Genomic DNA, 55,429 nt, shown 5'->3' on the forward strand with positions numbered 1-55,429 from the left:
TCCGTAGGCATATTGGGCCGCTCAGGCTCGGGCTCATCGCAAGGCACCGGCACAGGGACCTTGACCTGCTGAATCTCAACCCTCGCTGGCGGCGCAGCACCGCAACCAGCCAGGAGGACAGCGGCCGCCAGCGCAGCCGAGAGTAGGGGTAGACGGCGCATTACTGACCTCCTGCAGACTTTCGGGACGCCAGCAGCTCAGCCACTCGGGCCTGTGCGCTTACGCATGCGTCACCAGGCACTGCGGCCGCCGTGCTCAGGATCTTGTCCGCGCGGGCCTTGTGTCCAGCTGCGACCGCAGCCGCCTGTGCACGGGCCTGGTCGCGCTCGCTCTTGAGACCTTCACCGGCCAGCAGCAATGCATCGACCGCCTTTGTGCACACGTCTGCACTCTCGCGCGCCAAAGATTCCTTCTCGGCCGCATGCTCGGCATCGGATCTGGCCAAGGTTGCTGCATCACGCTTTTGCAGGTAGGCCCAACCTTGTGCTAGGTTGACCCCAAGGCTGACCAGCAGCGCCAATGTCAACTGCCGCATCATGCGAAGTCCCAACTGGCGGACGCTTCGGCCTGAGCATGGTTGCGTGCCCACTTGGCCCGCAGATCAGAGCGCTGCTGTGCGCTGCCGCGCGCCCAGGCCCCGGGGCGCCATGTACGCAGATAGAGTTGCCAAGCCCCCTCCTCATCCTCCACAGCGGGCAAGCGCTGTGGATCTGTAAACATCAGCAGGCGAGCCACCGCAGCGGCTAGTACATCGTCCGTCTCCAAGCGCTCCCAGATGGCGCGCGGCTCGAATGCCACGCCTCGTGCGGCACAAACAATGCTCAGCCAATAGCGGCTGGCTTCGTGCAGATACACGCCCCACACGCCGCCGCGACTCGCCTGAGTACCCAGCTCAAACTGCCAGAAACCACGTGCTGGTCCCTTCACGCCAGGCCGCCCCTGCACGACCTGGTAGCGATGCTCAAGGCGGCTCTCCTGCAGGCCGGTGGCCAACAGCATCACGTGCGCCTGCGGCGTGTGCATGGCTGCGGGTAGCAGCTCCATAGCGGGTTTGATGGCAGTAACGATGATCGATCCGATAGTCATAGGTCAACCCTCCTTAAAACGGGTGCGAATGATGAGAAAGGTGAAGCCCGCGATAACGCAGACATCGGCAAGGGTTGGTGGCGTGGGTCGCAGCCATGGCGCCACCAGGGCGCCGGCACCGCCCAGGGCGAGCAGCGCCCAGGCGATGGCCTTGAGCCAGGCCACCAGGCGAGTGCGAGGAGCAAGCCCAGGCATGCATGGGGCCGTGCGCTCCAGCTTGTTAAGCGCCTCGGCCACAACGACCAGGCCGCAGAGCCAGTGCAGCACGCTGAGCAAAGTAATCACGGGATAGAACATGGTCAGCCCCCTTCCGCTTGGCCCTGCTTGGGCAGGTACTTGCCAATGAACGACCGCAGAAAGCTCTGCGCGCCAGCCCCGACAATGCAAGCCATCGACAGCAGGACGGACTCAGGCACGTTGGCCACAAGTAGCACCAGCGGCGTGAGGTAACCCGCCGTCAGGGAACTGGCTCCAGCCACGGCCATGCGGCGAAAAGCCAAGCGCACCATGTCCCTCAAGGTGTCGTTGCTGCCTGGCACTGTGTTCAGCAAAATGATTGCGATCAGGCTGCCCAGAAAGCCGGCGAGCAGTACGTCAGCACGTAGCCCAAGCGGCACCCCAAAAGCCGTGAGCGCTTGTGTGGAGACGGCGGCGCCGATGATGGTCACTGCCGTCGCGGTCGATGAAGGTTCTGCCATCTGTTGCCCTCCCTCGGGCAGAAAAAAAGCCCGCACAGGGCGGGCTTGGTGGGTTTGAATCGCTGTCAACGCGGCTGCATCGCGGCCACAATTTCTTCTTTGCGCTCTGGTGTCAGCAAGCCTTTGCTGACCAGCAATGACAGTCCTTGCTGTGTCTCGGGATCCGCATAGGTCAAATAAGCAGCGGCGAGCAGACGGTCGTACATCAGCTTGACCAATGCGTCAGTCATCGTGGCCTGCACGACCGCAAGTTGCTCTGCCCTTGTGAAGTGGTCTAGTTTGGCGTTGCCGACAAACACAGGGAATGCTGGGGGCGCAGGATCATCGCTACCAGCAAAGGTGCGCGTAGGGGTTGCGGGAGCCGATATCTCGAACTGCTGCAATTCGGCTACACGCTCGGACAAATTGATATGCCATCCAGGAACGGGCGCCATCTCATGAACACTGCCATCTGGCGTTTCAACAGTGTTGCATGTCGGACATTGAACAGCACCAACTACATCAACAGCTGCAAGACCGATATAAGCGGGTAGTAAGCCATCCACGATCCAGGGCGCAAGGGCCAAGCGTGCAGCCGTCTCATCTGCGAACTTCAGATAGACCATCATGCTGTAAGCCTCCTCAGTTGGGCATCGGTCAATGCACGGTTATAGAGAACGACGCGGCGCAAATGTCCGTCAAACGGATCAAGCGGACTGGTTAATCGGTAAGACCCAAACGTCATCTCTGGCGTAGCCCCGAAAGCTGCACCGGAGCGCGCGCGCGAGACCACAGCACCACCACCCAGACATGCTGCCAGTCCACTGCGCGAGACCGACATGGCTACCGCAATCTCTTCCGCTGTAGATGGAGATGGGAATACCAAGTCCATGGTTGCGGCTTCTGACAAGCGGTGACTCAGGAAGATTGCCCCTGACTGCGACCGCATAACGCGCATGCGGTTGGTATCAGAGGAATAGAGCGATATGCCGAGGGTTTGTTGCCCAGAGGACGGCAAATTGCGCGATGGCCTGATCTCCTGCAACACGGTGAACTCTGCTCCAAGCTGTAGCGCCTGTGGAGTGAGCGATATAGCTTCGGCTGCACGGGTCGCAGCAGTAGTCGTCGTAGGAATGAAGGATGTCGGGTAAGAGCCATCCTCTACCTGCGGATATCCATAGTAGGTGTACCCGACAGAGACGCCCACCTCAGAGCCAGCATACACACGGAAGGCCGCAGCCCCGCCAGGAGACGTGAAAGTCATCCAAACCCGATAACCTACAGAAGTTGGTCGAGCTCCGATTGACAGAATTGGCACCAGAGTAGCGTTAGCGCCAATGCTCACTGTACCTGTGACAAAGTCTATTTGAACCCATGAAAAATCAGCGCCAAAAGTGACTCCGAACCGGGCTTTGTCACGATCTCCACGAGCACACTCCACTGACGCAGTAACCACACCAGCAGGGATATCCAGAGACTGTATCCAGCCAGAGGAAGAAACTAGACCGGAGGTAGCAACCCGCCAAGGCAAAGGAGCATCCGCCGGTGCAAGCGTGCATTCATGGCCTGAGCTCCCCGTCCAATTCGGTGAGCTGGACATATCTGTCGAACGGAGCAAGCGGTTGGTACGAGCAGCCTCGACACGCATACCAACGCATCGGCCGGTGGCAGGATCATGATCAATCCGCGGCACATTGTTGGCAACAGTACGCAAGCGACCATCTGAGCCAAAGCATGTTGCGGCACTGGCTCGCAGGCATTGGACCAAGGGATGCACACGGCCGCTATTGGCAAAGTCGATTAAAAGACTAGGGCGCAAATCAGGATAGTTCTCAACAATGCTCATGTCCAAGCCTCCGTACGGGTACGGACTACGCCGTCAAACCCGTGAAATTTGATCGTCGTGGTGCTGTCGCTGACCCACTCACGCCAGATGTCGCCTGGCTTACTATCAAGCGGGTGACGACGAACAACCGTCACGCCGACCACATCCATGAATGCCAATGCCCCCAACTGTTGACCTATTGGCACCTGGTTGGGAGCTACACCTACAGGCATATTCATCACCTCGATCCAATTGGCTTTATCCGCGCTTGGATCTAAAGTGGACCTTCCCGCGACCATGCGCCGGTAGATCAAGCCCGTAACCGGACTCCATGCCAAGTTGCCTGCCCCATAGCTCGACGCAGGATCGAACCTCGCAGCCGCAGCTGCGGCAGCAGCCAGGTCAGAGGCATTCTTAGAGCTGGCTGCAGATGCAGCAGCTGCTTCACGAGAGCCCGCAGCCAAGGCCGCTGCCTGGTTGTTTTCCGCAGCCTGCTGGTTTGCAGCCTCCGAAAATAAAACCAGAGCCAACAGAAAGGCATCGGCTCTCGGGTCAAAGTTTGCAGGGTCCGTTGACTGCGGCGGTGGCGGTAGTTGTGGAATCAGCGTCATGTGAGACTTTCAATTTCAAGCGAACACAGGTTCGTCGTCGTATAGGCCACCTCCAGGGAAAAATCCCGGTAGAAGCCATAGATCGTCATGGGGCTGTAGCGCTCCACGTCAGGCACCCCAAGCCATACGCAGGGCGTTGCGCGCACCTTCTCCAGCTCGCGCTGCACCGCTGGATAGCGTTCACCAGGCTGCTCCAGGACCACCGACATGCGGCGGCTGAAGCGGCCCGGCTCAAAGCTCTGCACACCTTCTGCGCTGGTGGCCTTCTTGCTGTAGTCAACGATTGAAGTGTTGGCACCCAGCTTGGCGTTGCCCAGGTCAAACTGGTTGCCCACGACAATGGCGGCACAAGCGGCCGGCCCCTTGATGGTGATTTCCAGCCTGGAGCCAGTAGATGGCACCAGGCCGGTAAACACCGCATCGGGGATCTGCTCGCTGGTGCGGTAGAAATACCCGTACCAACTGGCAGGCGGTCGGACCAGTTCCTTATCGAAGGTCGCCAGCACAGTGTTGGCGACGCTGCGCTGGGTAATCTGCAGGCGCGAGCCGACCAGACCGAACAGCGCAACCGCATTGATACGGCCGGGAACCACCACCGTGGTAGTGAGATCTCCGGCCGTAGTGGTTGAGGTGCTGGGTTCCCCATCGAACATGGACCAACGGTTAGACGGCGCCGCCACCTTCCAGTACAGCGGCTCGGTCGGCGGGTACTTGTCCAGCGCAGGGGCCTGCACGCATTCGTAGGTCTTCCCATTGGCCGGCAAATACACCCGACTGTTCAACGCATAGCTGGTGTCGGCCGCATAGTCGGGGTCCGCAACCCCTGCACTACTGGCCGTCACCATGGCCGGCGTGAGCTTAGTTGGCCGAATCAGCAGCATCAGCAGCCTCCACCAGCACCGCAAGGTGCTCGTTTTCAACATTGCGCACAGGCATTCCCTCCACAGTGATGCGGTCTACGTTGCGCTGCAACCGACCTGTATTGACGGCGACGGCCTCCGTGGCGCCGCCCACCCTTTGCAGCAGACCCGTGACATCGCGCCGCAGCTGCTTCACCTCATCGACCAGCGGCCGCAGATCCACACCAGGGCTATGCACCAGTTGCGCGACCACGGGCGGCTGAGCCCCGGCCAGCAAGCGAGCGGTTTGCTCTGCGCTGTAGTACCGGGCCGCCCCGGTCACTTCCAGCTCACGGCCGCGCTCGCCCACGAGACGCAGGCCGCCGGCGTGCAAACCGCCCTCGGCAAATGCAGGAACCGCCTGTCCCCGCAACACCGCGATCACGGCCCGAAGCCCATCCCGCGTGGTGTCGGTGCCAGCCTTGATTGCCTCTACCATCAGTTGCTCGGTGCTTTTGGCACCAGCCTCCAGGGCGGCCAGCGTGCTGTCGATCTGGCCCAGCAGGCCCAGGCTTTCTTCCTGGTAGTTCTTGGGCGCCTCCTTATCCAGGCGATTGGCCACTGCCTCGGCGCGGGCCAGCATGGTTTGCACCAGGCTGCTGTATTCGGAGCTGGATAGCCCCGCCTCCTGCGCCTTCTGCAGCAGCGGATTGAGCAGCGAATTCAGTTCGTTGCCGTAGCCAGCCAGCGTCTCCCCGGAGGTGGACATGGCCATGCTGTAGGCGACGTTGAAACGCTCCTGCAAGTTGGCGAACTGAGCAGGCGTGTCCAGCATTCCGAAGCGCACATCGGCCACGGTTTGACGCAGGCCAGAGGCGCTGTCTCCCATGGTCTGGGCCAGTTGCGCCTGGCTTTGATACCAGGCCACCGTCTCTTCCCGCAGCTTGCTGAGGTTGGAGACGGCCTTGCCGCTGTCCATGCTGTACTTCTGCAGGGCCGCCACATAGTCCAGCTGCGCCTTTTGAGCGTTGCCGGTTGCGGCGGACTGCTGCGCACGGGCTGCAGCCAGGGCCTGCTCTGCCGTAGTGGCCTTGGTTGCCAGCGCTGCAGCCTGCTCTCGCAGACTTGCCGCCTTGGCCAGGTTGGCGCCCTCGGATGCCACCGCCTTGTTGTATGCCTCCATGTAGCTGAGATAGGTCTGGGTGCTTCCCAGATCGCCTCGCAGACCAGACGACCCCAAACGCGCCAGTTGATCTGCAAACGCCTGAATCTCAGACGTTGGCAGGTTCTGCATCTTGGCCAGCATGTTGGCCTGGGTATCGTTGTAGACAGCCAGCCCCGCCAAGCTTCCAGGCACAGACTCGCCCTTTACGCCATCCTGCACGTTGCCAAAGCGCAGATATGTAGCTACAAAGCTGCGCGCCGCGTTGCCGCGCTGCGCCTCCAGCTGGGCAGCCGAGTTGTACAGACCCGGCGAGCGGTTGGCGTTGTTGGCAACGGCCGCAGACCATTCGGCCTCGCGCTTCTTGACCAAGGTATCGGCCTTGGCAAGCGCCGCCTGTGCGGCCGCAATGCCGTTCTGATTAGGCAAGGCCACGGTTTGAGCCTTGATCTGCTCGCGGATCTGCGCCGGCGTCATGGCACGCGGCGCGATGATGCTGATGGCCGCCTCACGCACCGCCTCGCGCTCGCTGGCAATGTCTGCCAGGTTGCTGCGTATGCGGTTGGCGATGAGATCGAACACCCCCACCACCGTGGCAGAGAACGAGCGAACGTCCACCCCTTCCAGCGCCTTGGCGAGCCCGTCGATGTCCACCACCGTCCCCGAGGCCGAGGCCTGCATGTCCATGATCTCGGCACGCAAGCGCTGCACAGCGAGCTGCGCCGGGTCGAGTGCCGAGGTCACGGTCTGCACACGGTCCCCGAACACCAGCACACCGCTGGAGGAGTCCCCCAGGATCTTGTTGATGGTCGAGACACTGCCTGCAAACCGATCCGACTGCGTGACCACGGCCGCCATGGCGTCCTGCGCGATCTTCATGCCTGGCGCCACTGCCGCCGCCTTGGTGTAGGTGGCGATCAGATCGGCCGCAGCAGCGCGCGCCAGTTCGTCCAGCATGGTGGCCGTCTCATCGAACTGGGGCGCCATCTTGATCAGCGTGGCATAGGCCTCGCGGCCGCTGGCCGTGGTCAGATCCAGGCTGCCCACCAACTGGCGGAACTGCTCGCGCGACTGCGGCAGCGACAGGCCCAGGGCCTCCAGCTGCTTGCGCATGGCGTCGGTGCTCTGGTTCGCCCGCTCGGCCTGCGTGTAGTAGGCCTGGTAATAGGCCTCGCTGGCAGAGATATAGGCATCCAGGCCGCCGAAGCGGTCCACCAGGTCGCTGGCCATGTTCGCACCAGCCAGGCCCACGTCAAACAGCTTACCCCGTGTGACCTCCAGCGTGGTGTTGACCACGCCCAGGCTGCCAGTGAGGCGCTGCAGAGTTGCAGTGGCCGTCTCGCCTGCCTTGGTGTACTGCGCGGTGCCCAGCACCAGAGCCGCCATTTCATCGCCGGCCGCAGCCATCTCCTCCTGCAGCCGCGCTGCCACCTGGTCGCCAGACAACCCCTCGGTGGAGAAGCGGATCTTGCGGGTGTAGGTAGCGACGGCGTCTGCAGAGACGCCGAGCACCTTGGCCTGCTGGGTGATGCTGGTCTGCAGTGCTGCAAAGGTGGTCTGAATCTGGGCATTGCCCTCCATCGCGCCATAGTCGGTCCAATACTTGTTGGAGCCAAACCAGCCGCCCGACTTTTTGTAATCCGCATAGGTGCGAAGTTCGCCGCCCAGCTGACCGTCAATGCCCTCGCCGCGCTTGGAGACCTTGCCGCCGAAGATGGAGCCGCCCACCAGGTTGCCCAGCGTGGAACCAATAAATGCGCCAACTGGACCACCGAACCACGTGCCCACGGCCGTGCCGATGGCGCCGCCATAGTTGCCCTTGGTCAGATCCAGCAGCGCCTTGCCGTAGCCCAGAACATTGCCGGCCACGTTGATGGTGTCGGCCGCGCCTGCCAGCGCATCGGCAATCTTGTACGCGCCGTTGCCGATGGTGTCCGCGCCCATGCTGAAGAGCTTGCCGCCCCACTCATACATGGTGTTCGACAGGTAGCCGCCGAAGTCCGAGAAGATCGCAGACGACCCGCTGAGCAGGCTGCGCCCATTGCTGAGCAAGCCCATGGCATTGCTGCTGCTCTGCGCCGCATTCAGGCCCAGCATGGAAGTCACGCCGCCGGCGACCGGCTGCACGATGGCCTGAATGATCGGCTTGAACAGCAGCGTGCGCGCCAGGTTCTTGAGATAGTCACCAAAGCCGCGCCCGCCCGCCATCAGTTGATCTGACAGGCTTTGCGTGACCTGGTCAACGCCCACCTGCCACTCCTGCAGACTGGCCTCGGCCGCTGCTGCGCTGGCCTCGTGAGCCGACTTCAAGGAAGTGAGCGCCAGACGTTCACGCAGCAGCTCGATCTCCTGCTGCAGCGCGATCTGCTCCCGCGTCATGGTGCCCGTCAGCAGCGAGTTGCGCTCCAGCTCCGCAAGCGTTTGCTCCTTGGTCAGCAGCACCGCCTGTGCACGCAGGCGCAGCACTTCGCCCTGCTGGATGGCGTTGAGTCCAACCAGCTCCATTTCCTCGCGCAGGGCCTTGTTGCCGGCCACCAGCTCTTCCACGGTCTTGGCCTGGTCGCCCCACCACTGCTGCCGGTAAGCCCTCTCCTCCTCGGCCAGCTTGGCGAGCTTTTGCTGCGCCTCGATCTCCTCCTCCAGCGCTGCAAGGGTCTTGAGGCGAGTGTCCAGGCTGTCGCGCTGCACCTGGCTCAAACCAGCCAGCGAGCCCTTCAACTCCTGCTCATACTTGATACGCAGCTTGGCCGAGTCAGTGAGCTTTTCAGAGGTGGCCAGCTCCAGGCGCTGGCTGGCGATCTTTTCGTCCAGGCCCTTGGCCATGTTGTCATAGGCCGTCTGCAGCTGCTTGACGGACTGCGCAGCGCCCCTGGCCCCGGCATCCTGCTTGGCATAGGCCTCGCGGATCTTGGCCTCCATCTCGGGGGTGAAGGCAGCGCCCAGCTTGCTTTTCCATTCGGCAATCTCAATCGCGGCCTTCTGCGCGCTGCTGCCGTATTTCTTCAGATAGGTATCAGTCAGGCCCACCACGGTGGCCTGCTTGGCAGTCTCCTGAGTGGCGCCCTTGGTCTCCTGAGCCAGCGTGTTCGTGGAGCCAGACAAGCCCTTGAGCTGTTCTGAGGTGGCCGTCATCGAGGCCGATACCTGGTTCAGCTCAGAACGCACGGCGGCAAGGTGCCGCTTGTAGTTTTCGTTACTCGGCTCCGCTTCGCTCAGTTGGGTGAATAGGTCCGCCTGACTGAGCAGGTAGCGGCTGCGCGCCTGCAGCGTGTTGGCGCTCTGATTTGCCTTCGCCTGCGGATCTGCATTGCGAACGATATTCAGGAACGTGACCAGATTGGCCGCAGCGCGTACCGCAGCACCACCGACCCCGACCACCCAGCCAGTGAAGGTCTGGAATGCAGCGCGCGTACCTTCGGACTGCAGCGTGGTGTTGAGGTCTTCCACGCTCTGACGCAGAGCCGGCAGGCTGGCACTGTCCGCAGTCATCAGACTGTTGATGGTGTTGCCCACCGCAGTGAGTGCACCGCCCAAGGTATCGCGGGCCGCCTCAGCAGCACCGCCATAGGAGCTTTCCAGCTCTGCAAACACAATGGCCTGCGCATCGGCCAGGCGGCCGCTGTTTTCCAGCGCCTTGGCCATTTCGATCTGAGACTCAGTGAACTTGAAGCCCTGGCGCTGCAGTGACTGCATGCCCGTGCTGGGCTTGTCCAGCGCCTTGGCCACCGTCTCCATGGACTGGTTGAGGTTCATTTCCAGCCGGGTGCCCATGTCCATGGCTGCCCGGATGGCACGGGGAACCTGCTCGCCCGTGATATTCACATAGGCCAGCAGACGCGCCTGCGCCTGGTTGACCTCGCCCGCCGAATAGGTCGTGGCCTTCTCCATGGCGTCCGCCATGTCGTTGAGCCGGTCCTGGCTCCAGCCGGCAGCCTCGCCCGTGGACTTGAGCGCGGCCGCGAGCTGGGCCTGCTCTTTCTCTGCATTGATGGTTTCTTCGCGGACCTTGGCGGCCGCAGCCAGCAGCCCTGCCACAGAGATGATGCCGCCCACCGTGTTGGCGATGCTTTCCTTGACGGACTTGTAGCGGTCCTCCACGGCGCCCGCCATCTTATCGTAGGCGTCCTGCACATTCTTGGCGTTCTTCAGCGCGGCCTGCTCGTTCTTATCGAGGCCCTGCGTGAACTGCGCATACTCCAGCGCGAGCTTGACGACCAGCGAACCCAGTGCCGACATAGCTACTCCTGCTCTTCCGCCTCGCGGATCTCGTTGAGCGCCTGCAGGGCAGCGCGCTCCATTAGTTCGATGTCACTCATGACCGCGCGCCGAAGGCGGGGCCGCACGTGGATCTGCAACCAGGCCAGCACGCCGGCGTAGTTGAGGCCAACACGCACACCAGCCATGCCGGCAAACTGCCACTGGGTGCTGATGCCCAGCCAGGCGCGCACGCTGCGCAGGTTGTCGTGATGGACCTCAAAGGCTGCGGGCTCGGCGGGCTTGCCGCCGTCCTCGATCAGACGGGCCGCGCGCTCGATGTCCTCGGCGGGTGCGCCAAAGGCGCGCATAGCCTCCAGCACCGATTCATCCACCGCCCAGGGGTCAGGCTGGACCTGACGAAGCCCAGCCCACCAGCGCGCGGCCTCGATCAGTTTTTTTGCTTGGCACCGCTGTTGGCGCCCATGAAGGCCAGCACAGCTTCGCGGGCTGCACCTGGCAGAGACTTGAAGGCCGCCAAGTTTTCGGGAGTGAACTCGACCGGCTTGCGCTCCATGTCCTGCATTTCCCAGCCAATCAGGACTTCATCCACCACGTCCTTGAAGTTCATGCTGGCGAGTTCGCGCTGACGGTCATCGTCCACGCGCTTGAAGATGCCGATGAAGTGCTCTTCGCGCCAGCCGCTGTCGGTCTTGACTTGGACGGTGACTTTTTCCTTGAAGGTTTCCTTGCGGGCCAGTTCAAACATGGGGTATCTCCTGAAATCAAACGAGAAAAGAAAAAGGGCCGCAGCAGTTGCGGCCCTTGTGGGGTGATGAAAGGTGGAAGCGGTCAGCGAACGATGACCACCAGCTCGTCATTGCCCACCACTGGGTTGACGTCGAAAGGCAGGGTCATCATCACGTTGGATGCATCGTCCTGCAGCGTGAACGGGCCGGGCTGGATGAACGGCATCTGCAGCTCAACGATGTTGCCGGCGGTGGTGCCGTGCACGATGTTGAGCGGGCCTCCCACGCTGGTGCGCACAATCTCTGCCCAGTCCTTGGTCGTGACCTTGGGGAACTCCATGGTGATGGAGCCAGTGGGCTGACGGTCAGCGCTGGAGGTGCCCGCGCAGTTGATCAGCTCGCGCCAGGCCAGCTGGTTGGCCCAGTTGACGCTGAATGCGCTGGTGCAGGCTGCGTGCCCGTGGATCTCCAGCGTGGGCGTGTTCTTCTTGCCCACCGTGAACGGCTGCTTGAACTTGGTGTAGTCCACGCCCGTGGGCATCGCCACCTCGGAGGCCGGGGAATAAGTGCCCAGGAATTCAAACTTCATCACGGGGATGCCCTTGGCGTTCAGCTCAAAGGTGACAGTGCCCCGCGCGTCCTCCATCTTGAAGAGCGTGCCGTCCACGTAGCCATACATGGTCATGACGGGCTCGCCCTCGCTCACGGGCGAATAGCGCACGTCCGTGCCAGCCGTGATGGTCTGGGAGAAGCCGCAGGCCATGAGGATCGGTGCCCAGGCCGGCGCCGTGCCAGCGGTGCCGCTGCCGGCCAGCTCCACTTCAAAGCTGAATTTGCGGTGCTCGCCCACCGTGAGCTTGCCGCTGTTGCCCTTGTAGGGGCGGATCAGGTCGCGGGAGACTTGCTCTGCCGCAATGGGCTCCGGGGTGAAGCCACGCACCAGAACGGCATTGGCTGCAGCAGTGGGAACCACTGCCGTGCCGACCACCGTCTGCACGGCCGCCAGCAGCAGCATCTTTTTCATAGACTTTGCCATGGTGATCTAACCTTTCTTCAGTTGAATCATTCAGCCGAGGGCTCGGCGGCAGGCGCCTGCACTTCGGCCGCCGGATCGGGCTTGCGCTCGCCGGTAACTGGGTCACGCACAAAGCAACCGGCTTTGCCGTGGAACTCATCCACGGGAAGCGGTGCACTGGGTTTGTGCTCGGCGGGCTTCTCGGGCTTGGTTTGTGCAGACGTGTGCACACCCTGCGCAGCCTTGGGCGCAGTCTTTTCTTTAGTGCTCATGGTGATTTGAGAGAGTTTCAGTAGCGAGGTGTACGCAGCACCACCGTGACGTGGCGCCCATACTTCTTGGGGTCGGGCTCATAGACGGCATCGCCGCTAGAGTCCTCGTACTGGAAGCTGTCCAGGGCTTCCATGGCGGCTCGGATCGGGCCGGCAGCGGGCGAGGTCGGCATCAATGCATCCAGCTCCTCCAGCGTGTCGGCCAGGGCCACGATCTGGACCGTGTGCTGGTCGTAGCCACCGCCCATGCACCAGGAATCCTCCGGGATGGTCTCCACATTGAAGACCACCGCAGGGAACTGGGGCCGGGGCGGCAGCTCAATGGCCCAGCTGTTGGGCACATCCTGCAGGGCTGCAGTAATGGTTTCGTGAATGGTCGGCATCAACTGCCCCCCTTGAGCACTTCCTGCACCACCGCCTTGCCCATGGCGTCGATGGCTTGAGTGCGCTTGCGCTCCAGAGCAGGCCGAATGAAAGGCTTGGGCTCCACATGAGCAACTGCCTCCTTGCGCCGCTTGCGGATCGACCTACTGCCGCTGGCACTGCGCCGAGGAACGATCTTGTGACCCAGCTCCACAAAGCGCCAGTAGTAGGGATCGTTATCGCGGCGCGTGACGACTCGACCCTGGCCATTCACAGCCAGGGTTTTCTTGCCCTGGCTGCGCACCTTCTTGGTCTGCTCCCGGCCATGACGCACACCCAGGTGAATTTGCTCAGTGCCTTGTGGCGCCTTGGATTCACGCTTGATGGCGATGTTCTTGATCATGTCGCCGGAGACCTTGGAGCCGTTGGCCGTGGCAATCGCAATCGCCTCAGCCTTGAGCACACGCCCGCCTGCCACCACCACCTTGCGCGCAACACGCTTTTGCATGTCAGTGCGCACTCTCGTGAACTCGGCCCGCATCTCGCCAATGCCGAGGGTTTCGGTTTTAGCCATTGTTCAGACCGCTTTCACAAGTCAGGAGCAAAGCACGCCGACGATCCACAACTGGATTGACATGTTTGATGTTGAAGATCTGGCCATTCAGAACGACCCGCATCTCTGCGGTAATGCCAGGCCGCCAGTAGAGAAAGAACTCCTCTCGGGCGACAGCGACCTCACCACCAGCAGAAGTGCCCGCGCGCTCAAACCCGCTTTTGCTGGTGCGCGTGGCCCAGACCTGCGATGCGACTGACGCCCAGGCGGCCTTGACTCCGCCCGAGGTGCCTTTTGTGAACGTAGGCGCCTCAATGTCTATGCGACAGTTGAACTTTCCAGCTTTCAGCATAGGCACCTCAGAAGCGCGGCGGGACGGTGATGTCGGCCAGCATGCTGCCGATGAACTTCAGCGGCAACTCAGCCACGATGGTTCCTGTAATCAGGGACTCGCGCTGCTGAAACAATGTCCCGGCCTGGAGCAGCATCCAGGTCTTGACCGATGGGTAAGCGTCGAAGTCCACGCCAGCCTTGTATTTGATGCGTACAGGACCGCCACCACCAGCCAGGGTTAGATGGCTGACCCGCTGACCTACCTGCAGGCTGTACTGAGCCGGCGAAAGTACCTGGCCGCCTGAAGCAAGAGACTTCACCTCCAGCACTTCAACGGCCTGACCCACATCGAGCGCACGGCTCAGCAGGCCCGCAGGCCAGTCCTCCACATACTCAGCCTGGCGTATCGCAGCCCCCGTTTCGGTCTCACATTGAGTTGTGACCGTGGGAATGATCAGATCGCGGATCAGCGCCTCCTCGACGTTGGCCAGGTCATCACGGACCCAGGCCACCACATCCTGGACGGTCAGCACTGGATCGCCGCTGTATCGAATGCGGCGCGCCATGATCAGGGCCGGTCGTCGTCAGAGCCACCAGTGCCGGCGCCGCTGCCATCAGGGGACCTGTCGCCGCCATCGCCGGTGCCCTTGCCATCTGCGGTCTTAGTCGCGGGAGTCTTTTCGCCTCCGCCTTCTGCCGCATTCTGCTTTCCGCGCGCGGGCTTGGCTTGAGTCTGCGAATCGGCCAGGCCGGCATCGACCAGGGATGTAGCCGTTTCCTCATCGAAACCGGCCACCTCGCCCTTGTTGTAGCCACGCCAGGGCTTCTTGAACGTCACAGCGACTTTTTTATCTTTGCTCATGATGAATATTCCTTGAGGTTGAACCTCCGCCCAGTTGCTACCAGGCGGGAGAGGCGAAGATGCTTAGGCCAGCATCTCCTTGCCCCACTTCACGGCAGTGCCCACGGCGATGGATTCGACGTGACGGGGACCGAAGTCGTTGTGATTGATCACGCGCACCAAAGTCTGGTCACGTTGGAAGGCGCTGACGGTGTCACCGTTGGCGTCCTTGTAAGAGGCTTCGGTGCTATAGGCCAGAGCGAGCTGCCCGGTTTCACCGATGTAGCAATCGGAGTAGTCACCGAAGTAGATTTCGGATTCGTCACCACCCGCCCCCAGGTTGATCGGGATCTGCGTGGACAGCTTGTAGGGGTAGCCCTTGAAACGGCCTTCATTGATCTCGGGATAGGCCAGGTTGCCGTTTCCATCACGAACCGTCTGCAGGAAGCGGACGGTACGCGGATTCATCATCCAGCCACAGCTAGCCAGCTTGGCGTTCGCCAGCTCCACGCGAAGCATCAGGCTGCCGCAGAAGGCATCGATTTCCGCCATGGTTGCACCCGCCGGTGCGGCCACCACGTTGAAGGCCGGCGCCCAGTAGCGCAGACCTTTAGGGGTGAGCCCGCCGTTACCGTTGGAACGGATGAAGGTGATGTCTTCATACAAGCCAACGCTTGTAAAAAGATCATCCACAACAATCGCGTCCACTTGCGGATTGACGCCCTGGAACTTGAGCAGGTCATTGCTGATAGGCACCAGAGCCGCCAGCTTCTTGGCCTGGAGCTTCAGGTCCTCAAAGGTCATGCCAGTCACGGGAATGTCGGTATCCATGCCGATATAGCCCACCGAGGTGTTGCCCTTGACGCGAGGCAGTCCCATGTTGCCGTTGATCAACGGCAATGTCTTCACACCGAAGCTGCGCAGGATGGATACCGGGCGCAGCGATTCAATGACCTCGCGGGCCATGTTTTCAGGGATGAGCACCCCGCCAGCTCCGGGAGTGGTTGTGGACAGCGCCATGACCACGCCCTCGTCCAAACCGCCTTGGCGGGCCAGCTCGGCAGCCTGCATCTGGTTGCCTTGAGCCTGAGCGATCATGCGAGCCATCTGCGCGACACGAGTGCCGGCGGGCGCGTTGTCGTGGACCGTGATATGGGGTGCAGCAGCTGGAGGGGATGCAATGCCACGGCCAGATTCAGTGACCGGCACCGCCGCCGAGGCTGCCAGGCGCTCTGCCGATTCGGCACGGGTAATTTTTGCGGTCAGGTCAGCCATCTGGCTTTCCAGGGATGTGAACTGTTGCAGTTCTTCGGCCGAGAGGGTTGCGCCGTCGGCTTCCTTCTTGGCCAAGGCCTGCAGCTGGGTATTGAGCTGGGCGCGTTCGCTGCGGAGTTGAGTCACGAGAGACATGGTTTGCTTCCTTGAGGCAATAAAAAAGCCCGCACGGCGATTGCCTGCGGGCCGGGGGATCTGCCGCGAACGCGTCAGAGTTGAACTTGTGCTGCAGCAGCTGCAGCGCGTACAGAGAGCCGACTGCCGCTGGGGCGGTTGGCCCGTGTCACGGCGATAGCGCGGGTGATGTTGTCGAGAGCGTCGGTCGGCGCTTCCAGGCGGTCGGCCAGGCCCAGGCTGATTGCCGCTTGACCTCGATAGACCCCGGCCTCCGTGGCGCGCACGGCATCGGGGCTCAGCCCGCGATATTCCGCAATCGCATCGACGAACATTGCATAGCCTTCATTGACCAGTCCCTGCAAGTACTGCAGAGACTGCTCCGTGAGGGGTTCATGCGGCGAGAGGTCATTCTTGTGGGCACCAGCGTAGACCGTGGTCACTTTGACGCCGGCCCGCTCCTCCATCACAGAGCGGTCCATATGCTTGGCAATCACGCCGATGCTGCCCACGCCGCTGGTGCGGCTGACCACCAGCTCCGAACAAGCCGCCCCAATCAGGTAGCCACCGCTAAAGGCCTGGAAGTTGACGATGCCCGTGATGGGCTTTTGCCGACTCATGGCCCGCAGATCCGAGGCCAGCTCAAAAGCACCCGTGGCAGAACCGCCGGGGCTGTCGATGTCCAGGACGATGCGCTCCACCTTGGGATCAGCCACCGCACGGCGCAGTTCGCTGCGCAGCCCTTCATAGCTGGTCATGGTCTCGCAGACGTTCATGTGTGCGCCACGGCTGACCAGCAGGCCATGCACAGCGATCACTTCCACGCCCGTGGACTCAACGACCGCCCGGCGCTCGGCCTCCTGCCTGGCCAGCGCAGCTGAATAGTCGTCATCGTCGTGCCACATGCGCGGCTCGGTCGGGCCTGGCAGGTTGATGATGTTCAGGCCCATGGTCTGATTGGCCCAGCGCACGGCCATTTCGACCGTGTCGGGCGTGGCGAGAAGGGGCTGATTGAACAGCAGCCCGGCTGCACGGAGATAGCTCTTCATTGCGGTGCCAGTAGTTTTTCAATTTCACGCTGCTGGTTCACCAGCTGGGCGCGCACTTGAGGGTTGTTGAGATCCGGAGTGCCCTTGCTGGCATCCACCATGTTCAGCGGCTGCAGGTAGGTATCCCCTCCACCGATGGGCGGCATGTTTTCCAGGCGCCGAATGTCGTTGACCGACAGCCAGCCCCACTGCCGCCCGATGGCGTAGGCCTCGTAGCGGCTTTTTTGATCGCCCCGCATGAGGCCGGACAGGTTGAACTCGATGAAGTAGCGCCCCCGCTCCTTATCAAGCAGAAAGTCGCGCATCATTGCGCCCTCGTGCCGCTTGGCCCAAGGCAACAGCGCGAACACCACGAAATGGATCAGCAGCTGTTCAATGGTGTTGTAGTTGGCCTTCTCCAGGTCGTTGACCATGGGCAGCGGGATCTTGTAGATCCGAGCCACATCCACGCCCGATGTCTTGAGCATGGAGATCATCTCGGCATCGACGTTGGACAGTGAAACCGCCTTGAAGGTCATGCCCTCCTGCAGCAGCGCCACTTTCCGAGCATTGTCTGCACCGCTAAATTTGCTGCCCCACTGGTTGATGATCCCGTCGATGGTGGCCTGGTCAGTGATGGCCCTCATCTCCTTGGGCCGCTCAATGACGCCCGACAGACTGGCTCCGTTGGCAAAAGACTTTCCCGCAAATGTCCGTACTGTCTGCGCAAGGCCAATGGCATCGGCGTGCAGCTGAATGGGCGACAGCCCCAGATAGCCGTTATGGCTGTGCCAGCGAACGTGGTGCACCAGGCGCATGGGCAGCGGTGCACCGGCGCCGGCCACCTGGTAATAGGGCAGTAGATCCGGCCCCTTCAGCACTGTGACCTTGGATGAATCCAAAGGCCAAAGTGCCTTGACCTGGCCGTGATCGTCACGGTCGATGAAGGAATAACTGTTGCCGCGCAGACCTGCGGCCATCTGCGACAGTTCCACCCGTTCGTAGGGAGTCTGGAAGTCGTTGGGCTTGCTGCGCAGGACGTTGTAGAGCGGATGATCAGTGGCAGCGACCCGCCCCCCATCGTCGAGGCGCTCATACAGCTCAGCCGGGCAAGAGGCCAAGCTCTCAGCCAGCAGCGTGACGCAGTTCTGCAAGATGGGCAGGGCCAACGCAGATTCAGGCGTGACACGCACACCGGAGGCGCTCACCCCGACCGATCCCAGAAAGCCGTTCCAGAAACCGCCTTTGCTGTCGACCAAGTCGCCGGTGCCACCACCGCCAAGCAGCGAAGAGAAAAACATGGCGATCCTTTACTTTTGGGCATCGCCCTTGGCGATCAATGCGGCTGCGGCCTTATCCAGCAGCAGCGCATACAACAACAGACCGACCCCGGCCACGCACAGCGCCACCGGAATGCTCCACAGAGCCAGCCCACCAACCAGGAGGGCGAAGCCGAGCACTCCAAACACAAACGAGAGAATCCGCAGCTTCATATCCGCACTCCTGATTCGTAAATGGAAGGTCCGCCCAACTGGGAGCCCTTCCCGCTGATACCGCAAGCCATGACCGAGGCGACGATGCCGTCAATTCGGCCGATGGCCTTGGACTTGTCCACCTTTCGGTTGTTGGCCGGGTCATGAGTCACCACGGCATTTGCCGCATTCCAGGTCAGCACCGGATTGCCGTCATGCATCAGCCGTTCGATATCAGCGTCCTGCTCCGGGATCTGCTCCTCGCCCGACTCATCTGCGACAAGCTCTGGTGCACCCAGAAGACGGCGTTCAAACTCATCGACGGCAGGCCCCATGGACTGGTAGCCCTGGCCGAAGCCTTCCATGGCTGGCAGCGTGATGTTGTTGTCAGCCATGAGCTGCAGCAGGTCGGCAATGCGCCAACGGTCGTAGGCGATCTTTTCCACCCCGGCGAAGTATTCGCAGATGGCTTTCAAACGCCGCAGCACAAACAGCTTGCTGACTGCTCTGCCTGGCGTAGTCTCCAGCCAGCGCTTTTCGATCCACTCCCTATAGGGGACGCGATCCTTTTTCTCCCTGGCATCCAGGTCGTGATCCGGTATCCAGAAATAGGCCATCAGCCGCCAGCAGGGGTCTTCAATGGTCGGGAAGAACAGCAATACAAAGGCCGTCAGGTCGGTGGTGCTGGACAAGTCCAGGCCGCCCACTGCCCTACGATTCCTGAGTAGCTTCAGCGGAAACTTCTCTTCTGCTGCCGTCCATATCTCCCAGTCGATCCATGGCGACTCGGCCTGCGTCCACACGCAGAAGTTCAGGCGCAGCACCTTGGCCTGCAGCGACGGCATGCCCCTTGCGCTCTGCACCTGCGCCCGCAGGTAGGCATAGCCTGGAATGCCTTCGCGCTGACCTGGCAGGCGATATCGCAGCGACGGATTGACCTTGGGCCAGCAGCGCTCATCCTTGATCGGGTCGTCGCCCTTATCGAGCGAGCAGATGAAGCCGAAGAACCGATCATCCTGCGCCTTGCCCGTGCACACGTCTGCACCGTAGTCGTGATACCGACCGCAGGGCGTGTTCTTGTCGCTGCCGCTGTTGGTGATCATGATCACCATGGCCCGCCGGCGGCTCTTTGTGCCAGCAACCATCATGTCAATGACTGTCGCGGTCTTGTGCTCGTGCACCTCGTCAATCAGGCCTACATGAGGGCGAGGACCAGAGCTGCCCTCGTCTGCAGAGATGGTCTTGAAGAAACTGTTCGTGTTCGCGTAGAACAGGTTCCAGACCTTCTCATCCCGACCCGACTGCACCAGGCGAGAGGCAAGGTCGGGCGACTGGTTGACCATGGCCACCGCATCACGAAACAGGATCTGCGCCTGGTCTTTCTTCGTCGCTGCAGCGTAGATTTCCGCCCGCTGCTCAGAGTCAGCCGTCAGACCATACAGGCCGATGCCCGCCACCAACGGGCTTTTGCCCGAGCCTTTGCCCGTCTCGATGTAGACCACGCGGAAACGGCGCTGCCCGTCATCCATGAACCAGCCGTACAAGCTGCCTACGATGAAGGCCTGCCAGGGCGCCAGCAGGAAGGGCTTGCCTTCGTAGTCGCCGCCATTGAGTTTGAGGACATCCTCAAAGTAGCCGATGGCGCGGTCTGCTGCATCCTGGCTCCACACCAGGCCGCGCTTGTGACCGGACTTGAGGTCACTGAGATGGCGCTTGCATGCAGCGCGCACCAGTGGGCCTGCGATGATGCGCCCCTGCAGCACGCGGCGCGCGAATTTAAGGACGCGGCAATCAGCTGAAGTAGCGCTTAACGGCGTCCTTTTCGTCATTACCGAACAACTCCCCTTGCGGCAGCGGCGCAGATTTCATGTTTCGCCGGGCCAGGGGCGACATACCGAACAGCGCGCCGGCGGCGTTCGCGCGCTTTTCCGCGTCGTTTGCCAACTGGCGCCAGACGCTGATCTGCCTTGCGCCCGTGGCGTAGGTCTGCACATCGCCGCTTTCTGGATCTGCCAGGTTCTTCTTTGCGATCAATTCACGGAAGCGGCGCCAGTCGGCCACGGCCTCGCAGTAGGAGGCAAGGGCCATCATGTCCAGCTGATGCACCCAGCCCAGCGTGAGCAGATCGACCACCACGCGGCGCCACTCATCCTGTGCGGCCGGGCTGAGGAATTCCGGCATCGGCGGCTCGCTCGATGCGACCGTCTGGGCCTCCACTTCGCGGAGCAGGTCAGCCGCGTTTTTTTTGCTGGCATTTCCGCCTGCGAGGTGCAGAAAAGAGGGTTTGGCGCTGCGGCCAGAGTTTGCATTTCCAGCCATACAGGCCTCCTGACTTGATACCCCCCCTCCCCATATTTCCCGCATTTTGCGAACGGAGAGGGGCTGTCGGTCTCGAACCTTCAAAGGGTCGAATTTTTCACCCCCCCTCCCCCTCGGGTCGGCGTCGGTTCCATGGGTGAAACGGGTCTGAGGGGCGGCCCGAGGGGTCGCATCCAGGCACCCGACCGGACTTTTCGGCCCGCTGCTTCACCGAGTCATGGCAGTGCTTGCACAAGGGCTGCCAGTTGGACCGGCTCCAGAACAACTGCTGAGCTGCAGCCAGGCGGGCCGGATCTCCCGACTCCCTGGCCTCGCGCAGTCGCGGCGCTTCGATGTGGTCAACCACAGATGCTGGCTCCACTTCTCCCTGCTTCGCGTGCTCTGCACACAGCGGGTTGTCACGCAGGAACTGATCGCGGGCCTGTTGCCAGGCGTAGTTGTAGCCGCGCGAGTGCGAGCTGCCGCGCCGGTCGTCATGCGCCCGTTTGCTGGCGTTGCTCATAGTTGCTCCGAGGGGGAGGACAAAAGAAAACCCCGCACAGCGCAAACTGGCGGGGTTCCCGGCAAGGACTCAGCGGTTAGGGGCACCGAGCACTAGCTTGCCGCAAATGTACTGCAACTCTCTATGTTGTAAAACTCCCTTGGAGCTGCGCATGGGAGCGTCTGCGCTCTTTATCCTGAGCAAGTGCCACCAGCCAGGCATCAATGGCACGGTCTGCAGCATCCAGTTGCGCATGCACTGTTGACGGGGCGCGGCCAATCTGGCGGGCGGTGCCCGTCACGCCCAGGTCACGGACATAGATGCAGTGCAGCGTCTCATACAGGTGGGACTTGCCGCCCTTCAGCGACTCCACCGCCTTGTCCGTCTCCTCCGCCTCCAGGTGCAGCACCGGCATGACCGACTCGCGGTTCTTCTGCGGCTGCTCAACGCTGGCACCCCACACGGCCAGGATGTTCTGCGATGGGAAGCCGAGACCATTGTTGTCTCTCCGTGCCCGCCACAATGCCCAGTTGTCCAGGCGGCGCTTGATGTGCTCGATCCGCGCCATGGTCAGGAGCCCCCCAGATCACCGTGGCCGGCGATCATGCACACGTGTGCACAACCAAAGCGAGCCATCAGACGCGACACCTCAACCGCCCGAGCAAAGCGCGTGAAGGGCGCACCGACCACCTCGCCGCCCTCGCATGCCCAAAAGAAGTCGGGCCGCCCAGTCAGGCCCATACGCACGATGCCCCACACAGCCTTGTCCTTCTCGGCATAGCGCAGGATCGTCTTGTACACCTCGGGCATCTTGGCCTTGATTCGATGCTGCCCCTGTGTGATCAACCAACGCTCATGTTCTGACCACTGACTGCTCACTTTCTGATCTGTTGTCCCTTTGTCCATTCTGTCCACCCTTTATATATAGAGTTCAGAGAACCCGCCTGCAAGCCACGCGCACGCGCACCTGCACCCCTAACGCATCGGCCTGTGCCCGCCCGCAAGTCCAACTCCGCAGACACCAGGACACCACAACCATTCGGCAATGCAGCGGCCTCAACCCTGGAAACCAGGAGAAGGGGTATCTGGTGAGGTCCATGCAAAACGCATGGACATCGTGGACATGGACAGACATCAGCCGATAGGCACACCAAAGCAGGCCGTCCCCGCCACTGCACCGCAGGCCTGGCACACCATTGCCATAGCCACTACGTGGACGCGAATCACGCCTCCAGCCACGTAGGCAGTGCAGCGCGATTCAGGCGCTGCCCTCCATTGAAAAGATTGGTAATCAGAAGGGCGCATCGTCCCCGCCCCAAGGCACTGCGTGGTCAGGCGCAAACTCGGGCGGCAGAGGCGGCGCTACAAACGTCACGTCCTCCACAGCCTCGGCCACACCCGGAGCCACCGCTGGCGCCTGCTCATCCAAACCACCCACACGCGATTCCGGCGGCCAGTTCGCGGGCCGCACATAACCCCAAGGCCTCGGCGCCACGCTGCTACGCTTGCGCTCCCAGCCCTCATGCTTGAGCCAGCTGGTAATCTGCCCCTGCAGTCCAGGCGGCGCCTTGGCCGGGTCTGCACCCAATGCTTGCACCAACTGCGGTAGCGTCACAAAGTCGGCCAGGTGATTGACCACGCTCTGGATGCCGTTCTGCATCGGTGCCCGAGTCAGCACCTGCAGCAGCTCGCCATCGACGGCGGTTTCCACCAGGCGGCTCTCCTGCATCGGCTTGAACAGGCGTTCTTCCTGGTCGCCCGTGGGCGTGTAAGCCTCACCCTGCAGATAGCGGGCAAAAGCCTCGGCAAGCAGTTGCTCGCGGTACTTGGCCACGAACTCGGTATTGATCTGACGCTTGACCGGGATCGGCCAGAAGCGCCGGTTGCCCGTGCGGTCGCGCAGGTACGTGTCCTCATTGGTGGTGCCCACCAGCACGCACTGACGCGGGAACGACTCGACCGTCGTGCCATAGGCCACCCGGTAACGGTCCACCTTGGCCGAGATAAAGGCCTTGATCGCGCCCACCTCTGACTTGCTGAAATGGGTCAGCTCGGCAATCTCATACAGCCACAGGCCTTGCACCTGCTCCTGCGCTTCCTTGCCCTTGCCCACTTCAAACGGGGTATCGCTGAAGTATTCGCTGGTCGCCAGCGTCTCCACCAGGGTGGACTTGCGCAAGCCACCGCTGCCCTCAAGCACAGGGCAATAGTCAAACTTGCAGCCTGGCTCCATCACGCGGTAGACCATGCCCAGCAGCCAGAACCGGCCAACCAGGCCCAGGTACTCAAACAGCGCGGGCTTGATCGTGTCAGGCTTATCGCCCAGCACATGCACCAGCCAGTTATCCACGCGCGGCTTGCCATCCCACTTCAGGCCCGTCAGATAGTCCCTGATCGGGTGATAGCGGCGCGTGGCCGCGACCGTCAACATGCCCTCTTCCAGCGCGGCCTTGCTGATGCTCGGCAGCCCATAGGTATCGGTCAGCCACTTGCCCAGCAGCAGAGAGTCGGCATTGCGCACCTCGCCGGGCTTGGCATAAGGCCATGGCCAGGCCTTGCGGCACTGCACCGTATTGCGCAGCTCATCAAAGCCCAGCACATCCTTGATGTCCGGCAGGCGCTCCAGGCAGCGAATCACAAACTTGCGCGAGACATTCCAGCGCGACTTCTCGCTGTCGTAGTAGTACGACATCCAGCTCGGCACCAAATAGCCGCCGATCTTGACCATATCGTCGTCAAAATCGTCATCATCAGTGCCGCCCGTGCCAACGGGATCATTGTTTTTTGGCGGCTTGCCACCGCTGCCGCCCGCTGGTGCAGGAGCGTCAGCCTGAGCGGGCGCGTCTGCAGGCGCGTCCACAACCGGCAAAGGCTGCGCGCGGCCGAAGAAGGCCAGAACATCCTCGCCCGTCCAGCCTTCATCGGCGATGGCGTCCTTGCAGTCCCAGCCGCTGGGCTTCTCACCAGGGGCGGGAATGGGCAGCAGTTGCACCTTGCAGCCATGGTCAGCCAGCAGCGCACCGCCAATATCCAGCATCGCCTTCATGCCGGGCTGCTTCTCTGCAGGCAGCAATGGCTTGCTGGCTTCAAGTGCAGCCTTGGCTTCCTGGTCACCCTTTACCGTGGCCTGCTCGGCCTTGGTCAGCTTCTCTCGGTGGGCATCACAGTCAGGCCACAGCAGCACCGTGCAGCCAGCCAGCCATTCCCACATGGCCTTGGCCCAGGCCTTGCAGCCGCCCGGCCAGGACACCACGCAGTAGATGCCGGGGGCGCACGCATCCAGCAAGGCCTGCAGCACCTGGGCCTTGACCTCGCCCTCAACCAGGATGACCGTGCGCTCACCCGGGCGTGTGCCGCCAGGGAAATACAGCGGCCGGGGCTCGTCCCAGGTGCGCCACTTCCAGCCCATGCTGCCATCGCGGTCTGACTTTGCAAAGGTATAGGGCAGCGTATCTTTGCCGCCGTCGCTGGTGCCGAATCGCAGCACATAGCCCAGCAGCTCAGCGCCGTCGCGGTATTCGGCCGTGTTCTGCAGATCCTCCGGCTTGCGGTGGTAATGCGCAAATGTGGGCTTGGACGCGATGGAAGGCACAGGCCACACTGAAGTCCAGTTTTCTTTATCTTTCTGGGGCTTGGGTGCAGGCGCCGGGCGTGGCTTTGCTGGTGGTGCCACAGCAGCACCGCTGGCCGTCTTCACCACACCAGCCACATCCTCAAGGCCAAGATCGCGCGCAAGCTCCAACGTGGCCTGCACCATCGTCAAATCGTTGATTTCTGCGTACAGGCTCAGCAAATCCTTGCCGGATTCCTTCGAATTGAAGTCGGACCAATAGCCAGCCTTCTTCCCGGACAAGCACACACTGAAGCTGCGGCCGGCGCCGCCATTTCGGTCGGCGCACTTCCACTCGTGCCCCTCCCTCTTACCCCCAGACAACCATGCCCCGACCAGCGTATCGATCTGATCCAGCAATGCATCGGCCAGCGCCCGAAACTTGAGCGGCGGCAGTTCTTCGCGGTGCTCTTTCATGCGGCACCTCCAAGCATGAGAAAACAGAAGAACACGCCGGCGTCCCTAACACCGGCAGCGTGTGCCAAAACCATTCATTACCCCCAGAGTTGCAGAGCTTGCGAAAGCCCAAAAACCGCATCGTTCGCGGCGTCGTTTGAATCTGTTTGCGGGCGGCCGTATTCCGCTGCAGGGCGGTTGCGGCCAGGCACCTTGCGCTCGCGCACCTGCACTAGGCGGCCGTAGCGCTTCATGTTTCCGACCGTCTGACGAATCGCCTTGAAGGCCACGGGTGCCGAAGCCATCAAATGGGCGGCAATCTCTGCCAGGGTCGGGGCGCGCTCGGGCGTCCACAGCTGCTGCACGGTCTGCTCGATGGCAAGGCTGATTTCTCCTGCGGGCCTCATTGATCCACCTCCAGGCCGGCAGCGCGGCGCACATTGCGGTGCAAGCGCAGAAGCAGCTCAACCTCGCCCATGATCTGGGCGCACATCTGCTCGGCCTCAGCCGGCTCCACGCGCTTGTCCTCGGTGACGCGCATGCCCAGGGCGGTCAAAGACCCACCCTCAACGCCCAGCTGCAGCAACTTCTTCTGAATGGCTTCGGCCTCGCAGGGCCAGCCACCAGGAGGAGCCGGGGGCAAGGTCATAGCCACCATGCCGTATTGCTGGTTCAGCATGCTCAGCCACTTGAGGGCGCTGGGCTCGCGGCATTCCTGCATCCATTCCGTCAGCAGCTCCAGCATCTCCAGATTGATCCACTCGCCATCCACGCCACGCAGACGGGCGCGCAGGGTCTCGGTGTGAATGCTGCGACCACGGCGCACGGTCAGAAAGGTGGCAGCGGCTGATACGCCACCGGGGGTGTTGCGCACCGCGTTGTAGAGCACATCGCGCCATGCATTGGGAGACAGATAGCAGGTCATCGCCCACCCCCTTGAAACAGAAAAATTTCAGGCTTTCGGCCCGCGACCGCAGCAACGACACTGCGTCCATGAATAGAAAAGCCCACCGCCCGCAGCACAACAAGCCGCACACACCTTCCTGCGTGTGCAGCACCTTGATGGAGCGAGGAGACAAAACGCCCGGCAGCTGTGCAGCTCCGATCTGGGCGGTGGGTGAAGGTCAGGCAGTCAACCAAGGGCCGACTCCTGCGAAGGCTGAGCGCCGACATGGCTCATCGCAGCAACGTGCTTACGCCACAGCGCCGCTTGAACGCGGTCAACCTGATCCTTAGACAGCTCATCAGGCCATTGCGATACCGCAGACGGTGTAATCCGGCACTCGCGCGCGACTGACGCGGCTGTACCACCCAACAGTTCAAACGCATGAGACTTTTCCATGCCGCTGACTTTAGCACACTCAAGTCACAAACGAAAGCAGCCTAAAGTGTTTAGGTGGCTTAATTAATCCATGGCCCTTAAAGATCGCATCCAGGCACTCATAGACGCGGGGTTCACTCGCACAGAGATCGCTAAAGCCGCGAAAAAGTCCCAAAGCGCAGTGACGCAATGGCTCAGCGGCGATACCAAGGAGTTGAAGTCCGATTCAGCAGCCGGCATCCAAGCCGTTACCGGCTTCAGTGCCGTATGGCTTGCCACAGGCAATGGACCACGGCTCGCTGCAGAAGCTTCCAATGTGGCGCTAGGCCCCAACATGGGCGGCACCGTGCCCCTTCTTTCTAGCGTCCAAGCAGGCAACCCCAAAGAGTTAGTGAACAACTATTCCCCGATGGCAAGTGATGCAGAGCAGATCCCGACTGCCGTCCCAGTCAGGCAATACACATTCGCCCTGCGAGTTGAAGGCGACTCGATGGAGCCAGACTTCAAAGAAGGCATGGTCATCATCGTTGAGCCAGATCTAGAGCCTCTGCCCAACGATTTTGTGATCGCCAAGAACGGCAGTGAAGAATCCACATTCAAGCAACTTGTGAAGGACGGCGCGGATTGGTATCTCAAGCCTCTCAACGAACGTTATCCCATGAAGACCTTCACCTCGGACATGAAAATCGTTGGAGTAGTGAGAGCAGTTGAGCGTCGCTTTCGTTGAGCACACTTAAGAAATTAATTTAGCCAGCTTGCAAACTAAACTTTAGTGAGCTAAAGTCCACCCCGCAACTCGCGTGAGTTGTGGGCTCCACGGCATCGACCGGGCCAGCCCCGGTCGTTAAAAACCTGCTGAGCACATACGGCACCCTTTGGTGCCTTGCCCTGCCCCGTGCAGGGCAAACCTAAGCGCTTTGCCAACCCGGCCAAAGCGCTTAGGTTTGTGCCGCGCCCGTGGTTCTTCTCCTCCCTCCCTCTCTTACTTGCCACGGGCTATGCGGGCTTTTCTTCGGGCACAAAAAAAAACCGCCTCAAGGGCGGTTGGTGCATGTAGGCCAAGCTCACAGACTCGCTTGAACGCGTTTGGTCCAATCCGTACCGGACTGACCTGCGCAGCTGGTATTCCAGTCAACGGCCTTGCCTGCTGCGTTTGCTGCAACGCTCTCGGTCACCACTGCATTGAAGCTGTTGGTTGCCCGGAACACTAGGCATACGGTATCCGTCTTCTTGATATGAATGATGGAGACCAGCTCAAATGACTTTGGGTTCTTCGCTATCGCGCGCATGGCGTAGGCTGTGTTCAACATGCGAGAGAACATGGCTTTATCCACCGCCTCTGCGATGGCGCGATCCGCCAGACGCTTTGCGTCTTCGGCCTTTTGTTCAGGAGTCTTCTGCTCCTCTAGGCGCTGAATAGCCAACTGATTCAGACGCTCCTGCTCCTGCTTGCTGTCACCGCACGCAGCCAATGAGACAGCAACAGCCCCGGCCGCAAACCAAGCGGCGATTCGATTCCTCAACATCTTTTCCCCTCAAGACCTCTACTCGGCCTTGATCCTACCAGCCACCCCGAGTGGTGCCGCATGTGCTCAGCAGGACCAGCCCGCCCCGACCAGGCGGGCTTTTTCTTGCCCAAGGAGCAGAGGATGAGCACCACACAAGCCTGTGCACACGTGTGCACAGCAACCAATAGCCCAGTCGTATTGCCCGGACTGACCGGATTAACCGACTGCAGTCACAGCCCGTTCAGCGATGCACTCGTTCTGATTGCCGAGGGTGGCAAAGGCTCCCTTGTGGTTCGCCGACACCTGACCAATTGGGAGACGAAGTGGACGCCCGAGCGCGCAGGCGCATGGATCGGCATTGAGTACCGCTACGACGCGGCGGGCACCGAATTCAGGCGCGAAATCCGCCTGGTCGAAGACGATCACGGCGAACTGGTGGAAGTCTCCACATGCTGACCCGCTACATCGTCACCTGTGGCGGGAAACGCCGCACCACTCTTGCGACCGGCAGCTGCGACGCCATCGCTCGCGCTATGGCCCGCTTCGGCAACGCCCACCCCATCAGCGCACGGAGGGCTGCAGCATGAGCGCGCCCATCGTTCAACTGGACGGGGCTCCGACACCCCCCATGCGCAAACGTGTTCGGCGGGCATATATCCGTTGCGCCGCACTCTGTGCTGTGGCATTGGCCCTGGCTGCGCTGCGCGTGGCGATTGACGCTGGAGTGCTGTGATGCCCAACGCATTGACCGACACCCAGATCCAAATGAGCGGCGTGCTGCTGCAGGACGCCGAAGTCCGAACCCTCCCCATGGGCGACGACAACACCGCCATGCCCGTGCTCTGCCTGGTCATGGAAACAGACGGCAGCTGCACCGCCCCTGTGCGGGCCGAGCAGGTCTACCCCGCCGCAATGCGTGGCGATGCAGACCGCGCCGCCAAGAGCATGAAAAAAGGCATGCGCGTCACGGTCTGGGCACCCATCGCCCAGCTGCGCACCACGCTTGGCATGTCCAGCCGTATCCAAGTCCACGGCCGCGCCCCGCAGGCCAACGCAACCCCACCCAAGGAGGCAGCACATGCCCATGCTTGACCCCATCATCGTCGCCCTGACTGGCCCCGCCGGCGCGGGCAAGGACACTGTGGCCGACTACCTGGCTGAACATCACGGCTACACGAAGCTGGCCTTTGCCGATGCGCTGCGCGATGAAATCGGCCGTGCCTTTGACGTGTCGATCCAGCTGCTCATCCAGCGCGAGACCAAAGAGCACCCCATGTCAGCACTGGCCCTGCGCCGCTGCATGGACAACGAGTTTGTGAATCGGATCTGGGTCCACCTCGACAAACTGGACCTGAGCGCGCCCCGCAGCCCGCGCCAGATCATGCAATGGTGGGGCACCGAATACCGCCGCGCCAACAATCCGCATTACTGGCTCGATGCCTTCACGACGCGATTCGTCAGGGCGCACCGAGACGGCCAGAACCGCTTTGTGGTGACTGATGTACGCAATGCCAACGAGGCCGAACTCCTACGCGAACTGGGCGCCAGCCTGTGGCAGATCACCCGCCCCGGCTTTGCCCCCCAACCAGGCTCGCACAGCAGCGAAACCACCGGCGCCGAGTTTGCCCCCGACTACCAACTGGTCAACAGCCACAGCATCACCCACCTGCACAAGCAGGCCTATGCGTTGCTGGCCAAGCTTGGCAAAGCCCAGGAGGCTGCATGACACAAGGCCAGACCGTAACGCTGCATCTGCGCACTAGCGAGGGCAAGCCGTACACCCACAAGTCCCGCAAATGCACGCATTGCGGCTTAGGGCTTGCATATCGCGGCCAAGAATTCCGCAAACAACATGCCTGGACAGCAGACCCCGCTGTCTATGCAAACCCTCCCGGCCTTTACGTGGCATGCAAAGGACAAGCAGCATGACCGACACTCAGGACACAGTCACCTTGGCCATGCCCACACCCGGCGGCGGCGAGGCCATGCAGCACCTGCGGGTGCTGAGCATCATCACCAGCAAGACCAACCCCCGCAAGTTCTTCTGCCCCTTCAAACTCACCGAACTGGCCGAGAGCATCAAGGCAACCGGGGTGCACCAGCCCATTCTTGTGCGCCCCTTGCCTGAATCACGCATTCAAGAAGAGATTGCCCAGGCCAAGCTGGAGGGGCGTGAGCCCGCCCAGTATGAGCTGGTGTGCGGCGAGCGACGCTGGCGCGGAACACAGATGGCCGGCCTGGAGTACATCCCGGCGATGATCCGCGAAATGACGGACGCCCAGGCCCTGGAAGCGCAAATCATCGAGAACCTGCAGCGCGAGGATGTGACAGCGCTTGAGGAGGCCGAGGGCTACCAGGCTCTGATGAAAGAAAGCGGCATGAATGCCGATGAGGTCGCAGAAAAGATCAAGAAGAGCCGCGGCTATATCTATGCCCGCCTGAAGATCCTTGACCTATGCCCCGAGGGCCGCGAGGCCATGCGCCAGGGGGAGTTGGACTACAGCTGCGCCCTCCCCATTGCCCGCATCGCCACCTTCGACCTGCAGCGCGAGGCACTGAAGTGGTCCCTGGAGACTGACTACCGCAATGAAAAGCGCAGTGCACGTGACGTGCAGACCCACGTCAAGAGCAACTACATGCTGGACTTGCACAAGGCCCCATTCAGCCGCAAGGACGCAGACCTTTGCCCTTCTGCCGGCGCATGCACCACTTGCCCGCACCGCACTGGCGCCGACCAGGACGAAGACAGCAAGAGTGCAGACGTGTGCACAAACCCACCTTGCTACCGCAACAAGGAGCAGGCCCACGCCGAGCAACTGCGCAAGCAGGCCCAGGAGCGAGGCTGTGAAGTGCTGGGCGAGAGGGAAGCCAAGCAGCTGATCGGCAACTACTACAGCGACTTCACCGGGGTGCCTGGCTACAAGCGCCTGGATAGCCGGCACGACTGCCCCATCGAGGGCAAGACGCTGCGCAAGGCCATCGGCGCCAAGGTCATGGAGCAGTCGGGCATCAAGCCCACCATGATCACCAACCCCAACAACCCCAAGGAACTCATACCTTGCGTGACCCCCGAGCAGGCCCAGCAGCTGCTGCAGATGGCCGGCCACGCCGAGGCCGAGGAGAAGCTGGCCACAGAAGCGCTGCAGCGCGCCGAGCGTGAGGAAAAGGAAGCCAAGACCCAGGCCAAAAACGACTACGAGCGCGCCTGGCGCATGGACGTGCTGCAGGCAGTCATCAAGCGACTGCAGCAAGAAGAGCAGACGGTCGAGCGCTACGCCTCGCCCATGGTCAAGGCCGGCAATCGCTTGGCAGCCCAGCGCCTGGCAGGCCAGCTCAACGGCGACGATTCCAAGCTGCTGTGCAAGCTCTTGGATCTGGGCAAGGTCGTGCCAAAGGAAGCGATCAAGCAAGCCGCCAACGACTGGACAAGCCCCGAGCTGCTGACGGGCTGCATCATCGCCCTGCACGACCGTGGCTACTGGGACCGCTACGACTGGGAATCGAATAGCCACAAGCCCCACACCAACCCCGAGCTATTGGCTATGGCCGAGGCCTGCGGCGTGGACGTAGAGGCTGCAAAAGCCAAGGCCAAAGCGAACATGCGCGCGGCCGAAGCCGCCCGAAAGGCCGCTGTCCCCCCTCAAACTGCCGCCCCGAAGACCGATCTACCCCAACACCCCGCTGCGCGCGCTGGCGGTGATGGCGGGCAAGGCAAGGCCCAAAAAGGCAAGAAGCCCGCTGCGCAGGCCAGCGAAAAGCCGAAAACCAGCGCTGCGCATGCGTCTGCCCAGATTGCTGAGGCGTTGCAGGAGTTGGAAGGATCAGGCGCGGCCGCAGCCGCGCAGGGCAACGATGGGGCGCCTGTGGCTGTCGCCCAGGCACCCATATCAGGCGCTAAAGCGCAAGGCGACAAAGCAGCCCCTGTAGCCGCCAAAGCGGCTCATGGTCTGCCGCCCGCCTCCGAGATCGAGGACGACTTTCCCTACCCGGACGATGACGCCCAGCAGCCTGCTGTTGCGCAGGCTGCGGCCGCTGAAGATGGCCAAGGCAATGCAGGCGCGAAGACAGGGGCTGCAGCGAAGCAATGGACGGCCGAGGAGCTGGTGGCCGAGCGCGTGCAGATCCGGGAGAACGCTACCGGCAAGCAGCAAAAGCCCTGGATTGGCTACGAGGGCACGGTCGTGGCCCAGATTGGCCCCGAGTCCGTAGACGTCTCCATCGTGCGCGCCCCGCGCTGCAAGCCCATTCGCGTGGCTTTCCATATCTCAGAAGTTGAGGTGATCCAATGAACAAAGCCACCCGCCCCATGTTGGAAATCCCGGTGTCTGCCGCCAAGGACATCGCCGATCGCTATGGCTACGACCAAGTGGTCATCATCGCGCGCCGTGTCGGCGACGAGCCCGAGCCACGCGGCGAGCACGTCACCACCTATGGCCGCGACAAGGCGCACTGCGGCGTGGCTGCACGCGTCGGCAATTTCATCAAGCACAAGATCATGGGTTGGCCGGAGTATGAACCTGCACCCCAGGCGCAGGCAGAAGCGCGGGAAGCTGTGACTCAAGCAGTCCGTGACTACTACTTTGCCCTGGACACCCGCCAGCACGGTGGAGCTGCAGCAAGTAAGGCACTTGATGCGATTCAGAAAGCTCTCGGCGTCAACTGGGTTCAAGGTGCCGAAGCATCGGCCCGCGCCTCTATGGCGACATCAAAGGGGGAATGATGGCACGGCGACGCTTCCACACACCGCAGCCCAAGCGCGGCAGAAACCCGCTGATGGTCTTCAACCAGCACAACAGCAAGCTCACGCCTGCCGAGGTCGCCGAGACCATGGGCTCACTGCGCACAGCCTTTGCGCACATGCGTGAAGGCGTGGCCACGCACAACGAATACGTGGTTCTACATTCCAATATGCTGATTGCACAAGAGATTGAGCAGATGGGCGTCGTGCGCGGCCTGCAGGAGCACATCACGGCCGCACTGCAGGCCTGCGCCTCCTACCAGGAGCGCAGCGGCTATGCCGAGAACTGGGCGCCCAGCGATATGCACTTCCACGAGCTGGATGCACTGGGCGCGATGCTGGATCTGCACGAGTACCAGCTGCAGCAGCTCACCGCACGCGAAGTGCACCTGGCTGCACAGCGCCTGGTGGCCCGCACCAAGTCCGCCGGCGGCGATGTCTACCAGGCCGACAACAACATGGCCACCCTGACAACATACAAACAAGAACAAAGAAAGCGAGCCTGATCATGGCCACCATCGCATTCAACTGCACTCCCGCCGCACTGGACAAAGAGATGGCTGCGGCCTATTGCTCCGTGGGCATCACCATGTTTGAACAAATGGTCCAAGACGGGACTGCGCCGAAAGCCCGCCGCTTCCCCGGTCGCCGCCGCGTTGCATGGCTGCGCTCAGAACTCGACGCATGGCTGGCTGGCCTACCTTTGTCGGACCTGCTGCCGCCGGATAACACTGGAGCGAAGAAGCCCCGAAGCACCAAGGCTCAGGCTCTTGCGAATTCAATCCTGCAGGAAGCAAATGAACACATCTAGCGGAAATTACCTACCAGTAACACCCAATTGATCATTGATGTTCGACCCCACCAAAGATGGTGAAAACTAAAACTCCAGATCCTCCAAGCGAGGAAGCCACGAATTCAAGTTTCGAACTTCACACTCAGTCAGTTACAGTACTAACCGAAATGGGAATGCACATTGCATCACTTCTAGATTTAGTTTGAATTCAGGAGACAATATGGAGTTCTGGAACTCTGCAGAGCAACTAGGGAAAATTAACCAGCACTTGCAGCTGGCTCTCGTGGTGTTCGGCATCATTACTGGACTAGTTGGCGCCGCCTCCTTCGTAGTATCTCAGCGTAAAGACGCCGTTGCTGCAGCACAAGAGTCAAAGTTCAAGGGCGAAGTGAAGGATCTGAAGCAAAGAACCACGGACATCCAACCACTTCATCAGCGTCACCTCACCAAAGAGCAGCGTGAGCAATTAGCCAAATCGCTTACTGGCGCCCGGCCTATGAACGTTATTGCGTTTCGCCATAACTCAAAAGAGAGCCAGCAACTCTCTAGCGAAATTGAATCGGTTCTTAAATCCGTGGGCTGGACAGTCCATCATTTTTGTCCATCAACTAGTGCCCGTGATGTATGCGCGCCGCACATAGGTATCCACGAGAACTTAGCTGATAACCAAGAGTTCAACATGCTTTCCAAGGCACTGACTGAAATCGGGTTTGAATTCAAGACTTCTCGATTTAGCTTTAATCCAAAGTATCAAATTGGCCTGGATGCTGGAGTAATTGCAGCAAATGACTACCAAGCACTCATGGACAAGATCATCTAGACATACTGCCACGAATTCAATCAAGTCAATGCCAATCTGCTGCACTTCATAGTCCACGATATCCGGAGATACCGACAGAGAATATTGCAGTCGAAGCCAGCTTAATTCTCAGCGAAGTTTCAGTGGGCATCCGCCGAGACTGATATGACGAATTAGATCTCATCGATACAGCCAACCGGTCGTACATCCTCCTACAGGACAAGCTCCTCCCAGTATGCCGACAGTTTGGTTAGCCACTCCCGCCGCTCTCTGTCATAGCTGTGTCGGTTGTAAACGCCGACGATACCGCTGGGCAAGTGCCCCAGTACTGCTTCGGCCACGCCATCAGGGCAGCCAAGCATCGCCAGCGTCGTGCGAACAGTGCGGCGCAGGTCATGCGGCGCCCACGGCTCAATATCCAGTTTCATCTTCCCATTGGCACCCAATCGGCCGCTGGTTCCTGGCCGGCTGCACCACGCGGCAACACCTAGCACCTTCTGCTCGACATGAGGCAGAGCCGAACCAGGTTGCGAGGGGAAGAGATGACCAGCTCCATATGCCGCAATACGCCGGCGCACTAGCACCAGGGCACGCCCCACCAACGGCACCCGTAAGTCAGTTGCCAAGTCATTGCGAGCCATCTTCAGCTTGCCACGCGGGATGGTCCACCACCAGCCATCCGACTCTTGAGTGACCTCCTGGCCCATTATCTGCACCAGCTCAGAACCACGGCAGCCCGTCCACAGGTACAAAGTAAAAAGATCATCCAGCAGGCTGGACAAGTTGGGCAAAAACCGAATCAGCGCCACAACCTCAGGGCCTTGTAGTGCACGGAGGTTTACCCCCTGGTGCTCGCCATCGACGATCTTTCCTCGGCTGCGCAGCTTTCCCTTGAGGATCAGTCGCCACCAGTTAGGGGTCTCTTCAGAGATCCGGCCAGCATCGAGCGCATAGTCCCAGGCCGCCCCCAGCTCCGTGCGCAAATTGCTGGCCAGGACAGGCGTGCTCGCACCAACCTTCTCCAGCAGTGCAAACGCGTGCGTGCGCTTCACATCCTCTGGCTTCATGGGCAGCAGAAAATCGCTGTAGCCCAACATCAGGCGCCTCGTCTCCTTCTGCCCTTTGAGCTTTCGGTGCCGCTCCACATGACCCTGCAGATAGTCCTCGATCAGGCGCTCGACGGTATAGATACCCTGCGCCTCTTTGAGATGCGCCTTGGCCTTGGCCACCGCGCCGGCACGCTTCTTTTCCTTGGCCAAGTCTTCGCCGGTATCACGCCTGGTGCGCAATTCATCCCAAACACCCAGCGCCGCAGCGTAGGTCATGGCAGGCCACTGCCCCATGGCCACCTGGCGCATGCGCCCATCAATGGGGCTTTTGTATCTGTATGTCCAAGTCTTGCGCGTGGCAGTAGCCACAAGTCGCAGGCCAGGAGCATCATCGACAATAATGTGCTCCCCAGCCGCCAGAGCCTTGGCCTTCTTCGCATCGAACCCCATGCCGCAGTTCCTGATCGGCGTAGGTTTCCCGAGAGGACCCCAACCAGCTCGGCGTAGATTCATAAAGATCAACGCCAAAAACCTACGCCAAAGCACGAAGTTTAGATGGGTTTTGGCATGACACAGATACACTGTAAATAAAAACAGCAAACCATACTAAGTGATTGATTTAAATAATTGTTATGAGTGAATCCTGGATAAATCAAGCACTTAGCGGCGGCGATATCTCTGCACATACACCTATGATGCAGCAGTACTTCAAGCTCAAAGCCGACCACCCCGACACGCTGGTTTTCTACCGCATGGGTGACTTTTACGAGCTGTTCTTTGGCGATGCCGAAAAAGTCACGCGCCTGCTGGACATCACGCTGACCACGCGCGGCCAGACCGCAGGCCAGCCCATTCCCATGGCCGGCGTACCTTTCCACGCCCTGGAAAACTATCTGGGCCGCCTGATCAAGATGGGCGAGTCGGTGGCGATCTGCGAGCAGGTCGGCGAAATCGGCGTGGGCAAGGGTCCGGTGGAGCGCAAGGTCGTGCGCGTGGTCACGCCCGGCACACTGACGGACAGCGAGCTGCTCTCCGACAAGAGCGAAGCCATTCTGCTGGCCCTGCACACCGCCGGCCGCCAGCGCGTGGGACTGGCCTGGATGGCCATGACCCAGGGCCGCATTCACATGGCCGAATGCGCGGCCGATGAACTGGGCGCCTGGCTGTCGCGCATCGCGCCCAGCGAAGTGATCTACAGCGCCGGAGTCACCGAGCGCTTCGAGCAAGCCCTGTTCGCCGTCAAGCACAGCGGCGCCATCAGCTGCCCTCTGTCACCCCGCCCTGACTGGCAGTTTGACTCGGGCCTCGGCGAGCGCAAGCTGCTGGAGCTGCTGGGCGCGGCCAGCCTCAAGGCCTGGGAGGCCGAGGGTCTGCCGCTGGCCCATGGTGCCGGTGCCGCCCTGCTGTCCTATGCCGAACATACCCAGGGCCGCAATCTCACCCATATCCACGCCATCCAGGTGCAGCGTGACGACGAGCTGATTGCCCTGCCGCTGGCCACACGCCGCAATCTGGAGCTGGTCAAGACGCTGCGCGGCGAAGATACGCCCACGCTGTTTTCGCTGCTGGACAGCTGCATGACCGGCATGGGCAGCCGCCTGCTCAAGACCTGGCTGCTGGAGCCCGAACGCAATCGCAAGGCCGCCATGCAACGCCTGGAAGCGATTGGCGTGCTGCGCGGCACGGGCGCGGGCATGGCTCCCTGGCAAGCCCTGCGCACCGAGCTCAAGGGCGTGAGCGATGTGGAGCGCATTACCGCCCGCATCGCCCTGCGCCAGGTGCGCCCGCGCGAGCTGGTAGGTCTGTCCAAAACACTGGAAAAAGCGAAGCTGCTGGCACAGTCCGGACAGGCTCCGTCGGACTATCTGACGCAGATCTTCAGCGACCTGATTCCGCCCGAAGGCTGTGCCGAGCTGCTGGCGCGCGCTATTCATGAAGAGCCTGCAGCGCTGGTGCGTGACGGCGGCGTGATCGCCACAGGCTTTGACGCCGAACTCGACGAGCTGCGCGCCATCCAGAACAACTGCGACGAGTTTCTGCTGGAGCTGGAAGCCAAGGAAAAGCTGCTCACCGGCATTCCCAACCTGCGCGTGCAGTTCAACAAGGTGCATGGCTTCTATATCGAGGTCACCAACAGCTACAAGGATGCGGTACCCGAGCGTTTTCGCCGCCGCCAGACGCTCAAGAACGCCGAGCGTTACATCACGCCCGAACTCAAGGCTTTCGAGGACAAGGCCTTGTCGGCCCAGGAGCGAGCGCTGCAGCGCGAGAAGTTCCTGTTCGAGCAACTGCTCGACCAGCTTCAGCCCCATGTGCCCCAGCTCACGCGCGTGGCCCAGGCGATTGCCGCACTGGACGTTCTGTGCACGCTGGCCGAGCGCTCGCTGACGCTGAACTGGGCCGAGCCGCAGTTCGTCAGCCAGCCCTGCATAGAGATTGAGGCTGGCCGCCACCCCGTGGTGGAAGCACGCATGGCAGAGACCTCCAGCGGCAGCTTCATCGCCAACCACACGCGCATGAATCTCAACACGCGCATGCAGATCATCACCGGCCCGAACATGGGCGGCAAATCGACCTATATGCGCCAGGTGGCCTTGATCGTGCTGCTGGCCAGCATGGGCAGCTATGTGCCCGCCAGCGCCTGCCGCCTGGGGCCCATCGATGCCATCCACACGCGTATCGGCGCCGCCGACGACCTGGCCAACGCCCAGTCCACCTTCATGATGGAGATGACCGAGGCCGCGCAGATTCTGCATTCGGCCACGCCCCACTCCCTGGTGCTGATGGACGAGATCGGTCGCGGCACCAGCACCTTCGACGGACTGGCCCTGGCCAGCGGCATTGCCAGCCAGCTGCATGACAAGACCAAGGCGTTCACGCTGTTTGCCACGCACTACTTCGAGCTGACCGAGCTGCCCGCCAAGGCCAAGGCCGCCGTCAACGTGCATGTCAGCGCAGCGGAGTCGGGCAGCGACATCGTGTTTCTGCATGAGATTCAGGCCGGCCCCGCCAGTCGCAGCTACGGTATCCAGGTCGCCAAGCTGGCCGGCATGCCCGCTGGCGTTCTCAACCATGCGCGCCATGCGCTGGAGGCACTCGAATCCCAGGCCGGCGAGAACGAGCTGCAGGTCAATCTGTTCGATGCGCCGGAGCTGGTGGACGCTAGCGCCGCGCCCAGCCCGCTGGACCAGGCCATGGCCGACGTCAACCCCGATGCGCTGAGCCCGCGCGAAGCGCTGGAAGTGCTCTACCAGCTCAAGAAACTGAGCACCAGCGCCGCCTAGGAACACGTTCCAAGCCTTGCGGACTCAAGCCCGGGCCTGATCTCTTCAGGCCCGGCTTGCGTTCAGGCCTCCAGCAGTTGCGGCTGCCGCTCCTGCTCGGACGGGCTGCGCTGCGGTACTTCGCCCAGCTTGAAGGCAGACACCTCGCCCATCAGGCGTGCGGCCTGCTCGCGCAGGCTGGTCGCTGCAGCGGCCGACTGCTCGACCAGGGCTGAGTTCTGCTGCGTGGCATCGTCCAGCCCGGCCACGGACTGGTTGATCTCGGCAATGCCGCGCCCCTGGGTCTGCGAAGCATCGCTGATCTCCTCGATGATCCGCGTCACCCTGGCCACGGCGTCCAGCAACTCCTGCATGGTGGCGCCCGCATGCACCACCTGCTGCGATCCGCTGCCCACCTGGGTCACGGAGTCGGTGATGAGCTGGCGCACTTCCCTTGCAGCTTCCGCCGAGCGCTGGGCCAGGCTGCGCACCTCGGCCGCCACCACGGAAAAGCCACGGCCCTGCTCGCCGGCACGCGCGGCCTCCACGGCTGCGTTCAGCGCCAGGATATTGGTCTGGAAGGCGATGGAGTCGATCACGCCGATGATGTCGGCAATCTTGCGCGACGAGTGGTTGATGCCCTCCATGGTCACCACCACTTGCTGGAAAGCCGTTCCGCCGCGCTCGGCCACGCCGCGCGCCGACTGCGCCAGCTCGCCCGCACTGCGCGTGGCCTCGGTATTGGCCTGCACGCTGTCCGTCAGCACCGACAGCGATGCCGCCGTCTGCTGCAAGGCACTGGCCGCCTGCTCGGTGCGCTGACTCAGGTCCTGGTTGCCCTGGGCCACCTCGGAGCTGGCCACGGAAATCGAATCGGCGGCCTGGCGCACAGCCCCAACCATGCGCTCCAGCGACGAGACAAAGCGGTTGAAGGCCGAGGCCAGCGCCCCCACCTCGTCATTGCTCTCCACCGGCATGCGACGGCTCAGATCGCCATGGCCGTCGGCAATCTCCTCCAGCATGCGCGCCGCGCGCCCCACGGGCGCCGCAATCGCCCGGCTCACCAGCCAGATCACCAGCAGACCTATGCCGCCGCCCACCAGGCCGGCCACGGCAGAGGTCAGCGCAATGGTTCGCCGCACGCCGCCGAGCACCTGGGCCTCGGGCAGCTCGGCAACCACGTACAGGTCCAGCTCGGGGACATAGGAGGAAGCAATCAGCTGCCGGCCCGAGGGCGCCTCGTACATGGCATGGGCAAAACGCTCGCGGTTCAGCAGCGCGGCGCTGAGCCCGGCGCTGAAACCGGGCCTGTCCTTGAGCCAGTGCTTGCCATCCACCAGCGCCGGGTCGCGGTGCACGAGAATGCTGCCGTTGCCGCGCACCAGGGAGACCGAACCGGACTCGCCCACCTGGTAGGCACGCACGGCCTGGGCCAGCTCATCCACCGACAGGCCCAAGCCCGCAATGCCCTGCCTGCCCTGGCCCGCATCGAAGCGGACATTGATGAACAGCATATAGGCGTTGGAGCTGACGTCCTTGTCGATTTCCAGCACCTGCGACTTGTCCCCGGCCAGCAGCTCATAGAACCATTGGTCACCCTGGCCCTTGGGCGCCAGCTTGCGCATCGGCCCCTGCTCACCGAAATACTGGCCCGTGGTTCCCGACACCCAGAACACCGATGAGGCCCCGGCCTGCTGCTTGACGGCCTGGGCATACCTTGCCCAGGCCGCATTACCGTCCTCGGGCTCGCCCGCGGCTTCCCAGTCCAGCACAAAGCTGTTGCCTGCCACCGACCTGGCCATGGCCAGCGGCGTGCCGATCTGGCGCAGTATGTCGTTGCGGATCTCCCCCACCACGGCCGGAAGCTCCTGCCCCACCACACGCTCGCGCAGGCTGGCGCCCGTCAGCACAAAGCCCAGCGTCGTGGAAATTGCCACGAACAGCAGCAGGCAGCTCACCATGCTGGACATGAGCTTGGTCCGTATCGACAGGTTGCGAAATGCGTGCATGGGATTCCCTCTTCTAACCAGCTGTAAGCAAGTGTTCTATCAAGGGGCGGCATCTTCTCACGCATCCCGGGCGTGCATCTCAGGGACTTCCTCAGCCCGGCCCCGCAGCCGTGCCTGGGCAGGGCATTGGCAACAGTTACAGGGCCGCCAACGGCACTATTAAAACCCTTCTAAAATCGCGTTGCAGCCTGCGTTTACAGCTATATATTCAGAAGCACTCGACGCTTGCTGCATCTGGTGTTCATACGTTTTTCATTATTGTCTCTATCACCCATGACATACTGCGTCGCCCTCAAGCTCAACGCCGGCCTGGTGTTTCTGTCCGACTCCCGCACCAATGCCGGACTCGACCAGATCAGCACCTTCCGCAAAGTCATGCTGTATGAGCAACCGGGCGAGCGCTTCATGGTGCTGCAATCGGCCGGCAATCTGTCCATCACCCAGTCGGTGCGCGAGCTGCTGGAGAGCTTTCAGCTGCACGACACGACCACGGACGAGATGCTGACCATCTGGAATGTGCGCAGCATGTTCGATGCCGCGCGCGTGCTGGGCGCGGCCGTGCGCCATGTGCATGAGCGCGAAGCCACGGCGCTGCAGCGCGCCGGGGTGGACTTCAATGTCTCCATGATTTTTGGCGGCCAGATCCAGGGCGAGCGCATGCGCCTGTTCCAGGTCTATTCGGCGGGCAACTTCATCGAGGCCACGGGCGAGACGCCCTACTTCCAGATCGGCGAATCCAAGTACGGCAAGCCCGTGCTGGACCGCGTCATCACCTCCGAGACCCCGCTGGACGAAGCCGCCAAGTGCGCGCTGGTATCCATGGACAGCACGCTCAAGTCCAACCTCTCGGTGGGCCTGCCGCTGGATCTGATCGTCTACGAGAACAACCGCTTCGCCACGGACCGCATTGTCTGCCTGGACGCCGACAACCCCTATCTGCGCATGCTGCACGACAGCTGGGGCGAGCGCCTGCGCCATGTCTTCGACAGCATCGACGATCCGGCCTGGGACGGCGGCCAGACCGACACGCCGATTCGCATCCACAGCCCGCGCGCCCATCCTCTGGTCAAAGTGGGAGCACCTGCTGCATCACGCTCGGCCCATGGACTGGGTGCAGGCAATATTCCGCCCGCCGCGCTGCGCCAGCCCGTGGTGCCGGCTCAGGCTGGCCTGAGCATGGCCGATGAATACCAGCGCTTGCAGACGGCAGAGGAGCAGGCGCGCATGCAAAGACAGGCGGCGCTGTCCAGGCGCTAAACTGATCGACGCATCCAACGCCCCTTTGGGGCGTTTTTCCTGTCCAGCCCGTTCAGCGCCATGTCCCAGCCCACTGCCACCGCCAGCACGACGAACACCCTGCCCGTGGTCTTCGCGCATGCCAACAGCTTTCCCATAGGTACCTATCGCCTGCTGTTTTCGCTGCTGCGCCAGCGCGGCATCGAAGCCGGCGGCGTGCAGCGCTTCGGCCACGACCCTCTGCATCCCGTCACCAACCACTGGCCGCATCTGGTGGACGAACTGATCGAATACATCGAGCAGCAGGTCGAGCGGCACGGCCAGCCGGTCTATCTGGTGGGCCACTCGCTGGGCGGCATTCTGAGTTTTCAGGCCGCCTCCAAACGCCCTGATCTGGCGCGCGGCGTGCTGCTCATCGACTCGCCCCTGCTGGGCGGCTGGAAGGCGAACGCCGTGGGCCTGGCCAAGCAGACGCAGATCGTGGCCTCGGTCTCCCCCGGCAAGATCAGCCAGCGCCGACGCACCACCTGGGCCAGCAACGAAGAGGCGCTGGAGTATTTCCGCGGCAAGAAGGCCTTTGCCCAGTGGCATCCGCAGGTGCTGCAGGACTATGTGCAGCACGGCCTGGAGGACGACCAGGGCAAGCGCAGCCTGCTGTTCAGGCGCGAGGTGGAAACCGCCATCTACAACACCCTGCCCAGCAATCTCAACAACCAGCTCAGGCGTCACCCGGTGCGCTGCCCGGTGGCCTTCATCGGCGGTCGCTCGTCGGTGGAGATGCGCCAGGTGGGCATGGAGATGACGCAGCGCATCACCCGCGGGCGCATCACCATGCTGGACGGCGGCCATCTGTTTCCCATGGAGCGGCCCGAGGCCACGGCCGCCGCCATCGAGGCTTCGCTGCTCAATATGGAGCAGACCATTTTGCAGAAATCTGCTGGCAGCACTCATAAATAAGTAGCATCTTGCGCTTTTCAGCTAACGATTTCAGTATCAAAACAACCTGAAATTCAATCAAAACAAGCGCTGCAAGCTATTAAAAAAGCCGCTTGCTATCACGCAAGCGGCTTTTTTTGTGGGCAGCGCCAAGCCGCTCAATGGTGCCAGTCCACGATGCCGGTATAGGCCGTCACCAGCACGATGATGCCGAAAACGATGCGGTACCAGGCAAAGGGCACAAAGCTGTTGGTGGAGATAAAGCGCAGCAGCCAGCGCACGCACAGCCAGGCGCTGATGAACGAGAAGATCAGGCCCACGGCAAACAGAGGCACATCCGCCATGGACAGCAGCGCGCGCTCCTTGTAGAGGCTGTAGACGCCCGCGCCGATCAGCGTGGGCATGGCCAGGAAGAACGAGAAGTCCGTGGCGGCCTTGCGCGACAGGCCCATGAGCATGCCGCCGATGATGGTGGAGCCGCTGCGGCTGGTGCCGGGCACCAGGGCAAAGCACTGCACCAGGCCGACCTTGAGCGCATCGAGAGCCGTCATATCGTCCACCGACTGCACGCGGGTGGCAGCGGCAGGGCGGTTCTCGGCCCACAGAATCACGAAGCCGCCGAGGATGAAGGTGGTCGCCACGATGACCGGCGTGAACAGATGCTCCTGCACATATTTGCCGAACAGCAGCGCCAGCACCACGGCAGGCAAAAAGCCGATGATGACGTTGAGCGCGAACTTCTGTGCCTGGCGGCTGCTGGGCAACTCCACCAGCGTGTCCCGGATCTTCTGCCAGTACACCAGCATCACGGCAAAGATGGCGCCGGTTTGGATCGCAATCTCAAACACCTTGGCCTTGCCTCCGACAAAACCCATCAGCGAACCCGCCAGGATCAGGTGGCCGGTTGAGGAAATCGGCAAGAACTCGGTCAGCCCTTCCACAATGCCCATGATGGCGGCCTTGACCAGCAATAAAGTATCCACGCGAATCGTCCTTTGGATGCAGGGTTGAAGCAAAGCCGCCCATTATCCGCTCGCCATTTTCCCGCTCGCGCTCACAAGACCTTTTCCGCCCGCCAATCGACAGACAATCGCAAACTTTTACAAGACATGGTTGGTGATTCTGGGCAAAGTCACGCGCCTGTGCTGCAATAGCTGCGCGCCGGTTGTCGGCGTTTTTTCAAAAATCACACCATCATGAAAAAATTTGTGGTCCTGGCTGTCGTGTCCCTGGCCTGCAGCATGAGCATGGCTGCCGGCGACAAGCCCAAAACCGCCCAGCAGCAGCTCATGGGCACCTGCAACACTGAAGCCACCGGCAAAAAAGGCGATGAACGCAAGGAGTTCATGAAGTCCTGCCTGTCCGACGGCAAGAAGCGTCAGCAGGAACGCATGAAGAGCTGCAATGCCGACGCTGCCGGCAAAAAGGGCAACGAGCGCAAGGCCTTCATGAGCGAGTGCCTGAAGAAGGACTGAGCTGCCTTAGCGGCTTTGCCGCTTCCGCGCTGCGCAATGCACAAAGCCACCGCAAGGTGGCTTTGTGGTTTCAGGCGGAGGCAACGGCCGAGGCCGTTCGCCGGGCGCGGCGTTTTTTTAACCAGATGACGACACCGGTGATGGACAGCATGGCCACCATCACGCCGACCACTGATATCAGCACACGCCCGAAGGTGCCCAGGATGCGACCGCTATGCAGCGGCAGCTGCAGTTGCACGAACACATCGGCTCCCGTGCCGTGCCAGGGACGATAGCTGCCCAGCACCTCGCCGCTTTCCGAGCTCACGTAGACATTGGACAGCCCCATGCCCATGGCCCCGGTCTCGTCGTCGGGATCGAAGAAGGACACGTTGTAGAACGGGAAATCCCCGCCATACCAGATGCCGCCGGCCTCGGTCTTGATGCCCAGCCGCACCGCCTCCCTGCGCGCGATCTCAATGGCCGTGGCAAAACCGATCTTAGGCTCGATAAAGCTGCCCAGAGGTGCCGGCTTGAGCGTCTCGTAGGGGCCGGGCGTGGTGGTCGACACCTTGCTCATCACGGGATAGAACACCTCGCGGTAGAGATTGATCGAGAACGAGGTGAAGGCCACGATGACGATTACCCCCCAGATCCACAGCGCACCTGCGCGGTGCAGGTCGAAATTGAGCTTGTAGGCACCGGCGCCCCAGCGTATGCGCCAGGACGGCATCCAGCGCGCCCACCAGGACTTGCTGCCAGCCTTGGCGGGCGCGTCCTGCGCCCCGGCAGCAGCAGCCTTCTTCTTCACCGGCAGGGTCAGCACCAGCGCCCAGAAGCTGTCGGCCAGCCACAGCAGTGCGAGACCGCCCATGAACCAATAGCCCCAGCGGTTGCTGCCCGCAAACGTGGGACTGAGCAGGCTTTCATGCAGATGGCGCAGCCAGGGCATGAGATTGCGCCAGCTCAGGGCCAGGCTCTTGGAGTCACGGTGGCCGGTGATGACTCCCGTCACCGGGTCCACGAACACCGTGTTGTAGCCCAGCACATGGGGCTTGCCCGTGGCCTGGTCCACCAGCGGGCGCACCAGAAAGGAAGCCGCCTCGCCCTCGCGCAGGCCCAGGCTCATATACGAGATCTCGGCGCGCGCATCGGCTGCCTGCACGGCCTGGGCCAGTTGCAGCGGCGTCTGCAGCGGGCCGCGTCCCGGCGTGTGCAGCATGTCGGCATTGAGCCAGTCGTCGATTTCATGATCCCACGAGAGCACCGCTCCCGTGAGACCGGTCATGACCAGGAAGGCCGCGAGAAACAGGCCGACCCAGCGATGAACCACGGTCCACAGAGCTCGCATCAGAAGTCCACGCTGGCGGTCAGCGAGAAGGTACGCGGCGCGCCCTGCACCAGATAGCCGTTGGTGGCATAACCGCCGACCGAGGCCCAGTAGTTGCGGTTGGCCACGTTGTCCACGCGTGCATTCAGGGTCACCAGCTTGCCGCCGACGTCCATCAGATAGCGGGCGCCCAGGTCAAAGCGGGTCCAGGCCGGCACGCGCTGGGTGTTGCCGGCATTGGCGTACTGCGCGCCGGTATACATCAGCCGCGCATTCAATGCCAGGCCGTGCACGCCCGGCACATCCCAGTCAGCGCCGATATTGGCCTGGCTGCGGGGCACGCCCACCACGCGCTTGCCATCATTGGCGCCACTCGCCGTGGTCAGGTATTTGGCGTCCAGCAGAGTCAGGCCGCCGAGCAAGCGCAGGCCCTTGACGGGCTCGCCGAACACATTGAACTCCAGACCGCGATTGCGCTGCTTGCCGAACACGCCGTAGACATTGTTCTCCACATAGGCGCTGGGCATGCTGGTGGTGAAGAAGGAGGCGCTGGCGCCGATATTGCCGCCGTCGTATTTGAGGCCTGCCTCCTTCTGGCGGGAGACATAGGGAGCGAACACCTGGCCAGCATTGCTGACCACCTGGCCTCCGTTGGTCATGGGTGCGCTACCGCCCTTGGCCAGCCCTTCGATGTAGTTGGCATAAGCCGACACCTCAGGAGTCAGCTTGAACACCAGGCCCGCCACCGGAGTCACGCGGCTCTTGTCGTAGTTGCCCGAGCTTGCGCCCGTCGTTGCATCGAAGCCGTCGACCTTGATGCTCTGGTAGCGCATGCCCACCGTCAGCAGCAGGCGCTCGTCCATGAAGCCCAGGGTATCGGCCAGCGCCAGGCTGCTGGTCTTGATGCGCTCGGTCTCGCGCGGGCTGCCCAGTATGCCGCCCAGCCCGGTATAGCCAGGCGCAGGCAGGGCCACCGGGTTGTAGATGTTGTTGCTCTGGCCGGTTGCGTAGTTATAGCCCCAGGCATTGCGCTCGCTGGAATCAAAGGCCGACAGCGAAGCCACCACCGAATGCTTGACCGAGCCGGTCTCAAACTTGCCGCGCAGGCCCAGCTCGCCGGTCTTGACGCGGTTCTTGCGCGTGTTGTCGAAGCGGTTGACCGTGGCATCGCCAGCCGCGCTGGACAGCGTCAGGCCCGACAGCGCGTTGTCCTCGCTGCCCCGGCGCATGCCCACAGCGGCCCAGCCAGTCCACTGGTCGTTGAAGTCGTACTCCCCGCGCACGGTGCCGAACAGGTCGCGGCTGTTGGAGTAGGTCCAGGGCTGTGCATAGTTGGTCTTGCTGTCCGGTGCGGCCGGAATGGGTAGATTGCCCGAAGGTGTCAGCGAGGGACGCGGCGCCGTCAGCTTGTGTTCCTGCCAGCCCAGATCGGCCGACAGGCGTGCACGGCTGCTGTGCCAGTCCAGGCCCAGCGAGCCGACTGTGGTGTGAACCTTCTCGCTGCTCACGCCGGTGCCGCCGCTGCGCCGCGCAAGATTCAGGCGCACACCGGCTGCATCATCGGGGCCGAAGCGGCGAGCCACATCAGCAGCCGCGTAGGCCTGCCCGCCACTGGCGCCACCCAGGGTCACACGATTGAGCGGCTCGTTGCCCGCACGCTTGGGCACCACATTGATGAGTCCGCCCAGACCGCCACCGCTGACGCTGCCTGCGCCCGCGCCGCTGAGAAAGGCATTCGCTCCGCGAAACACCTCCACACGTTCCACGAACTCCGACGCCATGTACTGGCGCGGCACCAGACCGTACAGACCGTTATAGGCCACATCGTCGGAATACAGCACAAAGCCGCGCACAAAGTAAGCCTGCTGGAAGTTGCCGAAGCCGCGTGCCGAGCGCACGCCGGCATCGTTGAGCAACACATCGCCCACGCTCTTGGCCTGCTGATCCTGAATCAGATCACTGGTATAGCTGGTAGCGGAAAACGGGGTCTCCATCATGTCCTGGTTTCCAAGCACGCCGACACGCGCGCCGCGCGCCACCTGCCCACCCGCAAAAGACTTGGCCAGACCCAGGGCCGAAGCATCGGCGCTGGCCTCCACGGTCACGGTCTGCAGGGCAGCTTCTGATTCAGTGCTGGAAGTCTGGGCAAAAACACTCTGCTGGCTGCACAGTGCGAGAGCAGCCAGGGAAATCGGTCGGAGCAGGAACATTATTAATGTTATTGAGAATGATTTTCAGAATCGTTAATTTTAATAATCAATCTCCTTTGCCGATGCCAAACACCCTGAGATCTCAACGGGATCCAAGGCAGGCTGCAAGTCCTGAAGCTGCCGCGTGATATGTGTGCGCGCACAAACAAACGCACAAACAAACACAGGCAAAACCAGTACACCACTCACACCTGCTGAGGAGCAACTGGCTCCCGTGTCTGGTCACTTCGTCGCAAAGCACTGGTCGGCAGCAGGCCCGGCTTGCACAGTCATGTGCAAGCACCAGGAGCCAGCCATGACACTCACACCTCTGATTGCCTTTCACATGGGTTGCGCCATCGCAGCCACCTTGACCGGAGCCACTGCACTCTGGGCCAGGCGCCAGGCCGGCCCGCTGCCCTGGCTGCACAGAATCGCAGGCTATGGCTTTGTGCTGCTCATGCTGGCCACCGCCATCTCCGCCTTGTTCATACGCGACTTCAAGCTGCCCAACTGGGCAGGCTTCACGCCCATTCATCTGCTGATTCCCGTGACGCTGGGCGGCCTCGCACTGTCCTTCTGGCATCTGGCCCATCGACGCATTGCCCAGCATCGCAGCGTCATGCGCAAACTGTACTTCGGCAGCTGCGTCGTCGCTGGACTGTTCACGCTGCTTCCGGGCCGGCTGCTCGGCAATCTGCTGTGGCAGCGATTGGCCTGATCCCCGTTCTCACCCCCACGCTCGACAAGGAAAAGACATGAACCCGATCTCTGAAGACACTCTGCACCAGCAGGCACGCCGCCGCGCCGGCATGAAGCTGGGCTGGTATATCCATGCAGCGGTCTATGCTGCGGTGAATCTCGGGCTCATGGCCCTGGCCCTGAGCCAGGGACGGCACTGGGCCGTCTACCCGGCTCTGGGCTGGGGTCTGGGCCTGCTGATTCATCGTGCAGTGGTCTGGCTGCTGGCACCCGGCAGTCCGCTCTTTCAACAACTGCTGGAGCACGAGCTGAAAACGCTGCAGCGCAGCGAAAAGCGCTAGATGCCGGACCGCCCATCACCTACCATGCCCGTCATGCCCATGTTTGCGCCCGCTCCCCTGCTTCGTCACGCCGGCATCACCGTGGCTGCCTGTCTGCTGATCGCTGCGGCCTTGACGGCACTCGGCCAGGGCCTGTGGGATGTCAATCTCGCCTACTCGCTGGCCATAGGCCTGATCAGCTGGCTGAGCATCGATCTGCTCAGGCTGCGCTGGCGCGAGTCCGACGAGATCCCCTGGCCGCGCGGCATGCGCGGCATGGCCGTGGTGCCGCTGGGAATTGCAGCAGGCCTGATTCTGGGCAATCCGCTGGGTAGTTTCTACGTTCAGCAACTCCATCCCGAACTGCCCGCCGCAGCCCGGCCCTCGCTATGGTTGCCGCTTGCCATCACCATGGCGACCAGCATTGCCATGTCCTGGGGTTTTTATGTGGTGGGCAAGTCGCGCCATCTGCAAATGCAGGCAGAGCAGGCCCAGCGCCAGGCCGCCGAAGCCCGGCTCAGCCTGCTGCAAGCCCAGCTGGAGCCGCATATGCTGTTCAACACCCTGGCCAATCTTCGCGTGCTGATCGCCACCGATGCACCACGCGCCGAGCAGATGCTCGATCATCTGATTGCCTACCTGCGTGCCACGCTGGCCGGCTCACGCCACGGCACGCACAGTCTTGCCAGCGAATTTGCCTTGCTGGCCGACTATCTGGCCTTGATGCAGATCCGCATGGGCGACCGGCTCAGCTATGGCCTGCATCTGCCCGCTGAACTGGCCGAACTGCCCGTGCCAACCCTGCTGCTGCAACCGCTGGTGGAGAACAGCATTCGCCACGGACTGGAGCCCCAGCTGGCCGGCGGCCACATTGCCGTTCAGGCCGGCATGCTGGATGACCGCCATCTCCTGCTCAGCGTGCATGACAATGGCCTGGGCCTGCCGGCGCTGCCTGGCCAGCCCCCTTCCGGCTCCGGCTTTGGCCTGCAGCAGATTCGCGAACGCCTGGCCAGTCGCTACGGCAGCGCTGCCCGCTTCGATCTGACAGCAGACAGCGCAGGCGGAACCAGGGCCTGCATCGTATTACCCCTGAAGTCCCAGCCATGAACACCAGTCCGCCACGCGCCCTGATTGCCGAAGACGAACCGCTGCTGGCCCTGGCATTGCAGCAGTTGCTGGGCCAGCTCTGGCCCCAGTTGCAGATCGAGGCCAGGGTGGCCGACGGCATCAGCGCCGTGCAGCAGGCGCTGACCCTGCTGCCCGATCTGCTGTTCCTGGACATTCGCATGCCCGGCCAGACGGGGCTGGAAGCCGCCGCCGAAATCGCCGACGCCTGGCCTGAGGAGCAAGCGCTGCCGGCGATTGTCTTTGTCACCGCCTACGACCAGTACGCCCTGGCGGCCTTCGAGGCCTGCGCCATGGACTATCTGCTCAAGCCGGTGCAGGCAGCACGTCTGGGCCAGACCGTGCAGCGCCTGCAGCAGTGGTGGCAGCAGCGCCAGCCGGTACAGGGCACGGACCTTGCCATGCACAATCACCGTCAGCTCGAACAGTTGCTCGGGCTGCAGCAGCAACTGCTGGGGCAGGTCCCCGCCGCGCTGCAGATCATTCAGGCCAGCGTCGGCAACCAGATCCATATGGTGAGGGTGCAGGACATCATCTACCTCGAAGCCGCCGACAAATATCTGCGCGTGCTGACGGCCGCTCAGGAGTATCTGATCCGCACCCCGCTCAAGGATTTGCTGCCGCAGCTCGACGCCAGCGAGTTCTGGCAAATCCATCGCGGTACCGTGGTGCGCGTTCAAGCCATTGCCAGCGCCCAGCGTGACGAGTCCGGGCGCCTCGGCCTACTGCTGCGTGACCGCCCTGAAAAACTGGCCGTCAGCCGTCTATACGCAACACGGTTCAAGGCGATGTAGCCAGCTCCATCACATCCTCCCAGTCCACCCCCTGCATGGCATCCCAATGCGCCACGATGACGCTGCGGGGTCGCGCCGGGTTCTTGAGCTCGGCTGCCATGGCAGCCAGCGCATGCTGCACATAACGCTCGGACGGCTTGTCCAGCGCCGCCAGCGGCTCGTCGATCAGTACCAGCTCGGCTGCGCTGGCCCAGCCAGCGGCCATCCACAGCTTGCGCTGCGTGCCCGACGACAGGGCCAGCAGCGGCTTGTGCAGATGCGGCTCCAGCCCGAAGCCCTGCACATGCTGCTCGAACTGCTGCTGCGACCAATGCGGATACAGCGTGCGCTGCAAAGCCACCCAGCTCTCGGCCGGCATCTGGCTGTAGACATCGTTGAGCGGCTGGCGTGGGTCCTGCCAGAAGCAGGAGCTTGCAGCCAGGCGGCCGTTGTCGGCGAACGGATAGTGCAGCAAGCCCATGCGCAGCGGCAATTGCCCGGCCAATGCCTTGAGCCAGCTGGTCTTGCCCGTGCCCTCGTCGCCTTGCAGCAGACACAGTCCGGCATGCCAGCAATGCGAGGCCTCATGGGCCACCACCCGGCCCGGGTAGCCGAAGCTCACCTGCAGAGCCTGCACCATGCACAGCGACTCGCAGCCATCATCGAGTTCAGAATTCATAGCTGACAACGCCTTTGTATATATGTCCACGGCTGATTGTGTCCAAAGAACCCACGGCCATGCGCAAAGCAAGGCACAGGCACAATGGCGTCCCCCTCAACAGCGCGCAATATGCCATGGCTCTGGATTATCTGGAATTCGATTACAGCGAAGATGAAGAAGGCACGGGCACCTGGGACACCATGGCCAGCGTCAAGGCCGAGCGCGTACCAGCTTTGGCCGGCGAAATCGAATCCCTGCTGCGCTGGGCAAGCCAGAAGTTTGCTGGCCGCCAGGGCGCCCTGGAAGACGGCAATGACTGGGACTATGACCTGCAGGCGCAGGACGACGACGGCCAGCCCCTGAGCGCCCGCTTCGACAGGGCAGCAGGCAGGCTGGAGCTGCAGGCCTCGGCCACGGGCCGCACCACGGTCAGCCTTTGCCTTTCCGGCTCCATGCAGTTCGGCGATGCACTGCGCCAGGCCTTTGATCTCGAAGCCTGACATCCGGGCCTGCAGCCACGGCGCTTGAAGTCAGGTGCGTGCTGTGCACAATGGAAGGCTCAAAGCGATTTGCAAAGGCAATGCCATGACCGAGCGACTCTCTGCCCCGTTTGTCATCGAGCAATTCATCAAGGCACCGCGCGAGCTGGTCTATGCGGCCTTCACGCAAGGCGAGCACCTGAGCCACTGGATGCGCCCGCCGGGCATGGTGATGACGCAATGCGAAGTGGATGCACGCGAAGGCGGCAGCTTTCATTACGGCATGCGCGCCGAGGCCATGCCCCAGGCGCCCGCCATGTGGGGCAAATGGAGCTTCAGGGAGCTGAAAGCGCCCGAGCGCATCGTCGTCGTGGTGCAGTTCAGCGATGCCGCAGGCGGCGTCACGCGCCACCCGATGGCGCCGCAATGGCCGCTCTATACCTTGTCGACCACCACGCTCAGCGAGGAAGCCGGCGGCACGCGCCTGCATCTGGAGTGGCGCGCCCTCAACGCCAGTGCCGTGGAAGAAGCGGTGTTCGACAGCTCGCACGCCAGCATGAACATGGGCTGGAGCGGCAGCATGCAGTTGCTGGCGGGCTATCTGGCCAGGATACAGGCGGCCGCCTAGCGATCCATATCCTGTCGCTGCCTGGGTGGCTCGGCCGCATTTCTGCGACTGGCTCCGGCACGCCCGGCCTTGCTCCACTGATAGTCCACGCCGTCGGGCGTCTTGCCGTCCTCGACCGCAGACACGCCTACGGGCCCGACCATATCGCGCAACTCCGACGAAATCACCACATGGGCATGGCGCTCGTCCTTGCGCAGTTGCTGGCACAGGGCCAGCGCCTCGCTCATCTGCGCATCGGAGAAGGCCCGGCATTGCGGCTGCCAGACCGGTGTCTGGCCCTCTGGCTCGGAATTGCGCAGGTAGAAAACAGCAATGCTCATGGTTTGATCTTCACAACAACAGAGCCACGGTTGTAACCCAGACCACAAGCCTGCACGGCGTGCTCACTCTTTGCGCTGCCCCGCATCCAGCGGCTCCCAGCGCCCTGCCACATTCTTGAGCAAGGTGTTCACGGCCGTCAGCCTGCGGTTTCTGACGCTGTTGAGGCTGTTCTGGGCGCCGAGCACCGTCGTCTGGGCCGAGAGCACATTCAGATAGGCCACGATGCCGGCCTGGTACTGGTTGTTGGCCACGGTCAGCGACTTCTGCGCTGCGGCCAGGGCCTCGGTCTGCACCTGCTCCTCCTGGGCCAGATTGACGGCAGCGACCAGATTGTCCTCCACCTCCTGCAGCGCCGTCAGCACGGTCTGCTTGTAGGTGGCGGCATTCAGGTCCAGCGTGGCACGGGCCGACTCCACGGCCGCCGAACGCGCGCCGCCGTCAAACAGGCTCATGGCCAGCGCCGGTCCCAGCGACCAGAACAGATTCGGTGCATTGAGCAGATCGGAGAGTACGGAGTTGCGATAGCCCGCCGATGCCGACAGGGTCAGCGAAGGAAAATAGGCCGCACGCGCCACGCCGATCTGCGCATTGGCCATGGCCACGCGGCGCTCGGCGGCAGCGATGTCGGGGCGCCTCTCCAGCAAGGTGGAGGCCAGCATCTCGGGCACGGCGGGCGGCGTCGGCAGGTGGCCGGTCACCGGCAGGCTGAAATTGGCCGGGGCCTTGCCCAGCAAGGCCGCCAGTGCATGCTCGTACTGCGCGCGGGTAATCCGGGCTTCCAGCAGGCTGGCCTGGGTGCTCTTGTACTGAGACTGGGCCTGTGCCACATCGGCCGAAGACACCACGCCCGCCTGGTAGCGATTCTGCGTGAGCTTCAGGCTTTGCTCGTAGGTCTCCAGACTCTCCTGCAGATACTTCATCTGCGCCTCGGCGGCACGCAGCGAGAAATAGGTCTGGGCCACCGATGCCTGGGCCGAGAGGCGCGCTGCCGCCAGATCGTCGGCACTGGCCTGGGCCGAAGCGCGGCTGGCATCCACCGCGCCAGAAAGCTTGCCCCAGAGATCCAGCTCCCAGCTGGCGCTCAGGCCCAGCGAGAAGTTGTTGTTGATGCTGCCGCTGCGCGCCACGTTCTCGCCATTGGTGTTGCTGTAGGTGCCGCCGCCAGTCAAGGCACGCGAGCCGCTGCCCGTGGTGCCGAGCGTGGGCAATTGCGCGGCGCGGCTGCTGGCGACGGCGGCCTGGGCCGAGCGCAGACGGGCCACGGCCTGCTCCACGCCGGGATTGCCTGCGGCTGCCGCCTGCTGCAGCTGATCCAGCGTGCTGTCGCCATACACCGTCCACCACTGGTCGGGCACTGCCGCGGCCGGGCTGGCCGCCGAGCTCTGCGCCGGTTGCCAAATGCCGAACTGCGCAGCCTGCGGAGTGGCTTCCTTGAACTGCGCGGGCACTTCCAGCTTTGGCACTTGATAAGCAGGCTGAGTGGAGCATGCGGCCAGCAAGACAGCGACAACGATCGGCAATAGACGGGGAAGCGAGCGAGGCAGCGCCATGACGGATGTATTCATAAAAGTGAGCTGCTTGCGCTTCTCCTGACTGGATTTGAAGCCGATTTGATTCAAAAAGTGTGCTGGCATATTCATCTCACTTCGCCTCAGCCATGGCAGAGGCCTGGCCGCCGCGCTTTCTGGCCGGACGGCGCGCCCAGAGGCGCAGCACGCTGCGGCGCACACGGTCCAGCAGCACATAGACCACGGGCGTGGTGTAGAGCGTGAGCAACTGGCTCAGCAGCAGGCCACCCACGATCGCAATGCCCAGGGGCTGGCGCAGCTCGGCACCGTCGCCCCGGCCCAGGGCCAGGGGCAGCGCGCCGAACAGGGCCGCCATGGTGGTCATCAGAATGGGGCGCAGGCGCAGATGGCAGGCCCGATAGATGGCCTGGGCCGCCGTGGCATGGCCGCCTTTCTCGCGCTCCAGCGCAAAGTCGATCATCATGATGGCGTTCTTCTTGACCAGTCCGATCAGCAGGATCACGCCGATGAAGGCGATCAGCGAGAACTCGGTCTTGAACCACATCAGCGCCAGCAGCGCGCCCACGCCGGCCGAGGGCAGCGTGGACAGAATCGTCAGCGGATGGACCAGGTTCTCGTAGAGGATGCCCAGCACCAGATAGATGGTGATGATGGCCGCGAGGATCAGCAGGGGCTGGCCCGCCAGCGCCTGCTGGAAGGCACCGGCCGAGCCACTGAAGCTGCCGCGGATGGACACCGGAACGCCCAGCTCCAGCATGGCATTGCGGATCGCGTCATTGGCCTGCGACAGCGAGACATTGGGCGCCAGGTTGTAGCTCACGGTGCTGGCCGGCGTGCCGCTCTGGTGCTGCACGGACAGCGGCGTGGTCGAGGTGGTGATCCTGGCAAAGGCCGTCAGCGGAATCTGCTGGCCCGCGCTGTTGACGAAGAAGAAGCCGCGCAGCGTCTCCGGGCTCTGCAGATACTGGGACGAGGCCGTCATCACCACGCGGTACTGATTGAGCGGGTTGTAGATCACGCCCACCTGGCGCTGGCCGAAGGCATCGTTGAG

Annotated in this window: 59 protein-coding genes (1 of these 59 running past the window's edge); 19 read left to right on the forward strand and 40 right to left on the reverse strand. The window is 62.3% G+C overall.

The window, feature by feature from the left end:
- Window positions 1–160: 160 nt before the first annotated feature.
- The 30 genes from Cth01_RS16890 to Cth01_RS17030 form a co-directional block, all read right to left on the reverse strand.
- A complete protein-coding gene (locus Cth01_RS16890) occupies window positions 161–445 on the reverse strand; it encodes a hypothetical protein (protein ID WP_156160281.1) in 285 nt (94 codons plus the stop codon).
- A gap of 89 nt (window positions 446–534) precedes the next feature.
- Window positions 535–1,086, reverse strand: a complete 552-nt coding sequence (locus Cth01_RS16895) for a hypothetical protein (RefSeq protein ID WP_045839859.1) — start codon at window positions 1,084–1,086, stop codon at window positions 535–537.
- 3 nt (window positions 1,087–1,089) lie between these two features.
- Entirely contained in the window at window positions 1,090–1,383 is a 294-nt protein-coding gene (locus tag Cth01_RS16900; RefSeq protein WP_045839860.1) for a hypothetical protein, read from the reverse strand.
- Between the two features lie 2 nt (window positions 1,384–1,385).
- On the reverse strand, window positions 1,386–1,784 hold the full coding sequence (locus Cth01_RS16905; protein ID WP_045839861.1) for a hypothetical protein: 399 nt from the start codon (window positions 1,782–1,784) through the stop codon (window positions 1,386–1,388).
- A gap of 65 nt (window positions 1,785–1,849) precedes the next feature.
- Window positions 1,850–2,392, reverse strand: coding sequence for a hypothetical protein (locus tag Cth01_RS16910; RefSeq protein ID WP_052703374.1), 543 nt, complete (start codon window positions 2,390–2,392; stop codon window positions 1,850–1,852).
- Entirely contained in the window at window positions 2,389–3,609 is a 1,221-nt protein-coding gene (locus tag Cth01_RS24550) for a phage head spike fiber domain-containing protein (RefSeq protein WP_439709461.1), read from the reverse strand. The genes Cth01_RS16910 and Cth01_RS24550 overlap by 4 nt, the downstream gene beginning before the upstream one ends.
- Entirely contained in the window at window positions 3,606–4,199 is a 594-nt protein-coding gene (locus tag Cth01_RS24185; protein ID WP_045839862.1) for a hypothetical protein, read from the reverse strand. Before Cth01_RS24185 ends, Cth01_RS24550 begins: the two co-directional genes overlap by 4 nt.
- Window positions 4,196–5,080: a hypothetical protein gene (locus Cth01_RS16920; RefSeq protein WP_045839863.1), complete on the reverse strand. Its 885-nt coding sequence runs from the start codon at window positions 5,078–5,080 to the stop codon at window positions 4,196–4,198. Before Cth01_RS16920 ends, Cth01_RS24185 begins: the two co-directional genes overlap by 4 nt.
- A complete protein-coding gene (locus Cth01_RS16925; protein ID WP_045839864.1) occupies window positions 5,058–10,436 on the reverse strand; it encodes a phage tail length tape measure family protein in 5,379 nt (1,792 codons plus the stop codon). Before Cth01_RS16925 ends, Cth01_RS16920 begins: the two co-directional genes overlap by 23 nt.
- Window positions 10,437–10,438: 2 nt before the next feature.
- Window positions 10,439–10,777, reverse strand: coding sequence for a DUF1799 domain-containing protein (locus Cth01_RS16930; protein ID WP_139032085.1), 339 nt, complete (start codon window positions 10,775–10,777; stop codon window positions 10,439–10,441).
- Between the two features lie 68 nt (window positions 10,778–10,845).
- On the reverse strand, window positions 10,846–11,163 hold the full coding sequence (locus Cth01_RS16935; RefSeq protein WP_045839866.1) for a hypothetical protein: 318 nt from the start codon (window positions 11,161–11,163) through the stop codon (window positions 10,846–10,848).
- 83 nt (window positions 11,164–11,246) lie between these two features.
- Window positions 11,247–12,167, reverse strand: a complete 921-nt coding sequence (locus Cth01_RS16940) for a phage tail tube protein (protein ID WP_052703376.1) — start codon at window positions 12,165–12,167, stop codon at window positions 11,247–11,249.
- Window positions 12,168–12,205: 38 nt separating this feature from the next.
- Window positions 12,206–12,430, reverse strand: a complete 225-nt coding sequence (locus tag Cth01_RS16945) for a hypothetical protein (protein WP_045839868.1) — start codon at window positions 12,428–12,430, stop codon at window positions 12,206–12,208.
- A 17-nt stretch (window positions 12,431–12,447) separates the two neighbouring features.
- Window positions 12,448–12,813 carry a hypothetical protein gene (locus tag Cth01_RS16950; protein WP_045839869.1) on the reverse strand — a complete coding sequence of 122 codons (366 nt, stop codon included), beginning with the start codon at window positions 12,811–12,813 and terminating at the stop codon, window positions 12,448–12,450.
- Window positions 12,813–13,367 (reverse strand): HK97-gp10 family putative phage morphogenesis protein, encoded by a 555-nt coding sequence (locus Cth01_RS16955; RefSeq protein ID WP_045839870.1) that lies wholly within the window; start codon window positions 13,365–13,367, stop codon window positions 12,813–12,815. Before Cth01_RS16955 ends, Cth01_RS16950 begins: the two co-directional genes overlap by 1 nt.
- Window positions 13,360–13,698 carry a head-tail adaptor protein gene (locus tag Cth01_RS16960; RefSeq protein ID WP_045839871.1) on the reverse strand — a complete coding sequence of 113 codons (339 nt, stop codon included), beginning with the start codon at window positions 13,696–13,698 and terminating at the stop codon, window positions 13,360–13,362. The genes Cth01_RS16955 and Cth01_RS16960 overlap by 8 nt, the downstream gene beginning before the upstream one ends.
- A gap of 7 nt (window positions 13,699–13,705) precedes the next feature.
- Complete coding sequence (locus tag Cth01_RS16965; RefSeq protein WP_045839872.1) at window positions 13,706–14,245, reverse strand: hypothetical protein; 540 nt, start codon at window positions 14,243–14,245, stop codon at window positions 13,706–13,708.
- Window positions 14,246–14,247: 2 nt separating this feature from the next.
- Complete coding sequence (locus Cth01_RS16970; RefSeq protein ID WP_045839873.1) at window positions 14,248–14,541, reverse strand: hypothetical protein; 294 nt, start codon at window positions 14,539–14,541, stop codon at window positions 14,248–14,250.
- Between the two features lie 63 nt (window positions 14,542–14,604).
- A complete protein-coding gene (locus Cth01_RS16975; protein ID WP_045839874.1) occupies window positions 14,605–15,930 on the reverse strand; it encodes a phage major capsid protein in 1,326 nt (441 codons plus the stop codon).
- A gap of 74 nt (window positions 15,931–16,004) precedes the next feature.
- Window positions 16,005–16,958 (reverse strand): S49 family peptidase, encoded by a 954-nt coding sequence (locus Cth01_RS16980; protein WP_045839875.1) that lies wholly within the window; start codon window positions 16,956–16,958, stop codon window positions 16,005–16,007.
- On the reverse strand, window positions 16,955–18,238 hold the full coding sequence (locus tag Cth01_RS16985) for a phage portal protein (protein ID WP_045839876.1): 1,284 nt from the start codon (window positions 18,236–18,238) through the stop codon (window positions 16,955–16,957). The genes Cth01_RS16980 and Cth01_RS16985 overlap by 4 nt, the downstream gene beginning before the upstream one ends.
- Before the next feature lie 9 nt (window positions 18,239–18,247).
- A complete protein-coding gene (locus tag Cth01_RS16990; RefSeq protein ID WP_045839877.1) occupies window positions 18,248–18,430 on the reverse strand; it encodes a hypothetical protein in 183 nt (60 codons plus the stop codon).
- Window positions 18,427–20,139, reverse strand: coding sequence for a terminase large subunit (locus Cth01_RS16995; protein WP_233425215.1), 1,713 nt, complete (start codon window positions 20,137–20,139; stop codon window positions 18,427–18,429). Before Cth01_RS16995 ends, Cth01_RS16990 begins: the two co-directional genes overlap by 4 nt.
- A 61-nt stretch (window positions 20,140–20,200) precedes the next feature.
- Entirely contained in the window at window positions 20,201–20,728 is a 528-nt protein-coding gene (locus Cth01_RS17000) for a P27 family phage terminase small subunit (RefSeq protein WP_045839879.1), read from the reverse strand.
- Between the two features lie 97 nt (window positions 20,729–20,825).
- A complete protein-coding gene (locus Cth01_RS17005; RefSeq protein WP_082085682.1) occupies window positions 20,826–21,230 on the reverse strand; it encodes an HNH endonuclease in 405 nt (134 codons plus the stop codon).
- 121 nt (window positions 21,231–21,351) lie between these two features.
- Window positions 21,352–21,777 (reverse strand): hypothetical protein, encoded by a 426-nt coding sequence (locus tag Cth01_RS17010; RefSeq protein ID WP_045839880.1) that lies wholly within the window; start codon window positions 21,775–21,777, stop codon window positions 21,352–21,354.
- 2 nt (window positions 21,778–21,779) lie between these two features.
- Window positions 21,780–22,115, reverse strand: a complete 336-nt coding sequence (locus Cth01_RS17015; protein WP_045839975.1) for a hypothetical protein — start codon at window positions 22,113–22,115, stop codon at window positions 21,780–21,782.
- A 385-nt stretch (window positions 22,116–22,500) separates the two neighbouring features.
- Window positions 22,501–25,236: a VapE domain-containing protein gene (locus tag Cth01_RS17020; protein WP_045839881.1), complete on the reverse strand. Its 2,736-nt coding sequence runs from the start codon at window positions 25,234–25,236 to the stop codon at window positions 22,501–22,503.
- Window positions 25,237–25,313: 77 nt separating this feature from the next.
- Window positions 25,314–25,622 (reverse strand): Tim44 domain-containing protein, encoded by a 309-nt coding sequence (locus Cth01_RS17025; protein ID WP_045839882.1) that lies wholly within the window; start codon window positions 25,620–25,622, stop codon window positions 25,314–25,316.
- Window positions 25,619–26,140 carry a hypothetical protein gene (locus tag Cth01_RS17030; RefSeq protein WP_045839883.1) on the reverse strand — a complete coding sequence of 174 codons (522 nt, stop codon included), beginning with the start codon at window positions 26,138–26,140 and terminating at the stop codon, window positions 25,619–25,621. Before Cth01_RS17030 ends, Cth01_RS17025 begins: the two co-directional genes overlap by 4 nt.
- Window positions 26,141–26,627: 487 nt before the next feature.
- Between Cth01_RS17030 and Cth01_RS24355 the strand changes: the two genes are divergently transcribed.
- Complete coding sequence (locus tag Cth01_RS24355; protein ID WP_045839884.1) at window positions 26,628–27,263, forward strand: LexA family protein; 636 nt, start codon at window positions 26,628–26,630, stop codon at window positions 27,261–27,263.
- 337 nt (window positions 27,264–27,600) lie between these two features.
- Here the strand turns inward: Cth01_RS24355 and Cth01_RS17040 are convergent, their stop codons facing one another.
- On the reverse strand, window positions 27,601–28,062 hold the full coding sequence (locus Cth01_RS17040) for a hypothetical protein (RefSeq protein ID WP_045839885.1): 462 nt from the start codon (window positions 28,060–28,062) through the stop codon (window positions 27,601–27,603).
- Window positions 28,063–28,185: 123 nt separating this feature from the next.
- Between Cth01_RS17040 and Cth01_RS17045 the strand changes: the two genes are divergently transcribed.
- The 8 genes from Cth01_RS17045 (at window position 28,186) to Cth01_RS17080 (ending at window position 34,395) form a co-directional block, all read left to right on the forward strand.
- A complete protein-coding gene (locus Cth01_RS17045) occupies window positions 28,186–28,500 on the forward strand; it encodes a hypothetical protein (protein ID WP_139032084.1) in 315 nt (104 codons plus the stop codon).
- A gap of 276 nt (window positions 28,501–28,776) precedes the next feature.
- Window positions 28,777–29,136, forward strand: a complete 360-nt coding sequence (locus tag Cth01_RS17050; RefSeq protein WP_045839887.1) for a hypothetical protein — start codon at window positions 28,777–28,779, stop codon at window positions 29,134–29,136.
- Window positions 29,123–29,770: a deoxynucleotide monophosphate kinase family protein gene (locus tag Cth01_RS17055; RefSeq protein ID WP_045839888.1), complete on the forward strand. Its 648-nt coding sequence runs from the start codon at window positions 29,123–29,125 to the stop codon at window positions 29,768–29,770. Before Cth01_RS17050 ends, Cth01_RS17055 begins: the two co-directional genes overlap by 14 nt.
- Window positions 29,771–29,969: 199 nt before the next feature.
- Window positions 29,970–32,333: a ParB/RepB/Spo0J family partition protein gene (locus tag Cth01_RS17060; protein ID WP_045839889.1), complete on the forward strand. Its 2,364-nt coding sequence runs from the start codon at window positions 29,970–29,972 to the stop codon at window positions 32,331–32,333.
- The gene (locus Cth01_RS24140) at window positions 32,330–32,764 is read left to right on the forward strand and encodes a hypothetical protein (protein WP_072248260.1); all 435 of its coding nucleotides are present in this window, start codon (window positions 32,330–32,332) and stop codon (window positions 32,762–32,764) included. The genes Cth01_RS17060 and Cth01_RS24140 overlap by 4 nt, the downstream gene beginning before the upstream one ends.
- Window positions 32,764–33,288 (forward strand): hypothetical protein, encoded by a 525-nt coding sequence (locus Cth01_RS17070; protein ID WP_045839977.1) that lies wholly within the window; start codon window positions 32,764–32,766, stop codon window positions 33,286–33,288. Before Cth01_RS24140 ends, Cth01_RS17070 begins: the two co-directional genes overlap by 1 nt.
- Before the next feature lie 2 nt (window positions 33,289–33,290).
- Window positions 33,291–33,593: a helix-turn-helix transcriptional regulator gene (locus Cth01_RS17075; protein ID WP_045839890.1), complete on the forward strand. Its 303-nt coding sequence runs from the start codon at window positions 33,291–33,293 to the stop codon at window positions 33,591–33,593.
- A gap of 202 nt (window positions 33,594–33,795) precedes the next feature.
- Window positions 33,796–34,395: a hypothetical protein gene (locus Cth01_RS17080; protein WP_045839891.1), complete on the forward strand. Its 600-nt coding sequence runs from the start codon at window positions 33,796–33,798 to the stop codon at window positions 34,393–34,395.
- A 191-nt stretch (window positions 34,396–34,586) separates the two neighbouring features.
- Here Cth01_RS17080 and Cth01_RS17085 read toward each other — a convergent pair whose 3' ends face one another.
- Window positions 34,587–35,873 carry a tyrosine-type recombinase/integrase gene (locus tag Cth01_RS17085; RefSeq protein WP_045839978.1) on the reverse strand — a complete coding sequence of 429 codons (1,287 nt, stop codon included), beginning with the start codon at window positions 35,871–35,873 and terminating at the stop codon, window positions 34,587–34,589.
- A 242-nt stretch (window positions 35,874–36,115) separates the two neighbouring features.
- Here Cth01_RS17085 and mutS point away from each other — a divergent pair, with 242 nt between their 5' ends.
- Window positions 36,116–38,707, forward strand: coding sequence for a DNA mismatch repair protein MutS (gene mutS / locus Cth01_RS17090; RefSeq protein WP_174447103.1), 2,592 nt, complete (start codon window positions 36,116–36,118; stop codon window positions 38,705–38,707).
- A 62-nt stretch (window positions 38,708–38,769) separates the two neighbouring features.
- Here mutS and Cth01_RS17095 read toward each other — a convergent pair whose 3' ends face one another.
- Window positions 38,770–40,695: a methyl-accepting chemotaxis protein gene (locus Cth01_RS17095; RefSeq protein ID WP_045839893.1), complete on the reverse strand. Its 1,926-nt coding sequence runs from the start codon at window positions 40,693–40,695 to the stop codon at window positions 38,770–38,772.
- Between the two features lie 273 nt (window positions 40,696–40,968).
- On the opposite strand from Cth01_RS17095, the gene Cth01_RS17100 reads away from it, so the two are divergent.
- Both Cth01_RS17100 and Cth01_RS17105 read left to right on the forward strand, forming a co-directional pair.
- A complete protein-coding gene (locus Cth01_RS17100) occupies window positions 40,969–41,952 on the forward strand; it encodes a proteasome-type protease (protein ID WP_034389473.1) in 984 nt (327 codons plus the stop codon).
- Window positions 41,953–42,012: 60 nt separating this feature from the next.
- The gene (locus Cth01_RS17105) at window positions 42,013–42,888 is read left to right on the forward strand and encodes an alpha/beta fold hydrolase (protein ID WP_045839894.1); all 876 of its coding nucleotides are present in this window, start codon (window positions 42,013–42,015) and stop codon (window positions 42,886–42,888) included.
- Window positions 42,889–43,025: 137 nt separating this feature from the next.
- Here the strand turns inward: Cth01_RS17105 and Cth01_RS17110 are convergent, their stop codons facing one another.
- Window positions 43,026–43,850, reverse strand: a complete 825-nt coding sequence (locus Cth01_RS17110; RefSeq protein ID WP_003069230.1) for an undecaprenyl-diphosphate phosphatase — start codon at window positions 43,848–43,850, stop codon at window positions 43,026–43,028.
- A 213-nt stretch (window positions 43,851–44,063) separates the two neighbouring features.
- On the opposite strand from Cth01_RS17110, the gene Cth01_RS17115 reads away from it, so the two are divergent.
- Window positions 44,064–44,342, forward strand: a complete 279-nt coding sequence (locus tag Cth01_RS17115; protein ID WP_045839895.1) for a PsiF family protein — start codon at window positions 44,064–44,066, stop codon at window positions 44,340–44,342.
- Between the two features lie 70 nt (window positions 44,343–44,412).
- Here Cth01_RS17115 and Cth01_RS17120 read toward each other — a convergent pair whose 3' ends face one another.
- Together Cth01_RS17120 and Cth01_RS17125 are read right to left on the reverse strand one after the other, a co-directional pair.
- Window positions 44,413–45,672 carry a PepSY-associated TM helix domain-containing protein gene (locus tag Cth01_RS17120; RefSeq protein WP_045839896.1) on the reverse strand — a complete coding sequence of 420 codons (1,260 nt, stop codon included), beginning with the start codon at window positions 45,670–45,672 and terminating at the stop codon, window positions 44,413–44,415.
- Window positions 45,672–47,861 carry a TonB-dependent receptor gene (locus Cth01_RS17125; RefSeq protein WP_045839897.1) on the reverse strand — a complete coding sequence of 730 codons (2,190 nt, stop codon included), beginning with the start codon at window positions 47,859–47,861 and terminating at the stop codon, window positions 45,672–45,674. The genes Cth01_RS17120 and Cth01_RS17125 overlap by 1 nt, the downstream gene beginning before the upstream one ends.
- Window positions 47,862–48,156: 295 nt before the next feature.
- Between Cth01_RS17125 and Cth01_RS17130 the strand changes: the two genes are divergently transcribed.
- From Cth01_RS17130 to Cth01_RS17145, 4 genes are read left to right on the forward strand one after another with little or no spacing between them, the layout of a single operon-like run.
- A complete protein-coding gene (locus Cth01_RS17130; RefSeq protein ID WP_034409678.1) occupies window positions 48,157–48,561 on the forward strand; it encodes a DUF2306 domain-containing protein in 405 nt (134 codons plus the stop codon).
- Between the two features lie 37 nt (window positions 48,562–48,598).
- Entirely contained in the window at window positions 48,599–48,883 is a 285-nt protein-coding gene (locus Cth01_RS17135) for a 2TM domain-containing protein (protein ID WP_034352801.1), read from the forward strand.
- Window positions 48,884–48,907: 24 nt separating this feature from the next.
- On the forward strand, window positions 48,908–49,969 hold the full coding sequence (locus Cth01_RS17140; RefSeq protein ID WP_045839898.1) for a sensor histidine kinase: 1,062 nt from the start codon (window positions 48,908–48,910) through the stop codon (window positions 49,967–49,969).
- The gene (locus Cth01_RS17145) at window positions 49,966–50,781 is read left to right on the forward strand and encodes a LytR/AlgR family response regulator transcription factor (protein ID WP_045839899.1); all 816 of its coding nucleotides are present in this window, start codon (window positions 49,966–49,968) and stop codon (window positions 50,779–50,781) included. The genes Cth01_RS17140 and Cth01_RS17145 overlap by 4 nt, the downstream gene beginning before the upstream one ends.
- Here the strand turns inward: Cth01_RS17145 and Cth01_RS17150 are convergent.
- Entirely contained in the window at window positions 50,768–51,439 is a 672-nt protein-coding gene (locus Cth01_RS17150) for an ABC transporter ATP-binding protein (RefSeq protein ID WP_045839900.1), read from the reverse strand. The two genes, Cth01_RS17145 and Cth01_RS17150, sit on opposite strands and share 14 nt — an antisense overlap.
- Window positions 51,440–51,555: 116 nt before the next feature.
- On the opposite strand from Cth01_RS17150, the gene Cth01_RS17155 reads away from it, so the two are divergent.
- Complete coding sequence (locus Cth01_RS17155) at window positions 51,556–51,921, forward strand: hypothetical protein (protein WP_045839979.1); 366 nt, start codon at window positions 51,556–51,558, stop codon at window positions 51,919–51,921.
- Between the two features lie 85 nt (window positions 51,922–52,006).
- Window positions 52,007–52,528, forward strand: coding sequence for an SRPBCC family protein (locus Cth01_RS17160; RefSeq protein ID WP_045839901.1), 522 nt, complete (start codon window positions 52,007–52,009; stop codon window positions 52,526–52,528).
- On the opposite strand, the gene Cth01_RS17165 is transcribed toward Cth01_RS17160, so the two are convergent.
- The 3 genes from Cth01_RS17165 to Cth01_RS17175 all read right to left on the reverse strand — a co-directional run.
- On the reverse strand, window positions 52,525–52,848 hold the full coding sequence (locus Cth01_RS17165) for a hypothetical protein (protein ID WP_012839346.1): 324 nt from the start codon (window positions 52,846–52,848) through the stop codon (window positions 52,525–52,527). The genes Cth01_RS17160 and Cth01_RS17165 overlap by 4 nt on opposite strands.
- A gap of 63 nt (window positions 52,849–52,911) precedes the next feature.
- A complete protein-coding gene (locus tag Cth01_RS17170; RefSeq protein WP_082085683.1) occupies window positions 52,912–54,489 on the reverse strand; it encodes an efflux transporter outer membrane subunit in 1,578 nt (525 codons plus the stop codon).
- A gap of 1 nt (window position 54,490) precedes the next feature.
- Window positions 54,491–55,429, reverse strand: partial view of an efflux RND transporter permease subunit gene (locus Cth01_RS17175; RefSeq protein ID WP_045839902.1) — the 3' portion only. It continues 2,235 nt past the right edge of the window; the window shows 939 of its 3,174 coding nt (coding positions 2,236–3,174); the start codon falls outside the window, past its right edge; its stop codon occupies window positions 54,491–54,493.

The organism is Comamonas thiooxydans, assembly GCF_000964545.1.
Lineage (GTDB): Bacteria > Pseudomonadota > Gammaproteobacteria > Burkholderiales > Burkholderiaceae_C > Comamonas > Comamonas thiooxydans.

Bases quoted from the DNA above. Each gene is read 5' to 3' on its own strand.
- mutS (WP_174447103.1), top strand. From the start codon at position 36,116: ATGATGCAGCAGTACTTCAAGCTCAAAGCCGACCACCCCGACACGCTG.
- Cth01_RS16945 (WP_045839868.1), bottom strand. From the start codon at position 12,430: ATGAGCACTAAAGAAAAGACTGCGCCCAAGGCTGCGCAGGGTGTGCAC.
- Cth01_RS16940 (WP_052703376.1), bottom strand. From the start codon at position 12,167: ATGAAAAAGATGCTGCTGCTGGCGGCCGTGCAGACGGTGGTCGGCACG.
- Cth01_RS16925 (WP_045839864.1), bottom strand. From the start codon at position 10,436: ATGTCGGCACTGGGTTCGCTGGTCGTCAAGCTCGCGCTGGAGTATGCG.
- Cth01_RS17040 (WP_045839885.1), bottom strand. From the start codon at position 28,062: ATGTTGAGGAATCGAATCGCCGCTTGGTTTGCGGCCGGGGCTGTTGCT.
- Cth01_RS17075 (WP_045839890.1), top strand. From the start codon at position 33,291: ATGGCCACCATCGCATTCAACTGCACTCCCGCCGCACTGGACAAAGAG.
- Cth01_RS17005 (WP_082085682.1), bottom strand. From the start codon at position 21,230: ATGAGCAACGCCAGCAAACGGGCGCATGACGACCGGCGCGGCAGCTCG.
- Cth01_RS17025 (WP_045839882.1), bottom strand. From the start codon at position 25,622: ATGAGGCCCGCAGGAGAAATCAGCCTTGCCATCGAGCAGACCGTGCAG.
- Cth01_RS16905 (WP_045839861.1), bottom strand. From the start codon at position 1,784: ATGGCAGAACCTTCATCGACCGCGACGGCAGTGACCATCATCGGCGCC.
- Cth01_RS17150 (WP_045839900.1), bottom strand. From the start codon at position 51,439: ATGAATTCTGAACTCGATGATGGCTGCGAGTCGCTGTGCATGGTGCAG.
- Cth01_RS17095 (WP_045839893.1), bottom strand. From the start codon at position 40,695: ATGCACGCATTTCGCAACCTGTCGATACGGACCAAGCTCATGTCCAGC.
- Cth01_RS16990 (WP_045839877.1), bottom strand. From the start codon at position 18,430: ATGAAGCTGCGGATTCTCTCGTTTGTGTTTGGAGTGCTCGGCTTCGCC.
- Cth01_RS17125 (WP_045839897.1), bottom strand. From the start codon at position 47,861: ATGTTCCTGCTCCGACCGATTTCCCTGGCTGCTCTCGCACTGTGCAGC.
- Cth01_RS17145 (WP_045839899.1), top strand. From the start codon at position 49,966: ATGAACACCAGTCCGCCACGCGCCCTGATTGCCGAAGACGAACCGCTG.
- Cth01_RS16975 (WP_045839874.1), bottom strand. From the start codon at position 15,930: ATGTCTCTCGTGACTCAACTCCGCAGCGAACGCGCCCAGCTCAATACC.
- Cth01_RS17070 (WP_045839977.1), top strand. From the start codon at position 32,764: ATGGCACGGCGACGCTTCCACACACCGCAGCCCAAGCGCGGCAGAAAC.
- Cth01_RS17120 (WP_045839896.1), bottom strand. From the start codon at position 45,672: ATGCGAGCTCTGTGGACCGTGGTTCATCGCTGGGTCGGCCTGTTTCTC.
- Cth01_RS17140 (WP_045839898.1), top strand. From the start codon at position 48,908: ATGCCCGTCATGCCCATGTTTGCGCCCGCTCCCCTGCTTCGTCACGCC.
- Cth01_RS17135 (WP_034352801.1), top strand. From the start codon at position 48,599: ATGAACCCGATCTCTGAAGACACTCTGCACCAGCAGGCACGCCGCCGC.
- Cth01_RS17115 (WP_045839895.1), top strand. From the start codon at position 44,064: ATGAAAAAATTTGTGGTCCTGGCTGTCGTGTCCCTGGCCTGCAGCATG.
- Cth01_RS16965 (WP_045839872.1), bottom strand. From the start codon at position 14,245: ATGGCGCGCCGCATTCGATACAGCGGCGATCCAGTGCTGACCGTCCAG.
- Cth01_RS16970 (WP_045839873.1), bottom strand. From the start codon at position 14,541: ATGAGCAAAGATAAAAAAGTCGCTGTGACGTTCAAGAAGCCCTGGCGT.
- Cth01_RS17010 (WP_045839880.1), bottom strand. From the start codon at position 21,777: ATGGCGCGGATCGAGCACATCAAGCGCCGCCTGGACAACTGGGCATTG.
- Cth01_RS17165 (WP_012839346.1), bottom strand. From the start codon at position 52,848: ATGAGCATTGCTGTTTTCTACCTGCGCAATTCCGAGCCAGAGGGCCAG.
- Cth01_RS17020 (WP_045839881.1), bottom strand. From the start codon at position 25,236: ATGAAAGAGCACCGCGAAGAACTGCCGCCGCTCAAGTTTCGGGCGCTG.
- Cth01_RS17100 (WP_034389473.1), top strand. From the start codon at position 40,969: ATGACATACTGCGTCGCCCTCAAGCTCAACGCCGGCCTGGTGTTTCTG.
- Cth01_RS17160 (WP_045839901.1), top strand. From the start codon at position 52,007: ATGACCGAGCGACTCTCTGCCCCGTTTGTCATCGAGCAATTCATCAAG.
- Cth01_RS16935 (WP_045839866.1), bottom strand. From the start codon at position 11,163: ATGTTTGAACTGGCCCGCAAGGAAACCTTCAAGGAAAAAGTCACCGTC.
- Cth01_RS16980 (WP_045839875.1), bottom strand. From the start codon at position 16,958: ATGAAGAGCTATCTCCGTGCAGCCGGGCTGCTGTTCAATCAGCCCCTT.
- Cth01_RS24550 (WP_439709461.1), bottom strand. From the start codon at position 3,609: ATGAGCATTGTTGAGAACTATCCTGATTTGCGCCCTAGTCTTTTAATC.
- Cth01_RS16910 (WP_052703374.1), bottom strand. From the start codon at position 2,392: ATGATGGTCTATCTGAAGTTCGCAGATGAGACGGCTGCACGCTTGGCC.
- Cth01_RS24140 (WP_072248260.1), top strand. From the start codon at position 32,330: ATGAACAAAGCCACCCGCCCCATGTTGGAAATCCCGGTGTCTGCCGCC.
- Cth01_RS16985 (WP_045839876.1), bottom strand. From the start codon at position 18,238: ATGTTTTTCTCTTCGCTGCTTGGCGGTGGTGGCACCGGCGACTTGGTC.
- Cth01_RS16960 (WP_045839871.1), bottom strand. From the start codon at position 13,698: ATGCTGAAAGCTGGAAAGTTCAACTGTCGCATAGACATTGAGGCGCCT.
- Cth01_RS17130 (WP_034409678.1), top strand. From the start codon at position 48,157: ATGACACTCACACCTCTGATTGCCTTTCACATGGGTTGCGCCATCGCA.
- Cth01_RS17085 (WP_045839978.1), bottom strand. From the start codon at position 35,873: ATGGGGTTCGATGCGAAGAAGGCCAAGGCTCTGGCGGCTGGGGAGCAC.
- Cth01_RS17060 (WP_045839889.1), top strand. From the start codon at position 29,970: ATGACCGACACTCAGGACACAGTCACCTTGGCCATGCCCACACCCGGC.
- Cth01_RS17080 (WP_045839891.1), top strand. From the start codon at position 33,796: ATGGAGTTCTGGAACTCTGCAGAGCAACTAGGGAAAATTAACCAGCAC.
- Cth01_RS17015 (WP_045839975.1), bottom strand. From the start codon at position 22,115: ATGGACAAAGGGACAACAGATCAGAAAGTGAGCAGTCAGTGGTCAGAA.
- Cth01_RS16900 (WP_045839860.1), bottom strand. From the start codon at position 1,383: ATGTTCTATCCCGTGATTACTTTGCTCAGCGTGCTGCACTGGCTCTGC.
- Cth01_RS17050 (WP_045839887.1), top strand. From the start codon at position 28,777: ATGCCCAACGCATTGACCGACACCCAGATCCAAATGAGCGGCGTGCTG.
- Cth01_RS24355 (WP_045839884.1), top strand. From the start codon at position 26,628: ATGGCCCTTAAAGATCGCATCCAGGCACTCATAGACGCGGGGTTCACT.
- Cth01_RS16950 (WP_045839869.1), bottom strand. From the start codon at position 12,813: ATGCCGACCATTCACGAAACCATTACTGCAGCCCTGCAGGATGTGCCC.
- Cth01_RS24185 (WP_045839862.1), bottom strand. From the start codon at position 4,199: ATGACGCTGATTCCACAACTACCGCCACCGCCGCAGTCAACGGACCCT.
- Cth01_RS17055 (WP_045839888.1), top strand. From the start codon at position 29,123: ATGCCCATGCTTGACCCCATCATCGTCGCCCTGACTGGCCCCGCCGGC.
- Cth01_RS17170 (WP_082085683.1), bottom strand. From the start codon at position 54,489: ATGAATATGCCAGCACACTTTTTGAATCAAATCGGCTTCAAATCCAGT.
- Cth01_RS17030 (WP_045839883.1), bottom strand. From the start codon at position 26,140: ATGACCTGCTATCTGTCTCCCAATGCATGGCGCGATGTGCTCTACAAC.
- Cth01_RS17105 (WP_045839894.1), top strand. From the start codon at position 42,013: ATGTCCCAGCCCACTGCCACCGCCAGCACGACGAACACCCTGCCCGTG.
- Cth01_RS16895 (WP_045839859.1), bottom strand. From the start codon at position 1,086: ATGACTATCGGATCGATCATCGTTACTGCCATCAAACCCGCTATGGAG.
- Cth01_RS17045 (WP_139032084.1), top strand. From the start codon at position 28,186: ATGAGCACCACACAAGCCTGTGCACACGTGTGCACAGCAACCAATAGC.
- Cth01_RS17000 (WP_045839879.1), bottom strand. From the start codon at position 20,728: ATGGCTGGAAATGCAAACTCTGGCCGCAGCGCCAAACCCTCTTTTCTG.
- Cth01_RS17155 (WP_045839979.1), top strand. From the start codon at position 51,556: ATGGCTCTGGATTATCTGGAATTCGATTACAGCGAAGATGAAGAAGGC.
- Cth01_RS16920 (WP_045839863.1), bottom strand. From the start codon at position 5,080: ATGCTGCTGATTCGGCCAACTAAGCTCACGCCGGCCATGGTGACGGCC.
- Cth01_RS16955 (WP_045839870.1), bottom strand. From the start codon at position 13,367: ATGGCTAAAACCGAAACCCTCGGCATTGGCGAGATGCGGGCCGAGTTC.